The 57671-nt window shown below is 72.1% G+C and carries 45 protein-coding genes (2 of these 45 running past the window's edge); 24 read left to right on the top strand and 21 right to left on the bottom strand.

Translation table 11 applies throughout. The annotated features are described in order from the left end of the window. The 9 genes from J421_RS13515 to J421_RS13475 all read right to left on the bottom strand — a co-directional run. Positions 1 to 933, bottom strand: partial view of a diguanylate cyclase gene (locus J421_RS13515; protein ID WP_148306308.1) — the 5' end (the start) only. 3921 nt of this gene lie to the left of the window's left edge; the window shows 933 of its 4854 coding nt (coding positions 1-933); it begins with the start codon at positions 931 to 933; its stop codon lies off the left edge, out of view. Positions 934 to 1103: 170 nt separating this feature from the next. Continuing rightward, positions 1104 to 1850 carry a hypothetical protein gene (locus tag J421_RS13510; protein ID WP_025411707.1) on the bottom strand — a complete coding sequence of 249 codons (747 nt, stop codon included), beginning with the start codon at positions 1848 to 1850 and terminating at the stop codon, positions 1104 to 1106. 199 nt (positions 1851 to 2049) lie between these two features. Continuing rightward, the gene (locus J421_RS13505; RefSeq protein ID WP_025411706.1) at positions 2050 to 2349 is read right to left on the bottom strand and encodes a WYL domain-containing protein; all 300 of its coding nucleotides are present in this window, start codon (positions 2347 to 2349) and stop codon (positions 2050 to 2052) included. A 33-nt stretch (positions 2350 to 2382) separates the two neighbouring features. Then, positions 2383 to 3360, bottom strand: a complete 978-nt coding sequence (locus tag J421_RS13500) for a GNAT family N-acetyltransferase (protein ID WP_025411705.1) — start codon at positions 3358 to 3360, stop codon at positions 2383 to 2385. Beyond that, positions 3360 to 5861 carry an AAA family ATPase gene (locus tag J421_RS13495; RefSeq protein WP_025411704.1) on the bottom strand — a complete coding sequence of 834 codons (2502 nt, stop codon included), beginning with the start codon at positions 5859 to 5861 and terminating at the stop codon, positions 3360 to 3362. The genes J421_RS13500 and J421_RS13495 overlap by 1 nt, the downstream gene beginning before the upstream one ends. Then, positions 5858 to 7066, bottom strand: a complete 1209-nt coding sequence (locus tag J421_RS13490) for a metallophosphoesterase family protein (protein WP_025411703.1) — start codon at positions 7064 to 7066, stop codon at positions 5858 to 5860. Before J421_RS13490 ends, J421_RS13495 begins: the two co-directional genes overlap by 4 nt. A 118-nt stretch (positions 7067 to 7184) precedes the next feature. Continuing rightward, positions 7185 to 8093 (bottom strand): hypothetical protein, encoded by a 909-nt coding sequence (locus tag J421_RS13485; RefSeq protein WP_025411702.1) that lies wholly within the window; start codon positions 8091 to 8093, stop codon positions 7185 to 7187. Continuing rightward, positions 8093 to 10066 (bottom strand): ATP-binding protein, encoded by a 1974-nt coding sequence (locus tag J421_RS13480; RefSeq protein WP_025411701.1) that lies wholly within the window; start codon positions 10064 to 10066, stop codon positions 8093 to 8095. Before J421_RS13480 ends, J421_RS13485 begins: the two co-directional genes overlap by 1 nt. Before the next feature lie 41 nt (positions 10067 to 10107). Then, a complete protein-coding gene (locus J421_RS13475) occupies positions 10108 to 11109 on the bottom strand; it encodes a hypothetical protein (RefSeq protein ID WP_148306307.1) in 1002 nt (333 codons plus the stop codon). Positions 11110 to 11517: 408 nt separating this feature from the next. Here J421_RS13475 and J421_RS13470 point away from each other — a divergent pair, with 408 nt between their 5' ends. After that, the gene (locus tag J421_RS13470) at positions 11518 to 12372 is read left to right on the top strand and encodes a PEP-CTERM sorting domain-containing protein (protein ID WP_148306306.1); all 855 of its coding nucleotides are present in this window, start codon (positions 11518 to 11520) and stop codon (positions 12370 to 12372) included. A 90-nt stretch (positions 12373 to 12462) separates the two neighbouring features. Here the strand turns inward: J421_RS13470 and J421_RS13465 are convergent, their stop codons facing one another. Further along, positions 12463 to 12741: an Lrp/AsnC family transcriptional regulator gene (locus J421_RS13465; RefSeq protein WP_025411698.1), complete on the bottom strand. Its 279-nt coding sequence runs from the start codon at positions 12739 to 12741 to the stop codon at positions 12463 to 12465. Next, positions 12738 to 13301 (bottom strand): hypothetical protein, encoded by a 564-nt coding sequence (locus J421_RS13460; RefSeq protein ID WP_148306305.1) that lies wholly within the window; start codon positions 13299 to 13301, stop codon positions 12738 to 12740. Before J421_RS13460 ends, J421_RS13465 begins: the two co-directional genes overlap by 4 nt. A gap of 253 nt (positions 13302 to 13554) precedes the next feature. Between J421_RS13460 and J421_RS13455 the strand changes: the two genes are divergently transcribed. From J421_RS13455 to gcvH, 4 genes are all read left to right on the top strand, one after another. Further along, entirely contained in the window at positions 13555 to 15384 is a 1830-nt protein-coding gene (locus J421_RS13455; RefSeq protein ID WP_148306304.1) for a DEAD/DEAH box helicase, read from the top strand. A gap of 6 nt (positions 15385 to 15390) precedes the next feature. Beyond that, on the top strand, positions 15391 to 16002 hold the full coding sequence (locus tag J421_RS13450; RefSeq protein WP_025411695.1) for a thymidine kinase: 612 nt from the start codon (positions 15391 to 15393) through the stop codon (positions 16000 to 16002). Positions 16003 to 16132: 130 nt separating this feature from the next. Further along, positions 16133 to 16822: a dephospho-CoA kinase gene (gene coaE / locus J421_RS13445; protein WP_025411694.1), complete on the top strand. Its 690-nt coding sequence runs from the start codon at positions 16133 to 16135 to the stop codon at positions 16820 to 16822. Between the two features lie 67 nt (positions 16823 to 16889). After that, positions 16890 to 17273, top strand: coding sequence for a glycine cleavage system protein GcvH (gcvH, locus tag J421_RS13440; RefSeq protein ID WP_025411693.1), 384 nt, complete (start codon positions 16890 to 16892; stop codon positions 17271 to 17273). Positions 17274 to 17354: 81 nt separating this feature from the next. Here the strand turns inward: gcvH and gcvP are convergent, their stop codons facing one another. Further along, positions 17355 to 20270 carry an aminomethyl-transferring glycine dehydrogenase gene (gcvP, locus tag J421_RS13435; RefSeq protein ID WP_025411692.1) on the bottom strand — a complete coding sequence of 972 codons (2916 nt, stop codon included), beginning with the start codon at positions 20268 to 20270 and terminating at the stop codon, positions 17355 to 17357. Positions 20271 to 20415: 145 nt separating this feature from the next. On the opposite strand from gcvP, the gene J421_RS13430 reads away from it, so the two are divergent. From J421_RS13430 to J421_RS13400, 7 genes are read left to right on the top strand one after another with little or no spacing between them, the layout of a single operon-like run. Then, entirely contained in the window at positions 20416 to 21213 is a 798-nt protein-coding gene (locus J421_RS13430; protein WP_025411691.1) for a lipoate--protein ligase family protein, read from the top strand. After that, positions 21173 to 22903, top strand: coding sequence for a peptide ABC transporter substrate-binding protein (locus J421_RS13425; RefSeq protein ID WP_158508789.1), 1731 nt, complete (start codon positions 21173 to 21175; stop codon positions 22901 to 22903). Before J421_RS13430 ends, J421_RS13425 begins: the two co-directional genes overlap by 41 nt. A gap of 16 nt (positions 22904 to 22919) precedes the next feature. Beyond that, positions 22920 to 23936, top strand: coding sequence for an ABC transporter permease (locus tag J421_RS13420; protein WP_025411689.1), 1017 nt, complete (start codon positions 22920 to 22922; stop codon positions 23934 to 23936). Positions 23937 to 23947: 11 nt separating this feature from the next. Beyond that, positions 23948 to 24805, top strand: coding sequence for an ABC transporter permease (locus J421_RS13415; protein WP_148306303.1), 858 nt, complete (start codon positions 23948 to 23950; stop codon positions 24803 to 24805). A gap of 41 nt (positions 24806 to 24846) precedes the next feature. Beyond that, positions 24847 to 25869: an ABC transporter ATP-binding protein gene (locus tag J421_RS13410; protein WP_025411687.1), complete on the top strand. Its 1023-nt coding sequence runs from the start codon at positions 24847 to 24849 to the stop codon at positions 25867 to 25869. After that, a complete protein-coding gene (locus J421_RS13405; protein WP_025411686.1) occupies positions 25866 to 26972 on the top strand; it encodes an ABC transporter ATP-binding protein in 1107 nt (368 codons plus the stop codon). The genes J421_RS13410 and J421_RS13405 overlap by 4 nt, the downstream gene beginning before the upstream one ends. A gap of 22 nt (positions 26973 to 26994) precedes the next feature. Continuing rightward, on the top strand, positions 26995 to 28596 hold the full coding sequence (locus J421_RS13400) for a peptide MFS transporter (protein WP_025411685.1): 1602 nt from the start codon (positions 26995 to 26997) through the stop codon (positions 28594 to 28596). 27 nt (positions 28597 to 28623) lie between these two features. Here the strand turns inward: J421_RS13400 and J421_RS13395 are convergent, their stop codons facing one another. From J421_RS13395 to J421_RS13385, 3 genes are all read right to left on the bottom strand, one after another. Next, entirely contained in the window at positions 28624 to 30279 is a 1656-nt protein-coding gene (locus tag J421_RS13395; RefSeq protein ID WP_025411684.1) for a BamA/TamA family outer membrane protein, read from the bottom strand. Positions 30280 to 30389: 110 nt separating this feature from the next. Next, a complete protein-coding gene (locus tag J421_RS13390; protein WP_148306302.1) occupies positions 30390 to 30950 on the bottom strand; it encodes a hypothetical protein in 561 nt (186 codons plus the stop codon). Between the two features lie 91 nt (positions 30951 to 31041). Further along, on the bottom strand, positions 31042 to 31773 hold the full coding sequence (locus tag J421_RS13385; RefSeq protein WP_025411682.1) for a hypothetical protein: 732 nt from the start codon (positions 31771 to 31773) through the stop codon (positions 31042 to 31044). 218 nt (positions 31774 to 31991) lie between these two features. Here J421_RS13385 and J421_RS13380 point away from each other — a divergent pair, with 218 nt between their 5' ends. The 4 genes from J421_RS13380 (at position 31992) to J421_RS13365 (ending at position 35696) form a co-directional block, all read left to right on the top strand. Continuing rightward, entirely contained in the window at positions 31992 to 33575 is a 1584-nt protein-coding gene (locus J421_RS13380) for a glycosyltransferase family 2 protein (protein WP_025411681.1), read from the top strand. Beyond that, the gene (locus tag J421_RS13375) at positions 33572 to 34378 is read left to right on the top strand and encodes a DUF3108 domain-containing protein (RefSeq protein WP_025411680.1); all 807 of its coding nucleotides are present in this window, start codon (positions 33572 to 33574) and stop codon (positions 34376 to 34378) included. Before J421_RS13380 ends, J421_RS13375 begins: the two co-directional genes overlap by 4 nt. Positions 34379 to 34482: 104 nt before the next feature. Further along, on the top strand, positions 34483 to 35433 hold the full coding sequence (locus J421_RS13370; RefSeq protein WP_025411679.1) for a GSU2086 family protein: 951 nt from the start codon (positions 34483 to 34485) through the stop codon (positions 35431 to 35433). A gap of 14 nt (positions 35434 to 35447) precedes the next feature. Then, positions 35448 to 35696: a DUF2306 domain-containing protein gene (locus tag J421_RS13365; RefSeq protein ID WP_025411678.1), complete on the top strand. Its 249-nt coding sequence runs from the start codon at positions 35448 to 35450 to the stop codon at positions 35694 to 35696. A gap of 159 nt (positions 35697 to 35855) precedes the next feature. On the opposite strand, the gene J421_RS13360 is transcribed toward J421_RS13365, so the two are convergent. Beyond that, on the bottom strand, positions 35856 to 36080 hold the full coding sequence (locus J421_RS13360; RefSeq protein ID WP_025411677.1) for a hypothetical protein: 225 nt from the start codon (positions 36078 to 36080) through the stop codon (positions 35856 to 35858). Positions 36081 to 36318: 238 nt separating this feature from the next. Here J421_RS13360 and lipA point away from each other — a divergent pair, with 238 nt between their 5' ends. From lipA to J421_RS13340, 4 genes are all read left to right on the top strand, one after another. Further along, positions 36319 to 37236 carry a lipoyl synthase gene (gene lipA, locus J421_RS13355; protein ID WP_025411676.1) on the top strand — a complete coding sequence of 306 codons (918 nt, stop codon included), beginning with the start codon at positions 36319 to 36321 and terminating at the stop codon, positions 37234 to 37236. Positions 37237 to 37377: 141 nt separating this feature from the next. Next, a complete protein-coding gene (pdhA, locus tag J421_RS13350) occupies positions 37378 to 38325 on the top strand; it encodes a pyruvate dehydrogenase (acetyl-transferring) E1 component subunit alpha (protein ID WP_343123349.1) in 948 nt (315 codons plus the stop codon). A gap of 12 nt (positions 38326 to 38337) precedes the next feature. Continuing rightward, a complete protein-coding gene (locus J421_RS13345) occupies positions 38338 to 39318 on the top strand; it encodes a pyruvate dehydrogenase complex E1 component subunit beta (protein WP_025411674.1) in 981 nt (326 codons plus the stop codon). 82 nt (positions 39319 to 39400) lie between these two features. Continuing rightward, a complete protein-coding gene (locus J421_RS13340; protein WP_025411673.1) occupies positions 39401 to 40810 on the top strand; it encodes a pyruvate dehydrogenase complex dihydrolipoamide acetyltransferase in 1410 nt (469 codons plus the stop codon). A gap of 88 nt (positions 40811 to 40898) precedes the next feature. On the opposite strand, the gene J421_RS13335 is transcribed toward J421_RS13340, so the two are convergent. The 3 genes from J421_RS13335 to J421_RS13325 form a co-directional block, all read right to left on the bottom strand. Continuing rightward, positions 40899 to 42077: a TonB family protein gene (locus J421_RS13335; RefSeq protein WP_025411672.1), complete on the bottom strand. Its 1179-nt coding sequence runs from the start codon at positions 42075 to 42077 to the stop codon at positions 40899 to 40901. Between the two features lie 125 nt (positions 42078 to 42202). Continuing rightward, positions 42203 to 43585 (bottom strand): RagB/SusD family nutrient uptake outer membrane protein, encoded by a 1383-nt coding sequence (locus tag J421_RS13330; RefSeq protein WP_025411671.1) that lies wholly within the window; start codon positions 43583 to 43585, stop codon positions 42203 to 42205. Positions 43586 to 43607: 22 nt separating this feature from the next. After that, complete coding sequence (locus J421_RS13325) at positions 43608 to 46559, bottom strand: SusC/RagA family TonB-linked outer membrane protein (protein WP_025411670.1); 2952 nt, start codon at positions 46557 to 46559, stop codon at positions 43608 to 43610. Positions 46560 to 47168: 609 nt separating this feature from the next. Here J421_RS13325 and lpdA point away from each other — a divergent pair. The 4 genes from lpdA to J421_RS13305 all read left to right on the top strand — a co-directional run bounded on the left by lpdA (position 47169) and on the right by J421_RS13305 (position 54509). Beyond that, complete coding sequence (lpdA, locus tag J421_RS13320) at positions 47169 to 48572, top strand: dihydrolipoyl dehydrogenase (protein ID WP_025411669.1); 1404 nt, start codon at positions 47169 to 47171, stop codon at positions 48570 to 48572. Beyond that, positions 48565 to 49440 (top strand): lipoyl(octanoyl) transferase LipB, encoded by an 876-nt coding sequence (gene lipB / locus J421_RS13315; RefSeq protein WP_104022597.1) that lies wholly within the window; start codon positions 48565 to 48567, stop codon positions 49438 to 49440. Before lpdA ends, lipB begins: the two co-directional genes overlap by 8 nt. A 19-nt stretch (positions 49441 to 49459) precedes the next feature. Then, a complete protein-coding gene (locus J421_RS13310; protein ID WP_025411667.1) occupies positions 49460 to 51529 on the top strand; it encodes an ATP-dependent helicase in 2070 nt (689 codons plus the stop codon). A gap of 160 nt (positions 51530 to 51689) precedes the next feature. Next, positions 51690 to 54509 carry a M16 family metallopeptidase gene (locus J421_RS13305; RefSeq protein ID WP_025411666.1) on the top strand — a complete coding sequence of 940 codons (2820 nt, stop codon included), beginning with the start codon at positions 51690 to 51692 and terminating at the stop codon, positions 54507 to 54509. A gap of 108 nt (positions 54510 to 54617) precedes the next feature. On the opposite strand, the gene J421_RS13300 is transcribed toward J421_RS13305, so the two are convergent. Together J421_RS13300 and J421_RS13295 are read right to left on the bottom strand one after the other, a co-directional pair. After that, complete coding sequence (locus tag J421_RS13300) at positions 54618 to 55727, bottom strand: aminopeptidase (RefSeq protein ID WP_025411665.1); 1110 nt, start codon at positions 55725 to 55727, stop codon at positions 54618 to 54620. A gap of 3 nt (positions 55728 to 55730) precedes the next feature. Continuing rightward, positions 55731 to 57671: the 3' portion of an IPT/TIG domain-containing protein gene (locus J421_RS13295; protein ID WP_025411664.1), read on the bottom strand. The gene runs 282 nt beyond the window's last position; only the last 1941 of its 2223 coding nucleotides appear in the window; the start codon falls outside the window, past its right edge — the gene reads right to left on this strand; it ends in the stop codon at positions 55731 to 55733.

Below are 57671 nucleotides of genomic sequence, written 5' to 3'. Positions count from 1 at the left end.
GCGCTCGTGCGTCGTCTCGGCGAGCAGCACGGCGTCGACGTGCGACTCGGCGACGCGCTCCGCCTCGACGAAGTGGCGCTCCGCGGCCGCGAGCTGCCCGGTCTCGCGGGCCACCACGCCGGCCAGCTTGTGCGCCTCGCCTAACGATCCGGCGTCGCCCGCGAGCTGCGCGGCCTCGATCGCGTGGTCGAGCGTGGCCTGCGCGCGCCCCCAGTCGCAGCGCGCCACCGCGAGCTCCGCGAGGTTCACGTCGAGCTGCGCGCGCACGGCGACCTCGCCGAGGGCGTCGCAGATGTGCAGCGCCTCGTCGAAGTACTTCTCGGCGACGTCCCACGCCGACTGCGCCGTGTGCAGCTTGCCGAGGTTCGTCAGCGCGACGCAGACGTCGCGCGCGAGGCCGAGGGTGCGGTACTCGGCGAGACAGAGCTCGTAGTGGCGCCTGGCTTCCTCGAGCTCACCACGCACGCACGCGATGACGCCGAGGTTCTGCGCGGTGAGCGCGGCGAGCTTCGAGTCGCCCGCCTGGAGGGCGAGCGAGCGCGCGCGCAGGTACAGCCGCTCGGCCTCGTCGAGCTCGCCCTGCGCCGAGTAGAGCGCCGCCTTGCCGTTGACGGCGTGGCCGGCGGCGCCGTCGTCGGCGATGCGCTCCGCGACGGCGAGCGCCTCGTCGAGCGCGCGATTGGCCTCGTCGAAGCGCCCCTCGGCGCTCCACGTGCGCGCCACCCAGCGCAGCAGGGCGGTGACCCGCGGCTCGTCGCGCGTCTCCCGCGCGTGCACGAGCGCGCGCTCGTAGCATGCGCGCGCCTCCGTGCGCTGCCCCTCGCGCTCGGCGGCGTGCCCGCGCTCGATCAGCTCCTGCAGCGACTCCACCGGCACCTCGCCGACCAGCTGCAGATGCGCGGGGCGCGGCTTCCGGAGCGGCGGGCTAGCCATCCGCGCGGCGTCCGGGTCGTGCGGGCTGTCCACGACGCGCCACGCCGCACGGCGCCCACGCCCCCCGCGAGGGGAGCGCCGACGCCGTGCGGTGTGATGGGCGCGCGCAGAACACGCTCAGCATACGGTCGTGAAAAGGGGATACCGCGAGTGAGCGTGCAGAAGACGACTCAGTGGCTCGAGTCGAAACCGCTCGGATCGGCCGCCGGGCTCGGGGCGTCGGGCGTCGAGCCGCCATCCAGGCCGACCGTCGTGATGTAGCCGGACCGCGCGTTCGCGGCGCCCATCGTCGCCTTGTTCATGCTCGAGCTGGACCCGTCGTCGCCGAAGCCGAAGACGACGTTGTAGCCGCTGAAGTGCTTGAGGCGGCGGTAGATGATCCCCTGCGACGCGTCGCGGTAGGTCGTCATCTGCGGGTCGGTCTGGCCCTCGTCCACGCAGCCCAGGAGGTTGCAGTAGGCGATGAACGAGCCCGCCGTGCGGGCGCCGACCGCGTCCTTCATGTACGCCATGACCGTCTTGCCGGGCGCGAAGCGCACGTCGGGCTGCACGGTCACGCGCGACGAGCCGTCCGTGTTCACGGAGGTCGTGATCACGAACGTGATGGGCGCCGTCTGCGGGGCGCAGGGCGCGTTCCAGTAGCCGGGGCCGTAGCCAGAGACGCCGACGGCGCAGATGGAATACGCCGGGATGACGATCCGGTGTCCCTCGACGCTGACGTAGACGTTGTCGTACTGGGGAAAGAGCGTCGCCGTGGTGACGGACGTCGACGCGATCGTCATGCGGACGCCGCTCGGCTTCAGCGCGTTGGCGGAGGGCTCGACCGACGAGACCGACGAGTCGGAGCAGGCCGCGAGCGTGACTGCGACGGCAGCGACGGCGGCGGTGAGAAGATGACGGTGATCACGGATGCGCATGGGGCCTCCAATTGGGTTCCGGTTGCGGATGTCCTTTCGGGGCGGCCGGCGAAGGAGGGGTGCTCCCGGGTACACGGACCGCCACGGGTGGCAGTCTCGGCACACGGGGGCGCGGACTTTAGCGCTTCCGTCATGCAACGCCGACGGCGCCCCGGCCGGGAGGCCGGGGCGCCGAGTCAGCGCGTTGCCGCAGAATGTCTTAGGTCTCGAGCTGGCAGTACACGCGGACGAAGTGGGGGTCGTTCGCGTTGTAGCCCTCGCGTGGCCCCTCGAACGAATCGGCCGTCGCGGCCACGTCGCTCATGGCGTCGACGAGGAACATGCGCCACCCGGGTTCCGGCTCGGACGCGCTCCACCCGCCGACCAGCCAACCGCTGACCGCTTCGTGGCCGGCGGTGTTCACCCCGTAGTAGTGCGGCTCGACGATCCGCTCGTAGCCGCCGTACGAGAAGCGGAGGAGGCGGCGGGCCCGGATGGCGTCGCAGATGGCGATGTTCATGAGAGAGAGGCTGGCTGCGTGGTTGCGGTCGTCTCAGATCTCCCAGTTCGACAACACCACGCCCTTCCCCGCGCGCGGCTCCGGGTAGCCGACGTACGTCATCCGCAGGTCGGTCCACCGCACGCGCGCGCCGCCGGTGATCAGCGCGCGGTAGAACGTCTCGTACTCACCCTGCACGCGCACCGCGGCCCGCCGCGCGCCGCTGCGCCGAGCGAAGTCGGCCACGCGGCTCATGAGCGCGGGCCCGTCGTCCGCGCGGCGCAACACGAGCTTCAGCACGCGCAGCTCCTCGCGCACGCGCCCCTCCACGAGCGGTACCGAGTGGCAGAGCGCGAATCCCAGCACGTCGCCGTCGGCCTCGCGCAGCAGCACCGTGTCGCCCAGCGCCAGCCGCTCGGTGAGCGCGATCTCGCGCGCGAAGTCCCACCCCGGCAGCAGCGCGTCGGTGAGCGCGCGGCACTCCGCCATCACCGCCTCGCGCTCGCGCGACGGCAGCCTGCCCAGCAGCGACGGCGGCGCGTCGGCCGGTGCGGCGTCGACCGTGAGCGTGACGGTGAGCCGGCCGGGCACGAAGCCGAGCGACGAGTAGAAGCCGATGTTGTCCATCGTGCGCGGCATCGTCTCCAGGCCGATGGCACGTGCGCCGCGCGCGCGCAGCCACTCCACGCCGGTGCGCACGATCTCCTTCCCGAGCCCGCCCCCCTGCGCCTCCGGCCGGACGGCGAGGGGCCCCATCCATCCCTCGGCGCCGGAGAGGTGCGCGATGTTGAACGCCATGATCTCGCCGCGCTCGCCGCGCCACAGCATCGCGCCGTCGGCCGCGTCCTCGATCGCGTAGCGCCACACCGCGGGGTTCAGCGCCGGCACGCGCACGCCCACCATGCCGTCGCGGCGGTAGCGCTCCGTGAACGCCTCGCTGAACACGTCGTTCAGCGCGGGGATGTCTTCCACGCGAACGACGTGCGGCCCGTCGACGGCACGCGTCGCGCGCCACGGCTTCAATCCCGCCATCACGCCACCTCCTCGCTCCACGCTCCACGCTCCACGCTCGCTCCGTCGGACGTGGACGCGAGCGTGGAGCGTGGAGCGTGGAGCGTGGAGGGATCGTCCTCGTCGTCGCCCACCTCGACCACCGACGTGCCGCGCTCCTCGTCGAAGCGCACGTGGATCACGCGGTCCAATCCCTCGCGCACATCCTCGATGTGCGAGATGAGGATCACCTGCTCGAAGCGGTCGTTCAGCCGCCGCAGCAGGTCGACCACGTTCGCGCGGCGCGTCTCGTCGAGCGAGCCGAAGATCTCGTCGAGGATGAGCAGGGAGAACGACTGCCCCGCGCGGTCGGCGATCATCTGCGAGATCGCGAGGCGGAGCACGAGGTTCGCGAGGTCCTCCTCGCCGCCGGAGATGACCGGCTTCGGCACGCCGTCCTCGAGCACCACGACGTTGTACTGGTCGTCGAGCTCCAGCTCCGAGTAGCGCGAGTCGGTGAGCTCGTCGAGGAACGCGCTCGCGATCTCGGAGAGCTCGGGGCGAAGCTGGAAGTTGAGGTCCGTGCGCAGGTCGGAGTACGCGCGATCGAGCTCGTCGTGCAGCTTCTTGTCGCGCTGCAGCTCGCCGAGCCGCTCCTGCATGCGCGCGAGATCCAGCCGTGCGCGCTCGGCCGCGTCAAGCGAGGCGCGCGCGGCGAGCGCGTCGCCCTGCGCCTGCACGGCGGCCAGCTCCGCGGCGCGCGACTCCGCCGTCGTGCGCTCGTAGCTCGCGCGCAGCGTCGTGAACTCCTCCTCCGAGAACGCGAGCGCCTCGCGCCGCTCGCGCAGCCCGGCCAGTCGCGCGCGCACGTCGGCGAGCGCGCGCTCGGCCCGATCGCGGTCGGCCGCGACCTGCGGCTCGCGCGCGAGCAGCGCCTCGGCGCGCATCCGCTCCGTCTCGCGCGGAGCGAGCGCCTCCACCTCGCGGCGCACGAGCGCGTGGCGCGCGGCATCGTAGCCGGCGGGGAGCGCCGCGAGGTCGGCGCGCACCGCGGCCAGGCGGTCGCGCCGCTGCGCGAGATCGCGCTCCACGCTCGCCAGCTCCTGCACGCCGGCCTGGCACTTCGCCAGTCGCCGCTCGAGCGCGGTCACGTCGGCGGCGAGCGCGCGGCGCCGCTCGCCCAACGTCGCCACCTCCTCGGGCTCCGTCTCGAGCTGCTTCGTGCGCTGGCGGTAGTAGTTGCCGTCGGCCTTCAGCGTGTCGAGCTGCCCTTCCAGCGACTCGAGCACCGTGGTGTAGTTCGCGCCTAACGGCCGGGTGCACGTCGGGCACGGGCTCTCCGGGCCCAACGCGACGAGCTTGTTCTTCTGCTCCTGCACGTCGGCGAACTGCGCGCGGAGCTGGTCGAGCCGCGTGCTCGCCTCCTGCTGGTCGCGCACCCACGCCGTGCGCGACGTCTCGTGCGACGCCTGCACGCTCTCCGATTCGGCGCGCTTCGCCTCCAGCCCGGCGAGCGTCTCGCGCTCGTAGTCCTGCGCGGTCGCGAGCTTCGCCGCGCGGTCGACGAGGCGCGCGACGTCCTCGGCGAGCGCGCGCTCGGAGTCGGCGAGCGCGGCGCGGCGCCCCTCGGCGTTGCACAGGGCATCGAGGCGCTTGAGCTCCGCGCGCAGGCCGTCGAGCGGCGCGAGCGCCGTCGTGAGCCGCTCGAGGTCCGCGCGCGCGGCGGCCACCTCGGCGAGCGCGCGCGTCGCGCGGTCGTGGTCGCGGGCGAGCGTCGCCTCCTCGCCCTCGGCGATGCGGATCTCGCCCAGCAGCTCCTGCAGCCGCTCGCGCTCGCCCTGGGCGCGCGTCCACCGCGGCGCGAGCTCGGCGAGGCGTGCGGCGGTCTCGTTGCGCCGCGCCTCGCTCTCCTCGGCGCGGGCGCGCGCCGCCGCGAGGCGCGCCTCCGCGTCGGAGATCTGGCGCCACACCGCGTCGGCGTCGGGCATGCCGCTCTGCAGCCCGGCGATCTCGGCGACGACGAGGCGCCGCCGCTCGCGCACGAGCGTCTGCGCGGCGCGCAGCTTCTCGTAGCCCAGCACGCGGGAGAGGAACTGCGCGCGCTCCGACGGCCCCATGGCCGCCATCACGTTCAGCTCCTTCTGCCCCGTGAAGTACGTGTTGAAGAACTCCCCGCGCGACATCCCGAGCCGGCGCTGCAGCAGCTCGCCGACGCCGGTGATGGAGTTCGCGATCGCCTGCGACGCGCCGTCGAGGAACACCTCGGCGCTCGTGAGGCCGCGCACCACGCGGTAGCGGTGCCCCGCGAGGTCGAACTCCAGCTCCACGCGCACGCTGGAGCGCGGCGCCGCACGCACGAAGCGGATGGAGTCGCGCGTGCCGCGCGCCGCCTGGTTGCCGTAGAGCGCCCACGCCACCGCCTCGAGCACGGTGGACTTGCCGGCGCCGTTGGGCCCGATGATCCCCGTGAGCCCCGAGTCGAACGTGAGGAACGAGTCGGCGTGCTGGCGGAAGTTCACCAGCCGGAGCGAGACGAGTCTCACGTCAGCCCCTCCGACCCCTCGAGCGGCGACGCGCCCTGCGCGGCGACGATCGCGTCCGCCTCCTCGAGGTACCGCAGGCCTAACGCGACGAGCGCGTCGCGGTCGACGTCGGACGGCAGCAGGCGCGTGCGCAGCTTGTCGCGCACCGTGTCGGCGAGCGAGGGACGCCGTCCGGCGGAGCCGCTCGCCGACTGGCGGAGGATCTCCGGGCGCCGCGTGTCGAGGTGGAAGTGCGTCGCGCGCCGCTTGTACTCGCGCAGCGCCTTGTGATCGAGCTCGCGCGTCACGTGGCGCGGCACGTCGCGCGCGACGAGCCGGACGATCTTGTCGTCGATGCCGCCGGGCACCGACTCGACCGCGGCGCGGATCGCCGCGTCGAGCTCCGCGGCGCTCATGCCGCGCGCGTTCACGCTCGGCAGGTCGACCATGTCGCGCGACGCGGGCAGCGCGTGGAAATGATGGCGCCCCGTGTCGAGGTCGCGCTCGATGATCCCCTTCCCGCCGATGCGCGCCTGCCGCTCCTCGACGAGCTCCCCCCACGCGTTCGCGCTCGTGTAGTCGATGGAGCCCGAGTAGTACGCGTTCGCCTCCACCGCGCGGTACACGTGGTAGTGGCCTAACGCGACGTAGTCCCACCGCGCGGCGCCGAGCTCCTCGCGCGAGATCTCCACCGCGGCGCGGTCGAGCGGCGTCGCTTCCTTCGGCAGCACGCCGGCGATCTCGCCGTGCAGCAGCAGCACGTTGTACTTCCACGCCGGGTCCGGCTCCAGCTTCGGGCGCGTCATCCCGGGCGTGTCCGGCACGGCGAGGATCGACAGGTTGCGGTCCGCGTACGTGAGTCGCTGCGCCTCCTCGTCGACGACCTCGACGCCGGTCTCGCGGAACAGCCGCAGGATGCATCCCGTCTCGCGCGTGCGCGGCGCGTCGTGGTTGCCGGCGACCATGACGACGAGCGCGTCGGGGAGCGCGGCGCGCAGCCGCACGAACTGCTGGAACGCGGCGAGGATCGCGGGGTTCGACGGCCGCACCGTGTGGAACACGTCTCCGGCGATCAGCACGAGCTCCGGGCGCAGCTCGATCGTGCGATCGATCGCGCGCCGGAAGCTCAGCGCGACGTCGGCCTCGCGCTGATTGATCCCGGCGGGCGTCAGCCGCTGATACTGGCGGAACCCGAGGTGCAGGTCGGAGAGGTGGACGAGCCGCATCTACTACCGAGGGCAGGAGGGCAGGAGGGCAGGAGCGCGTGAGGGCAGGAGGAGACTCCGGAAAGGTAATGTCGCTCGTGCCCTCCTGCCCTCCTGCTCTCTTGCCCTCCTGCCCTGTTCAGTCGTCGCAGTGCAGCCGTTGCGTGACCGTGACGCGCAGCTGCATCGGCCTCGCCTTCGTGCCGGCGATCGGGAGCCACGTCGTCACCATCGCGAACTCCGCGCGCGAGTCGGTCATCCAGCCGCGCTTCAGGTCGACGAGCAGCGTGCCGGTCATCGTCCCGCGCGTGGTGACGTGCGTGCCCCCCTGCGCCACGCCGCTGCGCGCGAGCGCGCCGCGCATCGACACGTACGCGTGCGAGCCGCCGGAGGCGATCGAGTCGAGGCGGAAGATCACCTGCACCTTCCCCCCCGCGCTGAACGGCGACGTCCCGCCGCCGGCGCCCCACGGCAGGGCGAGGTCGCGCGTCCACGTCTCCCCCACCTTCACCGGCGACTCCGGGAGCGTCCCCGGCAGGCGCGAGAACGCGGCGACCGTGCTGCCCTGCACGTCGCCCGGGCGCGCGTCCACCATCTCCATGGCGCCGACCGGGGACACGCGCAGCCGTGCCCACCGCCCGCGCAGCGCGCGCCGCGCCGCGTCCACCTGCCGCGGGTCGATCCCCGGCGCCTCGAACGTCGCGGAGTCGGTGATCGTCAGCACCACCGCGCCGGCGTCGTCCGAGCGCTCGACCACGGAGCGCGACATGACGTGCATCGCGCTCGACCGCGACGCCACCGGGTCGCTCGGCGGCGCCGGGCCGGCCGACTGCACGACCTGGTCGAAGCGCATGCGCAGCGTGTCGCCGACGCGCGGCTTGATGCGCAGCGCGACCTTCCTCGGCTGACTGGCCGAGCGTGGAGCGTGGAGCGTGGAGCGTGGAGCGGACTGGCTCTCCACGCTCCACGCTCCCCGCTCCACGCTCCGCTCGCCCCGCGCCGTCGCGAGCAAGGGCACGAGGAGCAGCGCGCTCCATCGACGGATCATCAGAACCCGTACGGGTCGTCCGACGGCGTCGAGCGGAGCCGCGACACCCCGGGCGCCGCCGGCACCGCGGCGGCCTTCGGCGGCACCACGGCGCGGAACTGCGACTTGAAGAACGCGCGCACGTCCGACGGCCGCGCGTGCAGCGTCCGGTCGCGCGCCTTCAGCACCTCGCGCTCGTCGTAGAACGCGATCGTGTCCTTCACCCAGTCGAGCGTCACGCTCGCATCCAGCCGCCGCAGCGCGCGCGTCACGCTGGCCTCGAGCGTCGGCTCCTCGGCCTGCGGGAAGCGCTCCGCGCCGTCGCGTCCCGTCATCACGGCGGGACGCGGGAAGCGCACGAAGATCGGCTGCGTGAAGTGCGGGTGGCGGATCATCAGCTGGCCCTTGTCGAGCGTCGCGAGCTTCGTCTTCACGGCCGGGCTCAGCACCGCGTAGCCCGGCGTCGCGAGCTCGTCGCCGTCCATGCGGCCGTAGAGCGCCGTCCCCGAGTTGCCCACCACGCGCCGGTGCACCTGCGACCGGAACTGCTGGGCGCTGAACAGCACGAGTCCCAGGTACCGGCCGCGCTCCGCGATGTCGAGGAGCATCTTCCGGACGTAGGTGTCCGGGCCGTCGCCGGGCGCGTACTTGTTCAACTCGTCGACGAAGACGACGACGTGCTTCACCCCGAGGTCGCGCCGCTCCAGGTGCTCGCGGAGCTTGGAGACGACGCGCGCGAAGATGAGGTCCTGCGCGTCCTCCTCGAGGTTCGCGACGTCGATGACGTACACCGCTCGGTCCTCGAAGCTCCCGAACGGGAGGTCCGACACCTCGCCGCCGTCGGAGACGAGCCCCTGGCAGCGGAGCGCGATGTTCGTGAGTCGGTTGCGCACCTTGCGGATCGTCGCCACGTGGTGCGTGCGCCAGGTGTCGCCGCCCCCCTTCCCCTCGATCGCGATCAGCAGGTCGCGGAACCACTCCTCCAGCTCGGCGAACGTCGTCACGCGGTACGGGCGCTTCAGGAGCCCGTCGGTGAACTCGCGGTCGATCACGCGCTCCTTGATGAAGTCGATCAGCGCGTCCGCCTTCGCGTCGACGTCGTCCTTGTTCAGCAGCACCTCGGCGAACTGCAGCACCTCGCGCAGCCCCCACGTGAGCGGGCTCACGTTGTCCTGCAGCGCGTCGTTCGATCGCAGCGTGGCGAGCGTGAAGCCCTTCGCCGAGTACGGCGCGAAGTAGCGCACGCGGTCGAACGGCGTCGCCGGCACCTCGAGTCGCTCGTACAGCGCGAGGTCCTTCTCGTCGAGCCGCCCGGGCGCCGGCGGCTGGTCCATGAACAGCAGGTCGGGTCCCTTCACGTTGAAGCACACCGCCGCGATCGACCCTTTCTGCGCCGGGAAGTGCGTGAACAGCGACGACAGCAGCCACTCGACGGCGCTCGTCTTCGTCGCGAGTCCGGACACGCCCGTGATGTTGAGGTGCGCCGCTTCCGGCCCGACGAGGAAGTCGGCGTCGAGGTACACGGGGCTCTCGGTGCCGCCGGAGCGATAGAGGCCGACCGGGATCGCGGTGCGCGCGCCGTCCTTCAGGTAGCCGTCCATGCGCAGCGCGATCGCGACGTCCGCGTCGTCGGCCACGAACACGTCGCCCATCGGCACCGGCTGCAACGGCTCCTCCGGCACCTGTCGCAGCACCGCGGCGGTGTACAGCCGGATCTCCGCACGGTCGCTCGTCACCCAGCTCGCGGCGTCGGGCGTGCCGTCGTGCCCCAGCACGTCGTGCAGCGGTGTCTGGAGGTCGGTGTACGCGAACCCCTCGGTGACGACGCCGTACACCGTCGGGATCTGTCCCTCCACCGGCGTGCGGCCGACGACCTTCACGATCGTCCCGATGCCGACGCTCGCGTCGAGCGCCGTCCAGAAGTGGAACTCGAACGCGGTGTTGGGCTTTCGCTCGGTCGCGACGACGCGGCCGACGGGAGTCGATTCAGTCACGGTATCTCGAGAGAATGAACCGCAGAGGACCGAGCTGCGGTTCAACACACGGCAGCAAGGAACTGCTCACAGTCGCGGATCCCGTACACCATCTTGTCCCACCGGGAATCCGGCAGCGCGATCGGCGAGGCCTCGGCGAGGATCCAGCGCGAGATGCGGTCCGCGCGCGCCGCGAGATCCTCGCCCGCGTTAGGCACCGCGGCCTCCACGCGCACCAATCCCCACATCGGGTCGCGGCCCGCGGGATCGCGCAGGCGAAGGTACCAGCTCGCGACCGGCGCGCGGCGCGGCGCGGCGATGCGGAACGCCGTCGAGCGGTGGCCGGCGCGGAGGCCGAGCACCACGCGCAGCGCGTCGCCCTCCACGTACAGCGTGCGGTGGCTCTTCACCACGCCGACGACGCAGTGCGACGCGGCGACCGCCTCGCTCCCCTGGATGCCGCCGTCGACGAACAGCGCGTCGCGCTCGCGAGCGCACCACTCCTCCGCGAGCTGCCGCTCCACGCGCTCGCGGTCGGCCTGCACGAAGTGCACGGCGCGCTCGAGCAGCGAGAACGGGTGCGTGCCGGGCCGCTCGCCGTGCTCGTCGGGCTGGCTCGTGTCCACCACCTCGACGCCGTCGTCGCGGAGCGCGTCGCAGATGCCGTTCGGCAGGAAGCCGAGCGGCGCGTACAGCCGCCGCTGCACGATGGGGCCGCGCGCCCACGTGACGTGCCGCCGGTTGCGCCGCACGCGCACCACCCCCGCCACCGAGCCGAACACGATCGGCATGCCGTCGCAGTAGCCGACGACGCGGCTCGCCTGCGTGCCGTCGAGGAACGCTCCGAAGCCGGGCGTCGGATCGCCGACGCGCACCGCGCGCAGCGCGTGTCCCTCGATCACCGGTGACGCGCGGAGTCGCGGCGGCTCGGCCGCGCTCACGTGGAGCGCCTCCAGCGGCGCCCCGCCCATCTCCATCCCGACCCCGCCGAGGAGCCCTGCCAGACGCCGCTGCACGCTGCGGAAGCCCGCGTCACCCGGGCTCGCGTGCATAGGTTGCGTCATCCGTCCTCCGTCGATTCGGGTCCCGCGTGTCGCACGCCTCGGGGTCCATCGTACTGCGCGCGAGATGCGAAGACAAGCCGAAAGCGCCGTTCCGGGACCCCGCGCGACCGGATCGCGCGATCGCCGGGACGGAGCGGCGCGGACTCAGGCTTGACATGCATGAACGGAACGTGTAATTGGGGGCTACTGCGCACCCCCCAATGGCGTCCGCGCGTGTCGCGACGCCATGCGCATCGCCGCCGATGTCGACGCTGACGTGACGCGTCGGAGAGCCCCACCGCCACCGGACGACGCAGCACGATCCCGGGACGTCGGCCCTCGGAGTCATCGCACTCGCTCGGGTTCTGCCTGCGGCGCCGCCAAGCCGGCCCGCTGGTGCCGTCCCACGCACACGATGGGGGTACGATCATGAATCGACTCAGGAGAGCGCAGCAGATCGGGCTGGGCGTGGCCGTCGCACTCTTCGCGATGGCGAGTCGGGCGAGCGCGCAGTGCCTGACCAACGCCGGCACTCAGGTCGGGAATCCGGCGCTGGGTGCCACCGTGGGCACGTTCATCGGGCTAGGCATCGACCCGAACACGACGTGCATCGAGAACGGGCTGTGGACCGACCCGTCGGGCTTCGTCTTCGGCAGCTACGTGAAGGGGGCCGAAGGAGCCGGCTTCGGGTACGACCCGACGTCGCTCGGCGCGTACAACGGAGCGAATCTGGGATCGATCGCCGCGAACGCGAATGCCCGCGACTTCTACTGGGTGCAGGACGTCGGCGGCTGCGGCAGCTACGGCGGCGTCGGCGGCAACTGCCCGTCGAACGGGATCATCTGGGACCTCGGCGGCCAGGCGAACCAGCTCGCGGTCTTCGTGTTCGTCGACCACGGGCCGATCCCGCTGGAAGTGCTGGAGAACACCGCGTGGCTGTCGAACGACCCGAACGCGGCGGACGCCGGGTGGACCCAGGCATCGCTCGTCCACGTGTACGGGGGCGGCTGGTCGCCCGACCCGAACATCGCGGACGGCTTCGTCGCCGTCTACCAGCTCGCCGGCGGTGCGACGTTCCGCTACGCCTCGGTGACGTGGGGCGGCCCCGGCGCGATCCAGCGTGACGGCGACAACGAGATCGACGCGGTGGGCGGCCTGACGGCGCGCGGCTGCGGCGTCAACGGCGTCAACTGCGGCACGGTGCCGGAGCCGATGACCACCTCGCTCCTCGGCGGCGGCCTCGCCCTTCTGAGCCTCGGCGCCCTGCGCCGTCGTCGCGCCTAACGAACGGCGAGGGCAGGAGGGCAAGAGGGCAGGAGGGCAGGAGAGTCAATGAATCTCCTGCCCTCCTGCCCTCTTGCCCTCCTGCCCTCGCTACTCGACGCCGATGTCCCAGGCCTGCTCCAGGTCCTTCTTCGAGTACGCGCGGAACGCGGTGAGCGTCATCGTGCGCTCGATGCCGGGCACGCTCGCGATCTGGTGCGTCACGACGTCGGCGATCTTCTCGTACTCGGTCACGCGCACGATCGCCACGAGGTCCCACTCGCCCGACACCGAGTAGACCTCCTGCACGCCCTCGAATCCCGCGATGCGCGTCGCGGCCTGCGTGAGCGTCTTCGGCTCCGCCTTCATGAGGACGATCGTCGTGATCACGAGTGCAGGGGCACGGGGGGAACGTTGAGCAGCCAGAGGCCCGCGAGCTGATCGGCGTCGTCGAGCTCCAGCAAGATACTCTGCCCCACGCGCACCGCGCGCGAGCGACGCGGCTGCCCGACGCGCAGATGGAACGTGCGCTCGAGCCGGTCCGACTCCGCCGCCAGCAGCGTGTCCACCTCCACGTCGCTGATCGTCGCGCCGAGGACGGCGCTCGGCAGCGTCGCGTGGCCGCTCGTCGTGACGCTCGGCGGCGTGAGGATCGAGCGCGCTTTCACCGGCGGCCACACGGCGACCTCGATCCCGCACAGGCGCCCCGCACGCAGCTCGAGCGTGACCCACGAGCCATCGTTGCCCTCGAGCTCCACCGTGGTCGCGACGCTGCCGCCTCCCCGGCGGTCGACGATGCTCGCCGACAGGATCTCCGTGTCGGCGTCCCAGCGGAACCGCACCGGCGCCGCGACGTCGTCGTGCGGCGCGACGGCGAACGTGACGCTCGTGAGGCGCCGTCGGTTGCGTGGTCCGGAGAGCGCGTTGGGCATCGCGTCAGAGTCACGCACGATGCACTCCTGGTTCGGGTCTCACCGATCTACATCTCCGCGTGCGAGTTCGTTAGAGGTGTGGCACGCGTGCGACAAACGCACGCCGCATGCACGGCCGAGGTCGCAATCCGACTCCCTCGCGTGTGGTGCGCGGCTATAATTCGCGCACGTCTCTGTTTGACAGCATGCCTTCCATCGTGACGCCCGCGTGTCACGTCGTCGTCACACGGCGGCGACGCGCGGACGTGCGAGCCGCCCGTGGAGTGAACACGTGGACCAGCAGCAACCCGACGAGCGAGATGCCGCGTCTGCCGCGTCTGCCGCGACCGGCGCGTCGCGCAGCCAGAACGTGGTGTACACGCTCCCCCACGACTGGGGGCTCATCCCCCAGTTCCTCGCGCCGGCGCTCGAGCGCGTGGATCGCGGCGCCGCCGGCACGCAGCTGCTCGTCGTGACGCCGGATGCGGAGACGGCGCTGGCCGTCGCGAGCGCGGCGCTCACGGTGCGCGACGATCCCGCGTCGCGTCCCGCGCTCGTGCCCGTGACGCGCGCCGAGCGCGTCGCGCGCCTCGCCCGCGTCGGCGCGCCGCCCGCGATCGCCGGCGCGCCCGACGCGCTCGCGGCGCTCGTGCGCTCGTCCGCCCTCAAGCTCGACGCCGTGCGCACGGTGATCTTCGCGTGGGCGGACGCGATCCTCGACGCGCCCGCGGCGGCGGAGCTGGAGACCGTGCTCGCCGAGATCCCGAAGGATGCGGCGCGCGTGCTCGTGAGCACGGAGATGACACCCGACGTCGAGGCGCTCATCGAGCGCCACCTGCGCCGGCCGCGCCGCGTCGCTCCGGCGGCGGGGGGCGCGGCACCGCGCGCGGTCGCGCTGTCGTACCTCCCGGTGACCAGCGCCGCGCGTCCCGCCGCGCTGCGTCGGGTGCTCGACGAGCTCGACCCACCGTCGGCGACGGTGGTCGTGACGAGCGACGCGTCCGACGCCGAGGCGCGGCGCACCCTGCGCGCGTTAGGCTACGGCCCGGGCGAGCCGTCCGCTGACGATGCGGCGGCAACGTCGGGCCCCGACGTGCGCGTGGTGCGCGCCGACCCGACGCTCGCCGAGAACGTGTCGCTCGTCGTGCTGTTCGACGTGCCGACCGACCGTGCGGTGCTCGACCGCATCGCGACGGCACGGCCGGCGCAGATCGTCGCGCTCGCGCAGCCGCGGCAGCTCGAGGCGCTGCGCGCGCTCGCCGGCGGCGCCATCACACCGCTCGCCCTCCCCGACCACACGCGCGCCGCGCGCGGCCGCGACGACGCGCTGCGCGCCGAGCTGCGGCTCGTGCTCGACGCGGGCGTGCCGCACCGCGAGCTGGTCGCGCTGGAGCCGCTGCTCGACGAGTACGACGGCGTGCAGCTCGCCGCCGCGGCCGTGCGACTGCTCGAGCGTGAGCGCGCGCGGCGGGCCTCGGCGAGCGTGCCCGCGGCGAGCGGCGCCTCCGCGCCGGCGGCGGAATCGACGAGCGGCACGACGCGGCTGTTCGTCAGCGTCGGCGGCAAGGACGGCGTGCGCCCAGGGGATCTCGTCGGCGCGATCGCGGGTGAGGCCGGGATCTCGAGCGATCGCATCGGCAAGATCGAGGTGCGCGACGCGTTCTCGCTCGTCGAGGTCGCGTCGGCCGACGCGGCGCGCGTGATCGAGAAGGTGAACGGCATCTCCATCCGCGGCCGACGCGCCGCCGTTAGGCAGGAGCGCGAGCGCGGCGCGGGTGGCAGCGGCGGCGGCGCCGGCGAGCGGCGCGCGCCGGCGGGCGACCGGCGGGGCGCACCGGAGCGCCGCGGCAGCGGCGAGCGGCGGGGCGGTGGTGGCGGCGGCGGTGGCGGTCGTGCGTTCGACGCTCGGCGCGATGGTCCGCGCGGCTTCGGTGCGCCCGACGACCGCGGCGTGCGCGAGCGCGCCGAGCAGCGCGACGAGTGGGCGGCGCGCGCCGAGCGGCTGCGCAACTCGCGTCGCGACGTCGGCGAGGCCGACGCCGATCGCGCGGCCGATCGCGCGGCCGACCGTGCCGCCGATCGTGCGCCCGAGGGCGACGCCATGGACCAGGACGAGAGCTGAGCGATCGTGGGCGACGGCTTCCAGACGTCCGGCGGGTGGATCGAGGTGATCGCCGGCGTGATGTTCAGCGGCAAGAGCGAGGAGCTCATCCGGCGCGTGCGCCGCGCGGTCATCGCACGCAAGCGCGTGCAGGTCTTCAAGTCGCACCTCGACGCGCGCTACGCCGGCGTGTATGCGGTCTCGAGCCACGATCAGCGCACGGTCGAGGCGGTGCCCATCGACACGTCGGAGCAGCTGCTGCTGCGCCTCGATCCGCTCGCGCACGTCGTCGCGGTGGACGAGGCGCAGTTCCTCGACGACGGCATCGTGCGCGTCGCGACGACGCTCGCCGAGCGCGGACGGCGCGTGATCCTCGCGGGCACCGACACCGACTTCCGCGGCGAGCCGTTCGGCGCCATGCCGCAGCTCATGGCGGTCGCCGAGTCGGTGGACAAGCTCCACGCGATCTGCGTGCTGTGCGGAGCGCCGGCGAGCCGCAACCAGCGCCTCATCGCCGGCCGCCCCGCCCCCTACGACTCGCCGACGATCATGGTCGGCGCCGCGGACTCGTACGAGGCCCGGTGCCGCGCCTGCCATCAGGTGCCGCAGCCGTCCGACGCGCAGACCAAACTGATCTAGGGCAGCCGCAACGGCACGGCGGCTGCCACAGAGGCGGTCTCGCGGGTTGACGATCGGAGGGGCACCCCTAGCTTAGGCGCGTTCCACCGACCCCACTGCCGCCGTGATGACGGCGGCCGGAGAGACTGCCATGCTACTCGTCGGGCTCACCGGCAACATCGCCAGCGGCAAGTCCACCGTCTCCCGCCTGCTCGCCGCGCAGGGGGCGACCATCATCGACGCCGACCTGCTCGCGCGCGACGCGGTGCGGCCGGGGACGCCCGCCTTCCAGCGGATCGTCGCGCGGTGGGGCTCCGAGGTGCTCTCACCCGATGGGATGCTCGACCGCGGCGCGCTGCGCTCGCGCGTGTTCCACGATCCCGCCGAGCTGGAGGCGCTGAACGCGATCGTGCATCCGGAGGTCGCGCGCCTGCGCGACGAGGCGGTGGCGGCGGCGCACGAGCGCGGCGACCAGGTCGTCGTGTGCGACATCCCGCTGCTGTTCGAGCGCACGCTCGTCGACGAGTTCGACGTCGTGGTGCTCGTCGACGCGCCGCGCGCGGTGCGGCTCGAGCGGCTCGTCCGCGATCGCGCGCTGCGCGAGACCGACGCGATGGCGATGATCGCCGCGCAGATGCCCGCGGAGCTGAAGCGCGCGCGCGCCGACGTCGTGATCGACAACGACGGCACGCCCGCCGTGCTCGCCGAACGCGTCGTCGCGCTGTGGGGCGACCTGCAGCGGCGCGCGATGGAGTCCACCGCGGAGCTCGCGGTGCAGCGCGAGGAGCGCCGCGAGGTGCGCCGCGTCGAACGCGTGGACCACGAGGCGCACGTTCCTTGACACCCTTCCCGCGCTCCGTCTAGACTTTCGCGCGCCAATCCCAGTCCCCAATAGCGCGGAGCGCGACGTGTCGGAGATCCGGTCGGAGCTGCAGTACACGAAGGACCACGAGTACGTCCGCGCGAGCGACGAGGACGGCGTGTTCTACGTCGGCATCACCGACTACGCGCAGGGAGAGCTCGGCGACGTGGTCTACGTGGAGCTGCCCGAGGTCGGCCGCACGCTCGACGCGCACGAGGTGTTCGGCACCATCGAGGCGGTGAAGGCCGTCTCCGAGCTGTACTCGCCGCTCGCCGGCGAGGTCGTCGAGATCAACGGCCGCCTCGACGGCGAGCCCGCGCTCGTGAACAGCGACCCGTACGGCGACGGCTGGATGATCAAGCTGCGCGTGACGGGAGATCGATCCGCGCTCCTGGATTCGTCCGCCTACGCGAGCCTCATCGGCGAGTAAAGCGAGCGTGGAGCGTCGAGCGGCGAGCGCGGAGGGCCTTCTCGGTCACTCTACGCTCCCCGCTCGACGCTCCACGCTCGCTCAGTCCGTCTCCTGATTGATCGACGCCGCGTACCCGTCGGTATAGGCCTCCGTCGGCACGCACGCGCACACGAGGTGGCGGTCGCCATACGCGCTCTCGATGCGGCCCACGTGCGGCCAGAACTTGCGCTCGCGCGTCGCCGCCGTCGGGAACGCCGCCTTCTCGCGCGAGTACCCGTGCGACCACGCGTCCGCGACCACGCGCGTCATCGGGTGCGGCGCGTTCTTCAGGACGTTGTCGGTGCGGTCGGCGACGCCCAGCTCCACCTCGCGGATCTCCTCGCGGATCGCGATCAGCGCGTCGCAGAAGCGATCGAGCTCCACCTTCGACTCGCTCTCCGTCGGCTCGATCATGAGCGTGCCGGCCACCGGGAAGCTCACCGTCGGCGCGTGGAAGCCGTAGTCCATGAGGCGCTTCGCGATGTCCTCCACCTCCACGCCGCTCGCCTGCTTCACGACGCGCGTGTCGACGATGCACTCGTGCGCGACGGTGCCGTTCGCGCCGCGGTACAGCACCGGGAATGCGCCCTCGAGCCGCTTCGCGATGTAGTTCGCGTTCAGGATCGCGAGCTTGCTGCACAGCGTGAGCCCCTCGCCGCCCATCATCTTGATGAACACCCACGAGATGGGCAGGATGCTCGCGCTCCCCCACGGCGCCGCCGACACCGGCCCGATGGGACGCGCCCCGCCGACCGGCACCACAGGATGCCCCGGCAGGAACGGCACGAGCTGCGGCGCGACGCCGATCGGGCCCATCCCCGGTCCGCCGCCGCCGTGCGGGATGCAGAACGTCTTGTGCAGGTTCAGGTGGCAGACGTCGGCGCCGATGTCGCCCGGCCGCGCGAGGCCCACCATCGCGTTCATGTTCGCGCCGTCCATGTACACCTGCCCGCCGTGCTCGTGCACGATCGCGCAGACGTCGCGGATCGCCTCCTCGAACACGCCGTGCGTCGACGGATAGGTGATCATCAGCGCCGCGAGGTTGGCCGAGTGCTGCTCGGCCTTCGCCTTCAGGTCGTCGAGGTCGACGTTGCCGTTAGGCGCCGTGCCCACCACCACGACCTTGAACCCCGCCATCACCGCGCTCGCCGGGTTCGTGCCGTGCGCGCTCTGCGGGATGAGGCACACGTTGCGGTGCCCTTCCCCGTTCGCCTCGTGGAACCGGCGGATGACGAGCAGCCCCGCGTACTCGCCCTGCGACCCGGCGTTCGGCTGCAGCGACACCGCGGCGAAGCCGGTGATCTCGGCCAGGTCGTGCTCGAGCTGCCGGAACAGCTCCCCGTAGCCCTCCGCCTGCTCGCGCGGCGCGAACGGATGCAGCGCGCCGAACTCCGGCCACGTGATCGGGATCATCTCCGCCGTCGCGTTCAGCTTCATCGTGCACGAGCCGAGCGGGATCATGCCGTGCACGAGCGAGAAGTCGCGCGACTCCAGCATGCGGAGGTAGCGCAGCATCTCCGTCTCGGAGTGGTGCGTGTTGAACACCGGGTGCGTGAGGAACGCGCTCGTGCGCTTGAACCGCTCGTCGTAGCGCGCGTCCACCGCGAGCTCCTCGTCCGCCCATTCGGGCGACGCGCCGCCGTTGAACACGGCGACGAGGTCCGCCACGTCGGCGTCGCTCGTGCGCTCGTCGAGCGCGGCGGCGATGACGCCCGGCTCCACGACGCGCAGGTTGATCCGCCGCGCCGCCGCGGCGGCCAGGATCTCCTCCTCACCGTGCGCGCCGACCTCCACCGCGACCGTGTCGAAGAAGTCGTCGTTGCGGACGTGGAGCCCGAGCCGCTCGAGCGACGCCGCGAGGCGCGCCGCCTGACCGTGCACGCGCTCCGCGATGCGCACGAGCCCCCTGGGGCCGTGCCACACCGCGTACATGCCGGCGATCACGGCGAGCAGCACCTGCGCGGTGCACACGTTGCTCGTCGCCTTCTCGCGGCGGATGTGCTGCTCGCGCGTCTGCAGCGCCATGCGGAGCGCCGGCTTGCCGTCCGCGTCGCGCGACACGCCGATGATGCGTCCCGGGATCTGCCGCTTGAACTCGTCCTTCGTGGCGAAGAACGCCGCGTGCGGTCCGCCATAGCCTAACGGCACGCCGAACCGCTGCGAGTTGCCGACGGCGACGTCGGCGCCCCACTCGCCGGGCGGCGCGAGCAGCGTGAGCGCGAGCAGATCCGTCGCCGCCGTGACGAGCGCCTGGCCCGCGTGCGCGCGCTCGCAGAACGCGCGGTAGTCGTACACGCCGCCGTCGGTCGCCGGGTACTGGATCAGCGCGCCGAACACGTCGGGCGTGAACTCGAACGTCCGGTGGTCGCCCACGACGACGTGGACGCCGCGCGCCGCGGCGCGCGTCTGCACGACCTCGATCGTCTGCGGGTGGCAGTCGGCGGCGACGAAATACGTCTCCTTCCCCGGCTTGCCGCGCACGGCGTAGCTCATCGCCATCGCTTCCGCCGCCGCGGTGCCCTCGTCGAGCAGCGACGCGTTCGCGATCTCGAGGCCCGTGAGGTCGCTCACGACGGTCTGGTAGTTCAGCAGCGCCTCCAGGCGGCCCTGCGCGATCTCCGCCTGATACGGCGTGTAGGCGGTGTACCAGCCGGGGTTCTCCAGCACGTTGCGCTGGACGACGGGCGGCGTGAGCGTCGCGTGGTAGCCCATGCCGATGAACGAGCGCCACACCTGGTTGCGCGCGGCGAGCCCGCGGATCTCGTGCAGCACGTCGTGCTCGGTGCGCGGCGCGCCGAGGTCGAGCGGCTTGCGCAGGCGGATCCCCGCCGGCACGACCGCGTCGATGAACGCGTCGAGCGAGTCGTAGCCGAGCGCGGCGAGCATCGCGCGCTGCTCGGTCTCGTCCGGCCCGATGTGGCGGGGGACGAAGCTGTCGGCCGAGGCGGGCGCGGCCGTGATGCTGGTCGTGGACATATCGGAGCTGGGGGGCGCGGAGCCCTGTGACGGCGATCGTTGGGAGCCGGGCGGACCGGCCTCGGCCCGAAAGCTAACCGCGGCGTCGAGGCCGCGCGCCGACGGCGCTCCCCGCGCTCGGGGCCTCGCGACTAACTTCTCCGCCGTGCCGCCCTTCCGCCTGCTCGTCACCCCTCCGCTCCCCGGCCCCGACAACATGGCGCTCGACGACGTGCTGCTCGACCGCGCGCGGGCGACGGGCGAGTGCGTGCTGCGCCTGTACGCGTGGTCGTCTCCCACGCTGTCGTTCGGGCGGCACCAGAAGGCGCGCGGCCTGTACGATCCCGCGCGGCTGGCCGAGCGCGGCGTGTCCACGGTGCGTCGGCCGACGGGCGGGCGCGCCGTGCTGCACCACCGCGAGATCACCTACAGCGTCACCGCGCCGCTCGGCGCGCTCGCCCCGGTCGGCGCGCCGCTGCGCGACGCGTATGCGCGGATCAACCGCCTGCTCGTCGCCGCCCTGCGCAGGCTCGGCGTCGACGCGCGCGAGGCGGTCCCCGTCGGCCGGGCGCCGCATCCCGACGGAGCGCCCTGCTTCGAGGTGCCGACGGGCGGGGAGCTCGTGCTCGACGGCCCCGCCGGCGCCGCGAAGCTCGTCGGCAGCGCGCAGTGGCAGGAGCAGGGTGCGCTGTTGCAGCACGGCTCCATACTCGTCGATGACGACCAGTCGATCGTGACGCGCCTAACGGCCCGACCGTTGCCCGACGTGCCGCCGCCGGCGACGCTGAGAGCGGCGCTCGGCCGTGCGCCGTCGCTCGCCGAGACGGCCGCCGCGTTCGATGCCGCGCTGCGAGAGCTCGAAGATCCCGACCCGCGACCCCTCGATGTCGATCCGCCGCTGCGAGCCGCCCTCGACCGCACCCGTGAGCGCTATCTCGACCCCGACTGGACCTGGCGGCGCTGAGCGCCGGCGCTCGCCGCGCCGCCGCGTCCGGCGCCGCCTGCCGCTCTGCCTCGCGTTCCTCGCCTGCGCCGCCTGCTCCGGCAAGTCGGACCGGCACGGCGCGACCGGCGAGACCGGCGGAACGGTCATCATCGCCACCGGCGCCGAGCCGAAGACGCTGCTGCCGCCGCTCGCCGCGAACACGGTGGAGCAGCAGATCGTCTCGCAGATCTTCGACCGGCTGGCGGAGATCGGCGACTCGCTGAACACGGTGGGCGACGTCGCCTTCCGGCCGCGGCTCGCGCGCAAGTGGACGTGGGCGCCGGATTCGCTGTCGATCGCGTTCGCGCTCGACCCGAGCGCGAAGTGGCACGACGGCAAGCCGGTGCGCGCCGCCGACGTGAAGTTCTCGTTCGACCTCGCCGTCGATCCGGCCACCGGCTCGCCGACCGCGCCGCTGCTCGCGAACATCGACTCGGTCTCGACGCCGGACTCGGTGACGGCGGTGTTCTGGTACAAGCGCCGCACGCCGCAGCAGTTCTTCGACGCGACGTACCAGCTGTGGATCATCCCGCAGCACCTGCTGCGCGCGGTGCCGCACAATCGCCTCGCCGCGTCGCCGTTCGGGCGCAAACCAGTCGGCAGCGGGCGGTTCCGCTTCGAGGAGTGGACGCCGGGCCAGCGCGTCGAGATCGTCGCCGACGAGGACAACTACCGCGGCCGCGCGAACCTCGACCGCGTGGTGTGGACCGTGGCGCCCGATTTCGGCGCGGCGACGATCAGCCTGATCAACGGGCAGGCCGACTTCTTCGAGGCGATGAGCCCGAGCTACATCGGCCAGCTCGCGCGCAACCGGTCGCTGCGCATCGTTCCCTACCCCGGCCTCACGTACGGCTTCCTCGGCTTCAACCTGCGCGCCGCCGACGGGTCGCCGCGCCCGCACCCCATCTTCGGCGACCGCGAGACGCGCCGCGCGCTCTCCATGGCGGTGGATCGCGTGCGCATCGTGCAGAGCGTGTTCGACTCGCTCGCCTACGTCGCGTATGGCCCGAACGTGCGCGCGCTGTTCCCCGACTGGGCGAAGCTGCGGCAGATCCCGTACAACCCGGGACAGGCGCGGGCGCTGCTCGACTCGCTCGGCTGGCGCGACGCGAACGGCGACGGCGTGCGCGAGCGCGGCGGCGTGAAGCTCTCGTTCTCGCTGCTCGTGCCGACGTCGAGCGGGCCGCGGCTGCGCATGGCGGTGCTGCTGCAGGAACAGCTCCGCACGTCGGGCGTGGAGGTGAAGATCGAGCAGCTCGAGCTGAACACGTTCCTCGACCGGCAACGTCAGCATCTGTTCGACGCGGCGATGGGCGCCTGGCAGATGGACCCCAACCGCGCGACGATCCAGCAGATGTGGGGCTCGCAGGGCGCGATGCCTAACGGCTCGAACTTCAGCGCGTACGAGAGCCCGACGTTCGACGCACAGGTGGACAGCGCACTGTCGACGTACGACCCGGCGCGCTCGCGCACGTACTGGGCGCACGCCTACCAGACGATCCTCGACGACGCGCCGGCGGTGTGGCTGTTCGAGCCGCGGCTCGTCGCCGGCGCGCACCGCCGCATCAAGCTGACCGGCATCCGCGCCGACGGCTGGTGGGTGGGGCTCGCCGACTGGTCGATCCCGTCGCGCGACCGCATCGGGCGCGACCGGATCGGCCTGCGCTGACGTCGCGAGCGCGGCGATGCTCGGCTTCGTCGTTCGCCGGCTGCTGCAGGGCGTGCTCGTCGTGTTCCTCGCCGCCACCGCCGCGTTCCTGCTGCTGCACCTCGCGCCCGGCGATCCGATCGCCGCGACGCTCGACGCGTCGAACGTGCCGGAGAGCGTGCGCGCGTACTGGCGCGGCGTCTACGGTCTCGATCGCCCGCTCCTCGAGCAGTACTGGCGGTGGATCGCCGCGGCGGCGCGCGGAGACCTCGGGTGGTCGTATTCGCGCGGGGTGCCCGTGACGCGGGCGCTGGCCGACGCGCTGCCCAACACGCTGCTGCTCGTCGGCACCGCGCTCGTCGCCGGCTTCGTCGTCGGCATCGGCGCCGGCGTGCTGCAGGCGTCGATGCGCGTGCGCGGCTCCCGCGGCGGCCGCGCCGTCGACCGCGCGCTCGGCGCGCTGACGGTGTTCTTCTTCTCGCTGCCGGAGTTCTGGCTGGCGATCGCGCTGCTCGTGCTGTTCACGTTCCTGCTGCCGGTGCTGCCGTCGTCGAGCGCGTACGACCCGGTGCTGTACGAGTACATGAGCCCCATCGAGCGCCTCGTCGATCGCGCGCAGCACCTCGTGCTGCCGGCGCTCACGCTCGCGCTGGGCGCGCTCGCCGTCGTCGCGCGACACCAGCGCGCCGCGCTCCTCGAGGTGGCGCGCGAGGACTACCTGCGCACGGCGCGCGCGAAGGGAATGAACGAGCGCGCGGTGCTGCTGCGCCACGCGCTGCGCAACGCGCTCATCCCGGTCATCACGCTGCTCGGCCTCGCGGTGCCCGCGCTCGTCGGCGGCGTGGTGTTCGTCGAGAAGGTGTTCGGCTGGCCGGGCATGGGACTCGTCGCCATCAACGCGGTCGCGCAGCGCGACTATCCACTCGTCACCGGCGCGGTGGTCGTCGGCAGCGTGGCGGTCACCGTCGGCGCGCTGCTCAGCGAGCTGCTGCACGCGCTCGTCGATCCGCGGCTGCGCGCGATCGGCGGCGAGACGCGAGGGCGCGCCGCGTGACGCGCGACGGGATGCGCGCCACCCGCGCCACCCGCCTCGCGGCGGCGTTCCAGCGACTGCGCCGGGATCCGGCGGCGATCGCGGCACTCGGCCTGCTGGCGACGTTCGCGCTGCTCGCGCTGTTCGCGCCGCTCGTCGCGCCGTACAACCCCTCGGCGCAGCCGGATCCGGTCGCGCTGCAGAACCGCCCGCCGTCGCTCGCCCATCCGCTCGGCACGGATCCATTCAGCCGCGACGTGCTGAGTCGCGTGCTCTACGGCGCGCGCGTGTCGCTCGGCGTCGGCGTGCTCGCGGCACTGCTCTCCACCACCGTCGGCGCGGCGTACGGCGCGATCGCGGCGTGGCTCGGCGGGCTCGCCGACGCGGCGATGATGCGGCTCGTCGACGCGTTCCTCGGCATCCCGCGCGTGCTGCTGCTGCTCGCCGTGGTCGCGCTGTGGGGCCACGTGTCGACGGTCGCGCTCGTGCTGCTCATCGCGGGCACCGGATGGTTCGGCACGAGCCGGCTCGCGCGCGCCGAGGTGCGCTCGCTGCGCGAGCGCGAGTTCGTGCACGCCGCGCGCGCGCTCGGCGCCGGCGAGTCGCGGCTGCTCGCGCGCCACGTCGTGCCGCATCTCGGCCCGCTGCTCCTCGTCGCCGCCACGCTCGCCGTCGGCAACGTCATCGCGCTCGAGGCGGGGCTGTCCTACCTCGGCCTCGGCGTGCAGCCGCCGCAGGCGAGCTGGGGGAGCATCATGCAGGACGGCGCCGACTACGTGACCACCGCATGGTGGACCACCGCCGCGCCCGGGATCCTCATCGTCGTCACGGTGCTCGCGGTGAACGTGCTGGGCGATGGCCTGCGGGATGCTCTGGACCCCCGCGAGTGATGCAGCTAGACACTGACCGCGCGAGCCTTTAGCCTCACGAAATGGCCGAGCCCATCCTGTCCGTCCACGACCTGCGCACCTACTTCTACACGGGTGCGGGCGCGGCGCGCTCCGTGGACGGCGTGTCGTTCGACGTGATGCCGGGAGAGACGCTCGGACTCGTGGGCGAGAGCGGCTGCGGCAAGTCGGTCACCGCGCTGTCCGTGCTCCGCCTCGTGCGGCCGCCGGGGCGCATCGAGCCCGGGAGCCGCATCGAGTTCGAGGGGCGCGACCTGCTGGCGCTCGGCGAGCGCGAGCTGCGCGAGGTGCGCGGCGACCGCGTGTCGATGATCTTCCAGGAGCCGATGACGGCGCTCAACCCGGTGTTCCAGGTTGGGGAGCAGATCGCCGAGGTCGTGCGCGTGCACGGCAAGGGCTCGCGCCGCGAGGCGCAGGACCGCGCCGTCGAGATGCTGGAGAGCGTCGGCATCCCCGACCCCGCGCGCCGCGCGAAGCAGTATCCGCACGAGCTCTCCGGCGGCATGCGCCAGCGCGTGATGATCGCCATGGCGCTCGTGCTGAACCCCGCCGTCGTCCTCGCCGACGAGCCGACCACCGCGCTCGACGTCACGATCCAGGCGCAGATCCTCGAGCTGCTCGCCGATCTGCAGGCGCGCCTCGGCACCGCGATCGTGATGATCACCCACGACCTCGGCGTCATCGCCGAGATCGCGCGTCGCGTCGTGGTGATGTACGCCGGCGAGGTCGTCGAGCAGGCGACGGTCGCCACGCTGTTCGAGACGCCGCACCACCCGTACACCGAAGGGCTCATGGCGGCGATGCCGCAGCTCGGCGGCGGCATGGACCGGCTCAACGTGATCCCCGGCACCGTGCCGCCGCCCACCGCGTGGCCCGTGGGGTGCCGCTTCCACGACCGCTGCCCGTACGCGTGGGAGCGCTGCGTGCGCGAGCACCCGCCGCTCTACGCGCTCGGCGACGGCCACGTCTCGCGCTGCCATCTCGCCGAAGAGCCCGAGCGCCGCGGACAGCGGCACCTCCCGCTCGCCGCGCAGCAGTCCGCATGACCGCGACGTCCGGGACCCCCGAGCTGCTCCTACGCGTCGCGACGCCTGGCCGGCCGCTGCTCGAGGTGCGCGATCTCTCGAAGCACTTCCCCATCCGCAAGAGCTTCCTCGGTCGCGGCGGCGGCGCGGTGCGCGCGGTGGAGAGCGTGTCGTTCGACGTCATGCCGGGCGAGACGCTCGGCGTCGTCGGCGAGAGTGGCTGCGGCAAGACGACGACGGGTCGCTGCATCCTGCGTCTCATCGAGCCGACCGGCGGCACCGTGAAGTTCGACGGCGTCGACGTGCTCGGGTTGGGCGCGCGCGAGCTGCGGCGCATGCGCCGGCAGATGCAGATCATCTTCCAGGATCCGTTCTCGTCGCTCAACCCGCGCATGACGATCGGCGCGACGGTGCGCGAGGGCCTAACGATCCACGGCCTCGCCGAGGGTGCCGCGGCCGACCGCCGCGTGCGCGAGCTCCTCGACGAGGTCGGCCTGCGTCCCGAGTACGCGTCGCGCTACCCGCACGAGTTCTCCGGCGGCCAGCGTCAGCGCGTCGGCATCGCGCGCGCGCTCGCCGTGGAGCCGAAGCTCATCGTGTGCGACGAGCCGGTGTCCGCGCTCGATGTGAGCGTGCAGGCGCAGGTCATCAACCTGCTGCGCGACCTGCAGCGGCAGCGCGGGCTGTCGTATCTGTTCATCGCCCACGACTTGAGCGTCGTGGAGCACATGGCCGACCGCGTCGCGGTGATGTACCTCGGCCGCATCGTGGAGCTCGCGCCGTCGGAGCGGCTGTACACCGAGCCGCTGATGCCGTACACGCAGGCGCTGCTCTCGGCCATCCCGATCGCGCGGCCCGGAGGACGGCGTCAGCGCATCGTGCTGGCGGGCGATCCACCGTCGCCGGCGAACCCGCCGTCGGGCTGCGTGTTCCACCCGCGCTGCTTCCACCCGGCGAAGGACGCGGCGTGTCAGAAGATCGTGCCGCCGCTCGAGGAGAAGGCGCCCGGCCACTGGGCGGCATGCATCAAGCAGCCTCCCACGACGGTCGACTGGGCACAACAGCAGACGGCCGGGGGTACGCACCCTCCAGCGCGCTACCTCCCGGTCGTCGAGACCACCTAGCCCCCCCTCACCCCGCATCGCCGTGTCCGCACCCGTCAGCGAGCGCCCGCCCCGCCGCGCCGCGCAAGAGACCGGCGTCGCCACCGACAGCCCGCCGCCGCTCCCCAGCGCCGACCGCAGCTTCTTCGGCCACCCGCGAGGGCTGCCCACCGTCTTCTTCACGGAGATGTGGGAGCGGTTCTCGTACTACGGGCTGCGGCCGCTGCTCATCCTGTTCATGTCCGCTGCGCTCGCGGACGGCGGCTTCGGCTTCGAGCGCAGCCAGGCGTCGGCCATCGTCGGCATCTACGCGGCGTGCGTGTATCTCGCGTCGCTTCCCGGCGGATGGGTCGCGGACCGGCTGCTCGGGCTGCGGCGCGCGATCATGCTCGGCGCGGTGCTGATCACCTGCGGCCACCTGTCGATCGGGCTGTCCGGCTTCGCGGTGAGCAAGGTGCCGTTCTTCCTCGGCCTCGTGCTGATCGTGTTAGGCACCGGCCTGCTGAAGCCGAACATCTCGGCCATCGTCGGCGATCTGTATCCGGAAGGCGGCGCGCGGCGCGACGCGGGCTTCTCGATCTTCTACATGGGGATCAACCTCGGCGCGTTCTTCGGCCAGATCGTCACCGGCGCGCTCGGCGAGAAGGTGGGCTGGCACTGGGGCTTCGGCGCCGCGGGCGTCGGCATGCTCGCCGGTCTCCTCACGTTCGCCGCGCGGCAGCGCTCCACGCTCGGCAACCTCGGCACCGAGCCGTCGCGCCACCCGGATCCCGTGATCGATGCGCGGCAGAAGAGCCGCGGCAGGATGATCCTGTTCGGTGGACTCGGCGTGCTCGCCCTCGTCTTCGCGCTTGCCGCCACCGGCGCGGTCACCATCGACGCGCAGGCGATCGGCAGGAGCATGACGTACGTGCTCGTCGGCCTCGCGGTCGTGTACTTCGCCGGCATCTACGCGACGGGCAACCTCTCGAGCGACGAGAAGAAGCGCATCGCGGTGATCTTCGTGCTGTTCGTGTTCGCCTCCGCGTTCTGGGGCGCGTTCGAGCAGGCGCCGACGTCGCTCAACCTGTTCGCGAAGGACTTCACGAACCGCACGTTCTTCGGCTGGGAGGTCCCCGCGCTCTGGTTCCAGTCGATCAACTCGCTGTTCATCATCATCTTCGCGCCGGTGTTCGCCGCGGTGTGGGTCGGCATGGCGAAGCGCGGCATGGAGCTCTCGAGCCCCTCGAAGTTCACGCTCGGCCTGCTGCTCGCCGCCGCCGGCTTCGCGATCATGATCCCCGCCGCGAACATGATCGTCGCGAGCGGCGGCACGCTGAAGGTCTCGGCGTGGTGGCTGACGATCAGCTACCTGCTGCAGACGCTCGGCGAGCTGTCGCTGAGCCCCGTCGGGCTGTCGTCGATGACGAAGCTCTCGCCGCGCAAGTACGTCGGTCAGATGATGGGCATCTGGTTCCTCGCCGCGTCGGTCGGCAACCTGATCGCGGGACTCGTCGGCGGCAGCGTGGATCCCGAGAAGCTCGAGCAGACGCCGGTGCTGTTCACCGGCACGACGATCGCCCTCCTGGCCTCCGCCGCGGTGCTCGGCGCGCTCATCATCCCCATTCGCCGCATGATGGCGAACGTGGGGGACGTCAAAGCGTAGGACGACGGCGCCGAGGCGGCGGCGCCGTCACGGCCAAGTGAAGACCGACGCGGGCACGGCCTGCTCGCGTGCGCGTTGAATGTCTCGCGGCTCGCGCCAGAACAGCCGCGTGAGGTCGCGATTGGAGACGATCACGTCGAACTTCGCGCCCGGGCTGTGCGTCACGGGGAACGCGAGGTCGATGCGCCACAGGCGGCGCGAGCGCGGTGGGAACGCGCCTAACACGCCGACGCCGACCGATGCCTGCGTGCCCGAGTCCACGCCGTAGGGCGCCGAGCCGGCGAGCGTGCGGCCGACGTCCGCGAACGCCGCGACGCCCATGTCGCCGAGGCCTAACGGCGTGCCGAGCACGCGGCGCTGCTCGAGCCGCGCCACGGCGCGCGCGGCGCCCGCCGCGCTCGCGGCGCGGAAGCCGCGTACGCCGCCGTCCAGCGCGCCGAGCGTGAGCTGGAACGGGACGCGCGGCGCGCGTGCGGCGCCCACCTCCACGCTGGCCTGCGTGCGCCACCACGCGTCGGGCACGAGGTACCACGCGGCGCGTCCGCTCACCACGATGCCGTCCCACCGGCCCGTGTCGTAGTCGTGGCGGCCCTCGGCGCGCACCTCGCCGGCGGCGAACGCGCGCGCCGTGCCGAGCCCCGCGTACATGTCCACCGACGTGAAGACGTCGTCGTCGCGCGAGCCGAGCGCGGCGAGCCCGCGTCCGACCACGGTGCTGAGCTGGAAGCCGCGACGCACGTCCTGGCGGCCGGTGAGCGCGTCGAAGCCCGTCGCGCCGAGGAAGCGCACGTTGCGGATCCCCCACAGGGAGTTCAGGCGCACCGCGTGCTGCCGCTTGTAGTGCTCCGCCGGCGAGAAGCCGAGCGGCTCGCCGAGGTCGGGCACCTCGCCGCTGTCGCTCAGCACCGCAACGCGGTCCTCCGTCTCCGCGCGCTCGGTCGACAGCGAGCCGCCGAACAGGCTCAGTCGCCCCGGCGCGCCGATGCGCAGCACGGCGCCTAACGACGCGTAGGCGCGCCGGTAGAACAGCGCGTTGTCGTCGTCGCGCGGCCGCACCAGCTCGATGAAGTCGTTGCGTCCACCGACCGACGCGCGCCAGGCGATGCGCTGCAGGTCGGTGTAGAACGGGTGCGTGAGGTCGCCCCACCAGTTGTCCCCCACCCCCTCGCGCGCGCCCTGCACCGTGAGCTGGAACGGCCGCCCGAGGAACTGGTAGTTCGTCAGGCGGCCGCCGAAGCCGTCGCGGTAGCCGGTGCCGCCGTCCTTCCAGTCCGCCGACGCGTACAACCCGCTGCCCGCGAGGTTCGCCTCGCCCACGCGCAGATGCGTCACGATCGGCATCTCGGCGCGCGCCGCCGCGTCGACGATCGCCGAGAACTCGTCGCGCGTCTCCACCTCGAGGCGCACGCCGCCGTGTCCATCGTCGAACGACGTGACGCGCGCGTCCACGAGGTAGGGCTGCGCGCGCAGGATGCGCTCGCTCTCCGCGCGCCGCAGCTCGTCGCACCGATCGCCCGGGTGCAGCAGCAGGAAGCGGTCGACCAGCTCGGGCCGCGTCGTCGCGTGCAGCTTGCGCACGGTGCGCTCGACGAACGCCACGCGGCCGATGAGCGAGTTCGTGTACGGCGGCTGCGTGAGCACCACGACGTCGGTCACGCGCTGTCCCGCGCACCGCACCGGCATGCGCGACGGCGTGCGTGCGCCCGGTGGTCCGCCACCTCGTGGCTGCGCGTCGATCCGCTGGGCTGCCGCCACACACGCGAGACCGGCCGCCACACCGACGGCCCGCCGGATCACTTCCCCATGCGGCGCTTCAGCTCCGCCAGCCGCGCGTCCGCGTCCGCGTCGCGCTGCGCGCGGGTGGCCGCTCGCCGCTCGCGGTCGGACGCGTCGTCGTCGCCGAGCAGCGCGTCCACCTCCGCCGCGGCGGCGCGCTCGGGGTCGCCGCCCCCGACCGGGCCCCCGCTCCCCACGCCGGCGACCGCGCGCCGGAAGTCGGCGCTCATCTCCGCCACCTCGTGCTCGGCCAGCGCCAGCTCGCGCTCCTGCGCGTCCTGCTTGCGCGTGAGCACGTCCACGCGCTCCGCCTGCAGCTTCTCGAACCGGTCCGCGACCGCCACCGTCTCCGCGTCGCCGATCTGCTCGGCGAGCCGCTTGCGCCGTCGGATCGTCTCCAGCTCCTCCTGCGCGGCGGCCGTCCGCTCGCGCGCCTTCGCGACGCCGGTGCGCAGATCGTCCACGCCCATGCGCGCGTGCACGAGCGCCTGCTTCAGATCCGTGAGCGCGGCACGTCGGTCGGCGGGACTGGCGTTGTCGAGCAGATTGCGCAGCGACGCGCGGAGCTGTTCGAACATGTCGGCGGTTGAGCGGAGGAAGAACGCGCGGCGCACCGAGTGCCCGTGCGCCGGCGAACGTTACGGGCGCGTCCCGCGCCATCGCAACCGATCAGCCGGCGAGACGGTACCGCGACTCGTCGCGCACCTGGCGCATGAGCCGCTCCGGCGTGTGATGGTGCGGGAACAGCACCGTGTCGCTGATCTGCGTCAGCGCGCAGCGCAGCACGCCGAACCGCTCCGCCGCCGACGCGAACAGCGCCACCATCCCGTACTCCGCCGCGAGACGATGGCTCGCCGCGAGCTGGTAGCCTCGCCGCCCCATCTCCTCGTAGTAGTCGAGATCCGGGCCGCCGCGGCGCCACCGGCGCGCCTCCACGTGATCGGGAAACAGCCCGCTGAGCCACAGCGCGTAGTGCCCGAGGTGCGCGCGCACGAGGAAGCTGCGGCGCGCGTCGCCGCTCTCCACGTCGGCCAGCAGGTCGGCGAGCGTCGTGTACGTCTGGTCGTCGACGTCGCCCACGCGGAGCGCGCGGTCGCGGAGCCCGAAGTGCAGCACGATCGCCGCGGCGAAGTCCGCGAGCGCGCGGTCGTCCTCGCCGAGCTTCCGCAGCGCCTGGCGCACCACGACGTAGCAGAACAGCGGCAGCGAGGCATGGGCGCCGCCCGGCGCGCGCAGGAGCTCGGCCAGCAGCCGGGGATCGTCGAGCAGGCTGTCCAGCCCCTCGTCGGCGAGCGTGCGCTCCAGCCGGGCGTGCTCGTCGCTGCGTCCCTGTGCGAGCAGGCGGAGAGCGAGCTGCGCGTCGTGTCGTCCCAGTCGTCGGCGAACGGTGCCAAGGATCATCGGACTCCCTCGCGTAAGAGATCGACGTCGTCTGCCTCTCTATACACCGCTAGTATCGGCCGATGCGGCCGCGATCGCCACAACACAAGTGATGTGCCGCCAAGGAGTTGGGTGGCACTCTCGACCGATGAGTGCCAATCGCGTCGGACCGCCGGGTGGCGGCGGGACTCGGCGGACGCCTAATTTCCGCCCGATCAGTGGGATAACGCCGAGGATCCGTGCTCTACATCTGCATCCCCGTTCACAACGAGGCGCCGACGATCGGCGTGCTGCTCTGGAAGATCCGGGGAGCGCTCCAGGACTTCGCGCGTGACTACGAGCTGGTCGTCTACGACGACGGCAGCACCGACGCGACCGCCGAGGTCCTCGAGCCGTACACCCGCGTCCTGCCGCTGACCGTGCTCGCGGGCGTGCAGCGCCGGGGCTACGGCGCCGCGCTCGACGCGCTCGCGCGCTACGTGGCCGCGCACACGCGTTACCCGCGGCGCGACGCGATGATCGTGATGCAGGGCGACTTCACCGACCGCCCGGAGCACATTCCCGAGCTGGTGAAGCGCTTCGAGGGCGGCGCCGACGTCGTCGTCACCGAGCGGCGCTTCGGGGAGTCCGACCCCGCGCCCGTGCGCCGCCTGCGGCGCGTCGCGCCGTGGATCCTGCGGCCGTTCATGCGGGTCGACGGCGTCGCCGATCCGACGAGCGCGTACCGGCTGATCCGCATCTCCGTCGTGCGCGACGCGCTGCGCGAGCGCGGAGATCGCGCCCTCGTCAACGAGCCGGGTGCCGCCGCGAACGCCGAGCTGCTCGTCGCGCTCGCGCCGCACTTCCGGCGCGTCGAGAGCGTGCCCGTGGAGCCGCGCTACGACGTGCGGCAGCGCGTGAGCCGCGTGCGCGCGCTCGCCGACGCGCTGTCGCTCGCCCGCTTCGGGTGGCGGAGCCGTCGTGGCGCCGCGCCGGCGCGCGTCGGCGCACCGGTGCCGCTCCGGCCGCCCGTCGCCCCGGAGCCCGACGAGGCGCCGGCCATCCGCCGGCGCGAGGAGCGCGAGCTCGTCGTCGCCGAGCCGCCCGTGGACGCGGACACGACCCGCCGCCGCAAGCGCCCGCGACGGGAGGGAAGCTCGGACGCGCCGCGCGGCGACGCCTCTCGCGATAGCGTCGCCCCCCGCGAGCGGCCCCCCCGCGAGCGGCCCCCCCGCGAGCGCCCCGCGCGCGAGCGGCCGAAGCGTCCGCGCCCGAGCGACGGCGCCGAGCCGCCGGCTCTCACGACCGACGGCGAGGCCGACGCCGCGTCGACGGCCACGCCGGCCTCGCCGGCCGCGCCGGCCCGCAAGCGCCGCAAGTCGCGTCGCGGCTCCGGCCGCGAGCGCGCGGAGGGCGCGCTGGCCGCCTCCGAGGCGCCCGCGGCCGACGCCGCGCCGATCGAGGCCGGACCGGCACCGGAAGCCCGCGATCCCGAGACCGCGCCGAGCGACGAGGCCGCGCCGACCCGCTCGCGCCGGCGCCGATCGCGGCGCAAGCGCTCGACGGGCGCGGCCGCCGCCGAGGGCGCGGAGACCGCCGCGCCTGTCGACACGCCCGCCGACGATGGCGAGGACGCGCCGCCGCGCGACGCCGCGCCGCGCGACACCGACGGTGCCGACGAGGGCGCGGCCGACGGCGGCGATCGTCCCGCGCGCCGGTCGCGTCGCTCGCGGCGCGGCCGGCGGCGCGGGGCGCGCACCGGGGGCGACGGCGCCGATGGGGGCGCCGCCGGGTCGGACGCGCCCGATGCACCCGCGTCCGCGCCGAGCGCCGAGACGCCGTGACGGGACGCCTGCTCTCCTCGTTGGTCGCGTTCGGCGTCGCGGTTGGCTCGCACGGGCCGTCCACGCCTCCCGCGCGCGCGCCGCAGGCGCTGCAGCCCGCGACCGCCGACGCCGCACAGCCGCGTGCCGCGGATCGCGCGCCGGTGCCGTGGGGCGTCGGTGAGGAGCTGATCTACGACGTGCGCTTCGGGCCCCTCAAGGTCGGCGACGGGTCGATGCAGGTCGCCTCGCTCGAGGACGTGCGCGGGCACGAGACCTACCGCACCATCTTCCACGTCCGCGGCGGCACCATCGTGTACAGCGTGAACGACGTGTTCCAGAGCTGGATCGACACGCGCACGCTGTACTCCCTGCGCTTCGTGAAGGACCAGGAGGAGGGGCGCAAGTTCCGCAACACGCGCATCGAGCTGTTTCCCGAGCGCCAGGTCTTCCTCGAGAACGACGACAAGGACGAGCAGAAGTCGGTGCCCAACCCGCTCGACGACGGCTCGTTCCTGTACTTCGTGCGCACGCTCCCGCTGCGTCCCGGCGACGTGTACGAGCTGAATCGCTACTTCCGCCCCGACCGCAACCCGGTGCGCATCCGCGTGCTGCGCCGCGACACGATCTCGGTGCCGGCCGGCAAGTTCCCCACGATCGTCGTACAGCCCACGATCAAGACGAAGGGGATCTTCTCCGAGGGCGGGCACGCCGAGGTGTGGATCTCCGACGACGCGGACCGCGTCGTGGTGCAGATGAAATCGTCGCTCTCCTTCGGCTCGCTGAACCTGTACCTGCGAGCGAAGAAGTTAGGCACCAAGTAGCTGCGTGCTCCGTCGCTGCGTAACGCGCACGTGCCGACGCAACGACGCAGCACGCAGCCACGCAGCCACGCAGCCACGCAGCCACGCAGCCACGCAGCCCTCCCATGTACGACGAAGCCGACCTGAGTCGCGTCCGCACCGTCCCGATCGCGCGCCGGCCCAACAAGGTGCGCGCCGAGGAGTTCGCGAAGCCGCCGGCAGCGGGCGGGCACTCGTTCGTCGACTTCCTCGACTCGCTGCCCGACGTGCTCGTGGCGCGCGACTTCGCGCGCGTGGTCGACGCGGTGGTCGACGCCGCGCGCGGCGGCAAGGGCGTCGTCGTGATGCTCGGCGGACACGTCGTGAAGACCGGCTGCGCGCCGGTCCTCGTCGACCTGTTCCGGCGCGGCATCGTGACGCACGTCGCGATGAACGGATCGGCGGCGATCCACGACTACGAGATCGCGCGCTTCGGCGGCACGTCGGAGGACGTCGCGGCGGGACTGCGCGACGGCACGTTCGGCATGGCGGAGGAGACGGGGCGCGGGCTGAACGAGGCGTTCGCCGCGGGCATGCGCGAGGGCTGGGGGATGGGCGAGAGCGTCGCCCGCGCGCTCGACGTCGAGCCGTCGCTCGCGCACCCGGAGCTCTCCGTCATCCTCAACGCCTGGCGGCTCGGCGTTCCCGCGACGGTGCACGCGGCGCTCGGCGCGGAGATCATCCACCAGCACCCCACCGCGAACGGCGCCGCGATCGGCGACACGAGCCACCGCGACTTCCGCCGGCTCGCCGGCTCCCTTCCGCGCCTCGACGACGGCGGCGTGGTGCTCAACCTCGGCAGCGCGGTGATCATGCCCGAGGTGTTTCTGAAGGCGCTCACCATCGCGCGCAACCTGCACGACGGCCGGCCGCAGGGGTTCGTGACCTGCGACCTCGACATGCAGCGCCACTACCGGCCGCGCATGAACGTCGTACAGCGCCCCACGCTGCAGAGCGGCCGCGGCTACGAGATCACCGGCCATCACGAGATCATGGTGCCGCTGCTCGCGTGGGCGGTCGTGGAGCGGCTCGGCTAGCGCGTCCCGCGGGCATGGCGTATCGCGCCGGGCTCTGGGGACTGACCACCGCGTGGGTCGGTGCCACCGCGATCGCGTTCACCTCCATCCGGCGCGGCAACATCGCGCAGCACCGCGAGTGGATGGTGCGCAGCTACGTGCTCACGGTCGCGTTCGTCGCGTTCCGGGTGACACACCGCGTCGTGGTCGCGGCCGGGATCGGCACCCCCGACGACCAGGTCGCCATCGCCGCCTGGGGTGCTGGGCGATCCCGCTGCTGCTGACCGAGTTCGCGATCCAGGGACGCAACGTGCTGCGGACGCTGGTGCGGGCGCTGCCGCCTCTGCCGGAGTAGGCGTCCCGCCGGAACGACGCGAACGAAAGCGGGGCACGAGGAGAAACCCTCGTGCCCCGCTCCGCTTTCGCCCCGACCGTCGCGCCGTTCAGAACGAGCTGCCGGACCACCGATCCCTGATTCGTTGCGCCGTACCCGGGCTGACGACTCGCAGGATGAGATAGATGATGAACCCGACGAACGCGATCTTGAGCGCCAGGACGGCGAGGAAGAGGAACAGCGCCATCAGCGGTCCGAAGATCCCGAAGACGATCTTCAGGGCGAGCAGGCCGAGGACGGCGAAGAGGCCGATGGTGAAGACGGTGCGCAGCATGTCGTATTCTCTGTTGTCAGGGCTGCTCCTTCGTACGCTCGAGCAGGGGGTGGGGTTTCATGGCGCGGGTGGCGTCGCGGCCCGTCCCATGCGGCTCCCGGCGGTGCGTCGCCGGGGTAAGGCACCACCGTTCTGCGCGTTGGACGGTTACCACTCGCTACCTCTCGGGGACGCGCTCCGGTAGATTTCGCGCCGCTCGCACCGACCGACGGCGCGGGCTTTCCCCGGCGAACGCGCGATGGCCGAGACACTGTATCAGATTCTGGGGCGACACCGCACGGAACCGCTCCCCGAGCGGAAGCCGTCGTGGCTGAAGGTGAAGGCGCCGGGCGGCCCGAACTACCTCCGGCTCAAGCAGCTGATGCGCTCCCTCGACCTGCACACGGTCTGTGAGGAGGCGCACTGCCCGAACGTCGGCGAGTGCTGGGAGCACGGCACCGCGACGTTCATGATCCTCGGCGACGTCTGCACCCGCAACTGCGCGTACTGCGCGGTCGCGCACGGGCGCCCGCCGCGGTTCGACCCGGCGGAGCCGGAGCGCGTGGCCGAGGCGTGCGCCGAGATGCAGCTCCGCCACGTCGTGCTCACCTCCGTCGACCGCGACGACCTTCCCGACTTCGGGGCCTGGGCGTTCGCCGAGACGATCCGGCAGATCAAGGCCCGGCTCCCCGAGACGTCGGTCGAGGTGCTCGTTCCCGACTTCCAGGGGCACGAGGAGTCGATCCGGACGGTGCTGGAGGCAGAGCCGGACATCTACAACCACAACACCGAGACCGTCCCGCGCCTGTACAAGAAGTGCCGCCCCGGCGGCCGCTACGAGCGCGTGATGAACATCTTCCGCACCTCCAAGCGACTCGCCCCGCACATCCCGACGAAGACGGGGATCATCCTCGGGATGGGGGAGACGAACGAGGAGGTCGTCGCCGTGATGCGCGACCTGCGCGCCGTGGACGTCGACATCCTGACGCTCGGCCAGTACCTCCGGCCGTCCGACTCGCACATCGCGCTCGACCGCTACGTGACGCCGGAGGATTTCCGGTGGTTCCGCGAGGTCGGGCTCGCGCTGGGGTTCAAGCACGTCGAGAGCGCGCCGCTGGTGCGCTCGAGCTACCACGCCTGGGAGCAGGTCCAGGCGGCGCAGGCCGCCACCGCCTAACGTCCGAGAGACTCACACATGGCGAAGAGAAAGGGCGAGGCGCGCGGCGGGGCCGCCGTGGCCGACGCGCCCACCACGGAGAACGAGGCCGCGCCGAACGGCGGGCCTAACGGCGCGTCGGACGGCGCGCTGAACAAGGAGATGCTGCGGTCCATGCTGCTGCAGCGTCGCTTCGAGGAGCGGTGCGCCGAGGCGTACGCCATCGGCAAGATCGGCGGCTTCTGCCACCTCTACATCGGCCAGGAGGCGGTGAGCACGGGCGTCGAGTCGCTGCTGCGTGCCGACGACTACGTCATCACGACGTACCGCGACCACGGCCAGGCGCTCGCGCGCGGCATCTCGCCGCGCGCGATCATGGCGGAGCTGTTCGGCCGCATCGACGGCGTGGTGCGCGGCAAGGGCGGCTCGATGCACATCTTCGATCGCAACACGAACTTCCTCGGCGGCCACGGCATCGTCGGCGGGCACGTGCCGCTCGCCGCCGGCGTCGGCTTCGCGATCAAGTACCGCGGCGGCGATCAGGTCATCGTCTGCTTCATGGGCGAGTCCGTGGTGAACACCGGCGCGTTCCACGAGGCGCTGAACATGGCCGCGCTGTGGAAGCTGCCGTGCGTCTTCCTGATCGAGAACAACCGCTACGGCATGGGAACGGCGCTGGAGCGCGCCAGCTCCATCCACGACATCCACGAGCGCGGCGCGGCGTACAACATGGCGCGCGCGTTCTGCGACGGGCAGGACGTGTTCGCCGTGCGCCAGACGGTCGGCGAGGCGATCGAGCGGGCGCGCAAGGAGCAGCTGCCCACGCTCATCGACGTGCGCACGTACCGCTTCATGGGCCACTCGATGTCGGACGCCGTGAGCGGCACGTACCGCACGAAGGCGGAGCTCGACGAGTACCTGAAGCGCGACCCCATCGCGCTGCTGCGCGCGCACATGCAGGAGAACGGCGAGATCACCCCCGAGGACGTGCAGCACATGGACGAGGAGATCAAGGCCCTCGTGCAGGACGCCTGGGACTTCGCCGACAACAGTCCGGAGCCGCCGCTGGAGGCGCTCTACGAGGACGTGCTCGTCGACACGACTTCCTGACCCGCCTAACCGATGCCTGTCATTACGTACCGCGACGCGCTGAATCAGGCGCTGCGCGAAGAGATGCAGCGGGACGACCGCGTCTTCATCATGGGCGAGGAGGTGGGCGTCTACCAGGGCGCCTACAAGGTGTCCAAGGGGCTCCTCCAGGACTTCGGCGAGATGCGCGTCGTCGACACGCCGATCACGGAGCTCGGCTTCGCCGGCGTCGGCGTCGGCGCGGCGATGGTCGGGCTGCGCCCCGTCATCGAGTTCATGACGTGGAACTTCGCGCTGCTCGCGCTCGACCAGGTCGTGAACGCCGCCGCGAAGATGCTCTACATGTCGGGCGGCCAGTACAACATCCCGATCGTGTTCCGCGGGCCGAACGGCGCCGCGCTGCAGCTCTCGGCGCAGCACTCGCAGGCGTGGGAGAGCTGGCTCGCGCACATCCCGGGGCTCAAGGTCGTCGCGCCCGGCACGCCGTACGACGCGAAGGGGCTGCTCAAGTCGGCCATCCGCGACGACAACCCGGTGTGCATGCTCGAGGGCGAGATGCTGTACAACACCAAGGGCGAGGTCCCCGAGGAGGAGTACGTCATCCCGATCGGCAAGGCGGAGCTGAAGCGGGAGGGCGACCACGCCACGATCGTCACGTGGGGGAAGATGGCGCTCGTCGCCGTGAACGCGGCCGACCAGCTCGCGAAGGAAGGCATCCGCGTCGACGTCGTGGATCTGCGCACGGTGCGGCCGATGGACACCGAGGCGATCTACGAGAGCGTGCGCAAGACGAACCGCTGCGTGGTGCTCGAGGAGGGGTGGCCGCACTCCGGCGTCGGCGCGCAGGTGACCGACTCGGTGCAGCGCGAGTGCTTCGACCATCTCGACGCGCCGGTGATCCGCGTGCACCAGGAAGACGTGCCGATGCCGTACGCGAAGAACCTCGAGAAGGCGGCGAAGCCCGACGCGCCGAAGACGATCGCCGCGATCAAGAAGGTCCTGTACCTGGAGTGAACCTGCGTGGCTGGGTGGCTGCGGAGGTGACCGTCACGCAGCCACGCAGCGCGCAGCCACGCAGCCCACACCAGAGATATCCATGGCGACGAAAGTGATGATGGAGGCGCTCTCCCCGACGATGGAGGAGGGGCGTCTCGTCAAGTGGCTGAAGAACGAGGGCGACGCGGTGAAGACGGGCGACACGCTCGCTGAGGTCGAGACGGACAAGGCGATCATGGAGCTCGTCGCGCGCGGCGACGGCGTGCTGCGCAAGCGGCTCATCGACGAGAACACGTCGACGCCGGTGGGGCAGCTCATCGCCGTCATCGCCGCGCCGGACGAGAACATCGACGCGCTCGTCGGCGGCGCGGCGCCGGCGCCCGCCGCGGCGCCTGCCGCCGCGCAGCCCGAGGCAGTCGTGGCGCAGCAGCGCGAGCAGGCCGGCGCGTCGTCGGTGCCGCGTGCGCCGTCGCAGTCGCAGGGCGAGGCGTCCACGCCGCCGCAGGAGAAGGTCGCCGCCGCGCCGCCGGGTGCGGCGGGTGGCGCGGCGCCGCGCACGCCGATGCCGCAGGCCGGCGGTCACGAGTCGGAGCAGGCGCCGCACGCCGCCGACAACGGCGGCCGCGTGCTCTCGTCGCCGCTCGCCCGCCGCATGGCGGCCGAAGCGGGGCTCGAGCTCGAGCAAGTGCGCGGCTCCGGCCCCGGGGGACGCATCATCCGTCGCGACGTGGAGGCCGCGGCCGCCGCGCCCCGCGCACCGTCCGCCGCGCCCGCCGCCGCATCCGAGCCCGCGGCAGCCGCACCCGCCGCACCCGCTGCCGCCGCACCGGGCGACTTCCAGGACGTTCCGCTCACCCAGATCCGCAAGACGATCGCGCGCCGGCTGAGCGAGTCGATCGGCCCGGTGCCGACGTTCTACCTCACCGCGGAGTTCGACATGGCGCGCGCCGCGGAGCTGCGCACGCAGCTCGCGGCGATGGGCGACGAGTACAAGGTGTCGTTCAACGACATCGTGCTGAAGGCGGTCGCCGTCGCGCTGTCGATGCACCCCGAGGTGAACGCGCACTGGCTCGGCGACAAGATCCGGCAGCACCGGCGCGTGCACCTCGGGATGGCCGTCGCGATCGAGGACGGGCTCATCACGCCGGTCATCTTCGACGCCGACAAGAAGCGCATGGGGCAGATCTCGCGCGAGGCGAAGGAGCTCGCAGGCCGCGCGCGCGAGCGGAAGCTGAAGCCGGAGGAGTACACCGGGTCGACGTTCTCCGTCTCGAACCTCGGCATGTTCGGCATCGACCAGTTCACCGCGATCATCAACCCGCCCGAGGCGGGGATCCTCGCCATCGGCGCGATCGAGGACAAGCCGGTGGCGGTGAACGGCGAGGTGAAGGTCGCGAAGCGCATGCGCGTCACGATGAGCTGCGACCACCGCGTGATCGACGGCGCGTTGGGCGCGAAGTTCCTGCAGACGGTGCGGAAGCTGGTGGAGAGCCCGCTCTCGATGCTCTGACGGATCGGACCGCAGAGGACGCAGAGGGCGCAGAGGACTGCCTAACGGCTCCGCTGCGCCCTCTGCGTCCTCTGCGGTTTCGTTCTCGTCAGGGCGTCTTCACGACTGCGGCGCCCTTGTCGTCCGGCTCGAACTTGACCGGCCACTGCACCACCTGCCGCACGGCGTGCCCCTTCCGCTGCGCCGCGGTGAAGTGGAGGCCGAACAGCGCGGCGCGCACCGACTCGCTGAACGCCGGCGCGGTGGACGAGACGAAGCCGATCGTCTCCCCCTCGATGTCGCCGTTCGCGTCGACGACGAACTCCGCGACCACCTTCCCCGCCGTCTTGCGCAGCGCGTCCGGGTACTCGGGCGTGAACGGCACGACCGGCAGCATCACCGCCGCGTCGTCCACCTGGTCGGCGGTGAACACGTCCCCCGACTCGACGAGCTTCGCGAGCTGCAGCGACGACACGCTTCCCGGGCCGGTGCGCGGGCCGCCGCGGCGCGTCCACACCGCGATCACGCCGCACACGGCGTTCGACACGCCGCCGCGCAGCGCCGCCGGCACGGTCGCGATGCCGCTGTACAGCTCGATCCCCTCGATCGCGCCCGGCGGGATGGCGTCGAGGTCGAGCGCGAGGGCGCCTAACGGGGTGCCGTCCATCCAGTAGAACGGCGTGCACGCGCCCTGGCTGCTCGCGCCACGCGACGCGGTGCCGGCCGACATCGAGTTGCGGAACTGCGGCACGAGCGTGCCCGCCTCGCCCTGCACGAGGACGACGCCGGGCACTGAGCGGAACAGGTCGGACGTTCGCTGCGGGCGCCGCTTGTCGATGTCGGCCCGTGTGACGAAGCGGCCGAGCCCCGCCGCCCGCCGTCGCTCGAACGCCGCGAACGGCGTGATGGACGCGGTCGCGCGCGACTGCGCGCGCACCACCACGCCCGCCATCGCCTGTGCGGCGCGCTCGAGCGGCACGATCACCGCGCCGCCGTCGACCTGCGGCACCTCGACCTGCAGCGTCTCGGGACGGAAGCCGACGCGCCGCACGCGCAGCTCCACCTGTCCCGGTGCGACGTCGCCGAAGCGGAACGCGCCGTCGGCGTCGGTGGTCGCCTGCCTCGCCGCGCTCGCGCTGCCGGCGGCGCGCATCTCGACGATCGCGCCGGCGAGGCGGGCGTCGTCGGCGCCGCGCACGTTGCCGGCCACGACGTAGCGCGGCGCCGGCTGCGACGACAGCAGCGCGGGCGCGAGCGTCCCGGCGAGAATCGTTAGACGAGTGCGCATGGCTCCGTTCCCTCTGGCTCTCACCCTAGGATGCGCGCCGGTACGGGGGGGCGCAACGCGCGCGCGGGCCGGAAACGCGACGCGGCCCGGAGCCGAAGCCCCGGGCCGCGTCGAGCCGTCTCAGATCACTGGCAGGTGACGTTGCCCCCGCGCAGGTCGATCTCCGTCTTCGGGATCGGCAGCACGCTGTTGAACGCGTCGGCCGACTGCTCCTTCCGCAGGTTGGTCGCGTTGAAGCGGTTGTAGAAGCGCAGGTCGACGAGGCGATGGGCGCCCCCCTCGAGGAGCAGCGAGTACCGCTTCTCGTAGAGCAGCGCGTTGATCGCGGCCGTGGCGCTCGTGAAGGTGGCGTAGTTCGGCAGACCACCCTCCTTGCGGCGCACGACGTTGAGGTCACGCGTCGCGGCGTCCAGCTGGCCGAGGCCGATCTCCGCCTGCGCGCGAAGCAGGATCAGCTCCGCGTTGCGGATGATCGGGATCGGACCGGTGAGGTTCGCCGGATCCGAGAGCGTCGTCGTGTACGTCGTCTGCACGTTGTTGCGCGTCACGCGGGCGATGGTCTTGATCTTCGCCGCCCGCAGGTCGCCGGCCTGGATGCTGTCGCCGACCGACGGGTTGAGGTAGATCGTCGACGCCGCGATCGGGCGCTGCGTCTCGCCCGGCGCGGTGCTGTACGTGTAGTACACGCCGCCCGTCAGCGTCGTCGCCGTGGTGTCGAGGAACGACGCGTTCAGCGCCGTGACCGCCGCCGTGAACGACGCCGCGTTGCCGGCGAGGCCGCGGTACACCTCGACCTGCCCCTTGATGGCGCGGTTGAACTTCAGGAATCCCGCCGGGTTGTCGAACGAGCCGTTGGTCGAGAAGCCCGCCGGCAGCTGGATCTGCCCGAAGCTCGAACCGGCCGCCGCGAGATCCGTCGCGCCGGAGTCGAGGATCGCGCTGATGGCCGCGAGCGCGTTCGGCGTGCAGAGGATCGGCGAGACGGGGTCGTTGATCGTGTTCGGCACCGTCACCGGGATCCCGTTGTTGCCGCGCATCTCCCACGCGCGCAGCAGCTCGAGCGCCATGATCGTGTGCGTGATGCCGCGCACGCCGGCCTGCTCCTGCGCGCTCAGCCCCTGCGCGCTCCCGATGCCTTCGAGGAGCGCCTTCCCCGTCCGGATGGACTGGAAGTACCCGAGCCACGAGCCGCCGCCCGTGAACGCGCTGGGGTCGATCGGCACGCCGAGCAGCTCGGTGATGAAGCGCGACTCGGCCGGGTCGAGGTTGTAGACGTCGCGCGCCATCGTCTCCGCGAAGACGAGGTAGCGGAAGCCGTTGTTCGTGCGGTTGTTGTTCAGCAGCCCGGAAAGGAGCAGCTGCGCCGTCGCGGCGTTGAGCCCCCCTGCGATCGTCGCGGAGGAGACGTTGTTGAGGTCGGGCACCGAGGTGGAGTCCTTGCAGGCGGCGAACAGCGCCGCCGACCCCACCGCGGCCACGACCGCGGAACGCTTGAAGAGGTATCGCATCACGTGGTCAGCAGAGGGGCGATTAGAAGTTCGCGGAGATCGCGAAGAAGAAGCTCCGGCTCGGCGGATACGGCGTGACGTCCTGGAACCGGCCGATGTTCTGGTTGCCGAAGTTCGAGACCTCGGGGTCGTAGCCGGTGTAGGGCGCCCACGTGTACAGGTTGCGCCCGGCGAACTCGAGGCGGACGTCCTGCGCCGAGGAGCCGAACACGCGGCGCGCCACGCTGGTCGGGATGCCGTACGAGAGGTTGATCTCGCGCAGCTTGAGGAACGTGGCCTTCTCGAGGTACACGCCGGCGCCCGTGCTGAACGCCGCCAGGCGCGCCTGCGACGTCGCGGTGTCCGCGAGCAGGTTCGTGCCGTCCCAGTAGTTGTTGGTCAGGTTGACCGTGTAGCCGCCCTTGCGCCAGTCGAGCAGCCCGCCCAGCCGGAAGCGGCCGACCGTGAAGTCGTTCTGGAAGCCCATCTGGAAGTCGGGCGCGCTCTCGAACAGCTGCGTCTTGCGCACGCGGCTCACGAACGCACCGGTCGAGCTGAACGTCGTGTCGAAGCCGGCGTGGTTCACCTGGACGCTCGTGATCGAGTTGCCCTGGCAGATCCACGACGCGCCGTAGCGCACCGAGAAGAAGCTGCCGCCGTTCGAGCACGGCACGTCGAGTCGCGTGACGCGGCTGTTGTAGTTCGAGAACGTCGTGTGCGACGTCCACGTGAGCGCCTTCGTCTGGATCGGCGTGGCCTGGAGCTCGAGCTCCGTGCCGGTCTTGAACATCGCCCCGCCGTTGATCGTCTTGCTCGAGAAGCCCGTGGACGGGGCGACGGCCGCGTTCAGGATGAGGTCCGTGATCCTGTCACGGAACAGCGTCGCGGACACGCTCATGCGCCCGGAGAACAGCTGGACGTCGATGCCGCCCTCGGTCTCGTTCGACGTCTCCGGCTTGATGTCCGGGTTGCCGGCGATCGAGGAGATGAGCCCACCGAGCTGACCGCTGTACGGCGACACGGGCAGCGTCGTGTACTTCGCGCCGAAGCCGGGCTGATTGCCCGCGCGGCCGAAGGCGAAGCGGAGCTTCACCTCGTCGGTGTGCGGCGGGAGGAACGGCACGCGGTACGACGCGGCGAACTTCGGGTACGCGTAGAACTTCTTGTCGTCGCCGTTCACGCTCGAGCGCTCCGCGTTCACGGCGCCCGTGAGCAGCAGCCGCTCGTTGAACATGAGCAGCTCTTCCTGCGCGAAGTACGCGAGGTCCTTCACCTGGAAGCGCGTCTCCGTGTTCGACTGGTTCAGGCCGAGGCGGATGTTCTGCGCGCCGGCCGGCACGGTGCGCGCCTGGTTCCAGAGCTGGTCGCTGTTCCGGAACTCGCGGCGCAGACCGAACGACGTCGTCGCCGTGAACGGCGACATCGTGAGGCGATGGACGCCGCTCAGGTTCAGGTTCGCGTACTGGCTCGTGACGTCGCTGTTGACGAGCGTGCCCGGCTGCCCGTCCGCCGACTCGTAGTACGCGATGGACGGCGAGTTGACCTTGCCGTGGTCGGTGAACGCATCGATGCCGCCCAACGCCGTGATGTCGAACGTCTGGCGCTGCGACGTGTACGCGGTCCACGTGGCCGAGACGTTGCCGATGTAGCGGTAGACGTCCTCCGGCTCCTTCGTGACCGTCGCCGTCTGGAACGGGTTCGTCCCCTCGCCGATGTACGGGTTGCGCGCGCCCGACTTCAGGTCGAAGAAGCTCGGCGTGGTCGAGAAGATGTCACCTGGCGAGATGATCGGGCTGTTGTCGTTGCCCGAGACGCCGCGATCGGTGAGCGTGTGGATGAAGTTGTTGTTCGCCTGCAGCGTGAGCTTGCTGCCGATCGTCTGGCCCAGGTTGCCCTGCAGCGACTGCTTGTTGTAGTAGCTGCCGCGCTGGATCGCGTTGTCGCGCTGCGCGAAGCCGCTCACGTAGTAGTTCGTGCCGGTGTTCGTGCCGCCGCGCAGCGAGAGCGCGGTCTGGTACGACGGCCCGTCGGGCTTGTAGAACTCCGACTCGAAGTCGTGGCACGTCGGATCGTACGGCGCCGGCAGCGCGCCGCCGTACCAGTCCTCCGCCTCCTGCTGCGACGAGAAGCAGCGGATACCGAGCTTGCGGTTCCCCTGCAGCTGGTACGTGCCGAGGCGCTGCGTGGCCGAGAACTGCGTGCGGCCGTTCGCGCCGCGCTTCGTGCGAATGACGATGACGCCGTTGGAGGCCTTGGAGCCGTAGATGGCGCCGGCGGCCGGACCCTTCAGCACCTCGATGGACTCGATGTCCTCGGGGTTGAGGTCGGCCGTGCGGTTCACCTGCTGATCCTGGCTCGTCGAGATGCCGCCGCCCGCGTTCGTGATCGAGTTCAGGCCGATGCCGAACGACTGGTTGCTGACGATGACGCCGTCGACGACGTAGAGCGGGCTGGACGTCGCGTTGATCGACGTGACGCCGCGCAGCTGGACCTGCGAGCCGCCGCCCGGCGCGCCAGAGTTCACGGTGATGGTGGCGCCGGCGATCTTGCCCTGCAGCGCGTTGTCCAGCGTCTGCGCGGGCGCGCGGGTGAGCTGCTCGGCGGTCACCTGCGACACCGCGTTCGCGGCGTTCGCGCGGGCCACCGAGGTGGCCGTGCCCGTGACGACCTGCGTCTCGAGCTGGAGGACGTCCTTGTCGAGGGTGACCGTGACGTCGGTCTGGTTGGCCGTCACCGGGACGACCTTCGCGAGGTACCCGATGCGGCGGACGCGAAGCTGCTGCGAGCCGGCCGGCACCGAGATGGAGAAGCGGCCCTGCTCGTTCGTGTACGTACCCGTGGTCGTACCGACCACCTGGACGCTCGCCGCCGAGAGGGGCTCGCCGGAACCAGTGGCCGTGATGACGCCCGTGACCCGACGCACCTGCGCCGACGCGCTCGTCGCGCTCAGCGCCAGACATGCCAGCGTGACGAGCAGGAAGCGAATGCGACTCACTCGTGAGTCCTCGTTGAAGTGGAACGGACCCGCGTCCCGCCTATCGGGACGCGTCCGCGCCGCTGGGGGACCCTGGCGGGCCCGTCCCAGGGACGGCGTGGCCTGACTCCGCTCGGATGCCTCGTCCGTTGATCTTCTGGCGACTCCCCTGAGCCGCCACGGCGACGCGCGCGCGGAAAACGACGTTCGGCAACACCAGTCGCCGTCCTCGCGGGGAGCATGGCGAGACGACGGCGAGCGGCACCGGCTCGAGTGGGCAGCCAGCCGGACACAGACGAGAGACCTGGTCTCTCGACGGCGCGTCACCATCGGGTGACGAGTCGTCCCGCCAGCTGACGGCTCACCCTCATTTCGAAGCGCCACAGCTTATTCACCCCCCCGGCGGCCGCGCAACGACGCAGCGCCGCGATGGGACGAGTGGGGGATGGGGCGGGCGGGTCGGCCGGGGCAGCGTCGGGGGTACGGCGGGGGTACGGCCGGGGTACGCCGGGGTGGACGCCCTCGGTATCTTTCGGCGCCGCGCCCCCCCGGACGCGCCGGGGCGCACGCTCCGCGAGGCCCCTGCGGGCGCCGGCCGGGCGGGTCGGCCCTCCTCCACCCGATCCCGACATGGCTTCGTACGACGTCATCATCCTCGGCGGCGGCCCCGCCGGTTACGTCTGCGCCATCCGCTGCGCGCAGCTCGGTCTGTCCACCGCCGTCGTCGAGCGCGAGGGGCTCGGCGGGACCTGCGTGCTGTGGGGGTGCATCCCCGCGAAGGCGCTGCTCGAGAGCGCGTCGCTGGCGAACAAGGTCCGCCACGCCGGCGACTTCGGCGTCGCCGTGGAGGGCGTGAAGTTCGACTACGCCGTCGCCATGAAGCGCTCGCGCGCCGTGAGCACCCAGAACTCGAAGGGCGTCGAGTTCCTGTTCAAGAAGAACAAGATCGCGTGGATCCGCGGCGAGGGGCGCGTCACGTCGCCGAAGCAGCTCGAGGTGAAGCTCGCCGACGGCAAGACGGAGAAGCACGACGCGAAGAAGGCGATCGTCATCGCCACCGGGTCGCGCGTGAAGGGGCTGCCGCAGATCGGCCTCTCGCTCGACAAGAAGGCCGTCATCTCGTCGGACGAGGCGCTCATCCTGGAGAAGGCGCCGAAGACGATCGCGATCGTCGGCGCCGGCGCGGTGGGCTGCGAGTTCGCCGACGTCTTCAACGCGTTCGGCAGCGAGGTCACGCTCATCGAGGCGCTGCCGAACATCCTGCCGCTCGAGGACGCGGACAGCTCGAAGGAAGTCGAGCGCGCGTTCAAGAAGCGGAAGATCGAGGTCCTCGCCGGCGCGAAGATCTCGAACGTGAAGGTCGGCGCCGACGCGGTGTCGATGACCGTGGAAGCGGGCGGCTCGAAGAAGGACCTCACGGTCGAGAAGGTGCTCGTCGCCGCGGGGCGCGCGCCCGTGATCGAGGGCGCCGGCATCAAGGAGATCGGCGTCCAGCTCACGGAGCGCGGCTTCATCAAGATCGACGACCACTTCCAGACGAACGTGAAGGGCGTCTACGCGATCGGTGACGTCGCCGGCCGGCAGATGCTCGCGCACAAGGGCGAGCGCGAGGGACACGTGCTCGCCGAGCAGCTCGCCGGTCAGCACGCGCACCCGGTGAACTACGGCAACATCCCGAACTGCACGTACTGCCACCCCGAGGTCGCGTCGATCGGCCTGACGGAGCAGCAGTGCAAGGAGCAGAAGCTCGACTACAAGGTCGGCCGGTTCCCGTTCTCGGCGAACGGCCGCGCGCGCACGTCGGGCGAGACCGAGGGGTTCGTGAAGATCATCCGCGACGCGAAGTACGGCGAGATCCTCGGCGCGCACATCGTCGGCGCGCACGCGACGGAGATGATCCACGAGCTCGCGGTGGCGCGCGAGAACGAGTTCACGGTGGAGGAGGTCGAGCTCACCGTGCACGCGCACCCGACGCTGTCCGAGGCGGTCGCCGAGGCGGTGATGGATTCGCTCGGTCGGATGGTCCATGCCTGAAGCCACGCCCTCGACGCTCTCCGCTCCACGCGCCACGCTCGCTCCGGCGGACGCGGAAGCGAGCGTGGAGCGTGGAGCGGAGAGCGTCGAGCGAAAGCTGCTCGTCGTGGATCTCGGGCGGATGGGCTACGGCGAGGCGCTGGAGCTGCAGCGCGCGGCCGCGCGCGCGCGGATCGCGGGATCGCTCGACGAGGACGTGCTGCTCCTCGTCGAGCACCCGGCGGTGGTGACGTTGGGCCGGTCCACGAAGGCGACGAGCCTCCCGCTCAGCGCCGACGCGATCCGCGCGCGCGGCGTGGAGGTGCACGAGGTGGAGCGCGGCGGCGACGTCACGTTCCACGGGCCGGGACAGCTCGTCGGCTACCCGATCGTGGACCTCAAGCGGCACAAGAAGGATCTTCACTGGTACCTGCGGCAGGTGGAGCAGGCACTCATCGACGCGCTGGCGACGTTCGGCATCGCGGGCGGGCGCGTCGAGAAGTACACCGGCGTGTGGGTCGGGAGTCGGGACTCGGGACTCAGGACTCGGGACTCGTCCTCCGCAACCGAGTCCCGAGTCCCGAGTGCCGAGTCCCGAACCCCGGCGCGCAAGATCGCGAGCATCGGCGTCCACGCGCGCGACTGGGTGACATGGCACGGCTTCGCGCTGAATGTCACCACGTCGCTGTCGTACTTCGACCTCATCGTGCCGTGCGGCATCCACGGCGTCGAGATGACGTCGGTCGCGCGCGAGCTCGGACGCGACGTGTCGCTCGCCGAGGTGGGCGAGGCGGCCTCGCGCGCATTCGCGTCGCTGTTCGCGCTCGAGCCCGAGCCGATGGGCGTCGACGCGCTCGCCGCGTCGTTAGGCACCGCGGCCGCGCGCTGACCCGCGGCCGGCCGAGCGCATGTCGAAGGCGCCGCCCCGCGTCTACGTCCCGCGTCCCCGCGAGGTGCGCCCGCCCGGCGAGGGCGGCGCGCCGCTGAACCCGGAGCAGCGCGCGGCGGCGGAGCACGGCGAGGGCCCGCTGCTCATCATCGCCGGCGCGGGCACGGGCAAGACGCGCACGCTGGTGCACCGCGTGGCGCACCTCATCGCGCGCGGCGCGGCGCCGGAGCGGATCCTCCTGCTCACGTTCACGCGTCGCGCCGCGCAGGAGATGCTCGCGCGCGCCGAGCGGCTCGTGGGCTCGGCAAGCCACCGCGTGGCCGGCGGGACGTTCCACGCGACCGCGCACCGCCTGCTCCGCCGCTTCGGTCCGGCGGCCGGCATCGCGTCGGACTTCACGATCATGGACCAGGGCGACGCCGAGGATCTCATGCAGCTCTCGCGCGCCGTGCTGGGATTGGCGGAGAAGAAGCAGCGCTTCCCGAAGAAGGAGACGCTGCACGCGATCTACTCGCGGCACGTGAACACCGAGTACACGGTGGAGCGCATCCTCGCCGAGGAGTACCCGCAGTTCGCCGAGCGGCTGGGCGACATCGGGCGCGTGTTCGCCGACTACACGGAGCGCAAGGCGCAGCGCAACCTCGTCGACTACGACGACCTGCTGCTGTTCTGGTCCGCGATCCTCGAGCAGGCGCCGACGCTCGCCGACAAGATCGCGGCGCTCTACGACCACATCCTCGTCGACGAGTATCAGGACACGAACGTGCTGCAGGCGCGCATCCTCCGCGGGATGTGCCGCGCGCACAAGAACGTGACCGCGGTCGGCGACGACGCGCAGAGCATCTACTCGTTCCGCGGGGCGAGCTTCCGCAACATCCTCGACTTCCCGACCGACTTCGAGGGAACGACGATCGTCACGCTGGAGCAGAACTACCGCTCGACGCAGGCGATCCTCGACACGACGAACGAGGTGATCGCGCGCGCCGCGGAGCGCTTCTCCAAGCGCCTGTGGACCGCGCGCGGCGGCGGCGAGAAGCCGTGGCTCGTGGCGTGTCAGGACGAGCGCGCGCAGACGCGCTTCGTGGCCGACCGCGTGCTGGAGCTGCACGAGGCCGGCACCGCGCTGTCGGAGATCGCGGTGCTCGTGCGCGCCGGCTACATGACGGCGGACCTCGAGATCGAGCTCACGGCGCGCGGCATCCCGTTCGAGAAGTGGGGCGGCATCAAGTTCCTCGAGGCGGCGCACGTGAAGGACGTGCTCGCGTTCCTGCGGCTGCTGGAGAACCCGCGGGACGAGGTGAGCTGGTACCGCGTGCTGCTGCTGCTTCCCGGCATCGGCGACGTGACGGCGCGCTCGGCGATCGAGCACATCGCGGCGAGCGGCTGGGACCCGACGTCGCTCGCCGGCTTCACGCCGCCGCCGAAGGCGCGCGAGGCGCACACGCGGCTCGCCGCGCTGCTCGCCGCGCTCGTGGCCGCGCCGTCGCTCGACCTCGGCGCGGAGATCGGCCACATCCGCCGGCTGTACGACGACCTGCTGCGCGAGCGGTACGACGACGCCGAGCCGCGGTTGAACGATCTCGAGCAGCTGCAGACGATCGCCGCGAGCCACGCCGACCGCGCCGCGTTCCTGTCGTCGATCGCGCTGGAGCCGCCGGCGGCGACGCGCGACCTCGCCCAGGGCGGCGCGACGGAGGACGACGTGCTCGTGCTGAGCACCGTCCACTCCGCGAAAGGCAAGGAGTGGGACGTCGTGTTCGTGCTGTGGGCGGCGGACGGCTTCTTCCCGCTCGCCCGCGCGACGGAGGATCCCGCGGAGCTGGAGGAGGAGCGGCGGCTGATGTACGTCGCGATGACGCGCGCGCGGAACGAGCTGCTCGTCACGTACCCGCTCCACGCGTACCCGTCGCGCTACACCGCCGACTACTCGCTCGACCAGCTGTCGCGGTTCATCGATCGCGGCGTGCGCGAGACGATGCAGCGCGTGGTGGTCGGTCCGGAGAACGAACCGGCCGCTCCGCCGGCGCCGACGGGACCGACGCCGACGGTCGATCTGCGGGCGATCCTGCGCGGGCGATTCGGCGTATGAGGCGGTCAGACGCGAGGCGAGGACGTTCTGGGGATCCAACGGCGATTGGAACGATCCTGCGATGAGCTCCGAGCCTATCACAATGTCCTTTTCGATCGCCGTCGGATCCCCAATGGTACTCGCCTACGATCTCGCGCCCCGACTCCAATCAGTCCGTCCGATGTTCCGCCTTCGTCTCGTCGCTGCCCTGCTGCTCATTGCCTCCGCGACCGGCGCGCAGCCCGTCACGAAGGATCGCGCGCCGTCGTCGCCGGACGCGCCGGTGCCGCTCGACACCGCGGTGCTGAGCGGGCGGCTGCCGAACGGCGTGCGCTACCTGCTGCGCCGCAACGGGCGCCCGGAGAAGCGCGTGGCGCTGCGGCTCGCCGTGAACGCCGGCTCGGTGCTGGAGGACGAGGATCAGCGCGGCCTCGCGCACTTCGTGGAGCACATGGCGTTCAACGGCACGCGCCGCTTCGCGAAGCAGGGGATCGTCGACTTCCTCGAGCGCTCCGGCGTGCGGTTCGGTCCCGACCTGAACGCCGGCACGAGCTTCGACGAGACGGTCTACCAGCTCGACGTGCCGAGCGACAGCGCGAAGGTGCTCGAGACGGCGGTGCAGATCCTCGCCGACTGGGCGCATGGTCTCACGTTCGACTCCGCGGAGGTCGTGCGCGAGCGCGGCGTGGTGCTCGAGGAGTGGCGGCAGGGACAGGGCGCGGGGTCGCGCATCGCGAACCAGCAGCGGCCGATCGTGCTGCAGGGCTCACGCTACGCCGTGCGTCTGCCGATCGGCGACACGGCGACGATCGTGCGCGCCGACGCGCCGCGACTGCGCCGATTCTACGACACGTGGTACCGGCCGGATCTCATGACCGTCATCGCGGTCGGCGACGCGGATCCGCGGCGACTGCGCGACCTCGTGGCGCGCGAGTTCTCCAGCATTCCCGCGCCGCGTGCGCCGCGCGCGCGCCCGACGTTCGACGTCCCGGCGCACGCCGCGCCGCTCGTGTCGGTGGTGACGGATCGCGAGGCGACGAGCACACTCGTGTCGGTGCTGTACAAGCAGCCGGCGCGCCCGTTAGGCACGGTGCGCGCCGCGCGGCGCGAGATCGTCGAGGCGCTCGCCGACATCATGCTGAACGAGCGGCTCTCCGAGATCGCACAGCGCGCCGACCCGCCGTACCTCGGCGCCGGCGTCGGGGGCGGCCAGTGGGTGCGCAGCGCGGAGCTGTTCTCGGCGTCGGCGCGCGTGCGGGACGACGGCGTGCTGCGCGGCCTCGCGGCGGTGCTCACCGAGGTGGAGCGCGTGCGGCGCACGGGCTTCACGGCGTCGGAGCTGGATCGCGCGCGTCGCAACCTGCTGCGCGCGTTCGAGCAGCAGTACGCGGAGCGCGACAAGACGTCGAGCGACGCGCTCGTCTCGCGGCTCGTGGACTACGCGCTCACCGGCGACCCGCTGCCGTCGCCCGCGTGGGAGTGGGCGGAGGCGCAGCGCGTGGTGCCCGCCGTGACGCTCGCCGACGTGAACGCGAGCCTCGCCGCGCGTCTCGACGGGGCGAGCCGCGTGATCACCGTGCAGGGTCCCGAGAGCGCGCGGGGCGCCATGCCGACGCGCGAGCAGCTGCTCGCGGTGTTCGATCAGGTCTCGGGCGCGACGCTCGCCGCGTACGCCGATTCGGCCAGCGACGTGCCGCTCGTGCCGACGATGCCGACCGCGGGGCGCATCACGGCCGCGCGCACGATCCCGGAGCTCGGCGTCACCGAGTGGACGCTGTCGAACGGCGCGCGCGTGCTGCTGAAGCCGACCGACTTCAAGGCGGACGAGGTGCTGTTCCAGGCGTTCGGGCCTGGCGGCGTGAGCGCGGTGGGGGACACGGACTACGTCGCCGCGTCGCTCGCCGCGCAGATCGTCCCGCAGGGCGGCCTCGGCGCGTTCGACCGCATCGCGCTGCAGAAGCGACTCGCGGGAACCGCGGCCACGGTGTCGCCGTTCATCGGATCGCGGTGGCAGGGGCTCGTCGGATCGAGCTCGCCGAAGGACCTGCGCACGATGTTCGAGCTCGCGTATCTCACGCTCACCGCGCCGCGCGCGGACTCCACCGCGTACGCCGCGGTGCGCGCCCGGCTCGACGCGTTCCTGGCGACGCGCGGCAACAGCCCGCAGGCGGTCTTCCAGGACACGGTGATGGTGACGATGGCGCAGCACCACCCGCACGCGCGTCCGCTCACGCCGGCCCTCGTGCGCGAGATCGATCTGCCGCGCGCGATGCGCGTCTACCGCGACCGCTTCGCCGGCGCGGGCGGCTTCACGTACGTGCTCGTCGGCGCGTTCCAGCCCGACTCGGTGCGCCCGCTCGTCGAGCAGTACGTCGCGTCGCTCCCTGCCCCCTCGCGTCCCGACTCGGCGCGCGACGACGGCATGCGTCCGCCGACGGGCGTCGTCGAGCGCACGGTGCGCAAGGGGCTCGAGCCGCGCGCGTCGACGCAGCTCGTGTTCACCGGCCCGATGCAGTACAGCCGCGCCGAGCACGTCGCCCTCGGCGCGTTAGGCGAGGTGCTCGAGATCCGGCTGCGCGAGCGGATCCGCGAGGCGCTGAGCGGCACCTACGGCGTCGGCGTCAGCGCGTCGGCGCAGCGCGTGCCGTGGCCGTCGTACCAGCTCGCGATCGGCTTCACCTCGGCGCCCGACCGCGCCGACGAGCTGACGACGGCGGTGCTGCAGGAGCTCGACTCGATGCGCACGAAGGGTCCGACGGCGGACGAGATCCAGAAGGTGCGCGAGACCGGCCTGCGCGAGCTGGAGACGGCGGAGAAGCAGAACCGCTGGTGGCTCGGATCGCTCGCCGAGGCGGTGCAGTCGGGCGAGGATCCGCGCACGATCGTCGACGGGCGCGAGCAGCTCGCGCGGCTCACGCCGGCGCTCGTGCAGGAGGCGGCGCGGAAGTACCTGAACGCGGCGAACTACGCGCATTTCACGCTGATGCCGGAGAAGCCGTGAGGCGGCGCTGATACCTCGGCGCCGGGGAGGCGGCTCTGATACGGCGGCGCTGACGCCACGCGTTACCAGCGCCGCCGTTCCAGCGCCGCACTATCCAGAGCCGCCGTATCAGCGCCGATTCATCAGCGCGGCGCGCAGCGCCGCGAACGGATCCCGCTTCCCCCGCGCCAGCTCGATCACCCGCCGCACCGTCCGCCGCACGTCCCGTCCCTCGCGCTCCCACACCGCGTCGAACACCGGCAGGTCTCGCCCGTAGGTGAGCCGCGCGAGCAGCGACGCGTTGTCGAGCTGCACGCGCGCCGCCCACGTCGGCGGCGCGCCGACCTCCGGGGCGATGCGCGTGGCCAGCTCCGCGCGTGCGGCCCGGTAGACCGAGTCGCGCGCCGCGACGCGTGCCGTGCTGTCGGCCGGGTGCGCGGCGTACGCGGAGTCGAGCGAGCGGCCTAACGCCGTCCAGAACGCGGCGAGGCGCTTCTCCTGTCCCCAGCGCCGGTCCGCTTCCGCCGCGGCCGTCGAGTCGCCGCGTGCGCGGAACAGCCACGCCGACCCGCGTGCGCCCACGAAGCTCGCGAACGACTCGTTGAACGCCGCCTGACCGCTCGCATAGAACGTGTTGTGCGTGAGCTCGTGCACCACCGTGTTCGCGAGGTCCACTGCGTCCTCGCGCAGCGTCGTGTTCAGCAGCGGATCGTTGAACCAGCCGAGCGTGCTGAACGCCGGCGACGGACGCAGGTACGCGTCGAGTCCCGCGTCCAGCAGGTCGGCCTTCGCGTGGCGCGCCGCGTCGAACGCGAAGAACCCCTTGTACGGGACGCGTCCGACGATCGGGAACCACCACGTGTACGGTGCGAGCGTGTCGCGGCGCGCGCCGGAGAGTACGAGCACCAGCGTGTCGCGCCCGATGTCGCTGTACAGCGTGAAGCTCTCGCCGGCGCGGAGCCCGATCGAGTCGGCGGCGAAGCGGCGGGCGTCGAGCACGAGCCGGAGCTTCGCGCGCGTCGCCGCGGGCACGGTGGAGTCGGCGACGATCGCGGCGATCGGGCGGCGGCGCGCGAGGATGCGCCCCTCCTCCCACGCGGCGCGCAGCAGGTAGCGCCCCGTCGGGAACGACGCCAGGCCGGCGACCGCCACGGCCAGCGTGCCTAACAGGCCTAACGCGACGCGACGCGCGATGGCGCGGCCGCGCGCGCGCGCCGCGGCGCGCGGAGAACCGGCCACGGGCTACGGCGAGATGCGCAGCACGCCGAGCTGCGGCGAGAGCGTCGGCGACAGGGCGCCGCCGTTCGGCCCCGTCAGCCGCACCGTCACGCCGCCCGCCGGCACCGTCAGCAGGAAGTACGTCGCCGTCCCCTGCACCATGTTCACGAACGCGAGGCTGCCGGTGAGCGGCTGACCGCGCAGCGCGAGCGGGTAGCCCGAGAGGCCGAAGCCGCGCGCAAGCAGCTCGCGCAGCGGCCGGGTGCCCGTGCGGTACCGGGGCGACACCGCGGCCCGCGGCAGTCCCGGGACCGAGTCCGCGTAGAGCGCGAGCGCGAAGTCGCCGAACAGCGACGCGAACGGCTCGCCGGCCGCCGACTCCACGTTCTGGCCGCTGCGCAGCCCCGTCTGCACCAGCCGCGCGTACACGCCGTCGCCCTTCTGCGCGCCCAACCACTTCAGGAACAGCCACGCTGCGCCGCGCTCCTCCAGCGTGCCGAAGTCGCGGAACGCGGTGACCGAGTGCGACGTCGGCGACGACAGATACAGCGTCGCGTTCTCCAGATTCCCGCGCAGGAACGGCACCGCCGAGTCGGGAAGCAGCGCCGACGTCTGCGTGCGTCCCGAGGGCGCCGGGTACCGCACGTCGTAGTACCGGGCGCCCAGCTCCTCGGCGACGTGACTCAGCCCCTCGTTCAGCCACACCGCCTCCACGCTGCCGCGGCGCACCAGCACGTGCTGGTTGAACGAGATCATGTGCTGGAACTCGTGCAGGAACGTCGCCGGGAGCAGCGCCATGACGTCGCCCAGCCGGTGCGGGCAGCTGCGCTCACCGCCCGGGTCGGGCACGAACGAGTAGTAGATCTCGCCGCGGTTCGAGTTCTTGTTGCGCGTGTCGAGGTCGACGCCGAAGAAGTAGCCCGGCACGTATCCCTGCGACGTGCACTGCGCGGCCGACGTGAGCGCGTTCACGAGCGGCGTCATGAGCACGATGACCCGACCGTTGCCATCGATGTCCGACTCGGTGCCGAACGTCGTCGCATCGATCTCGTAGAGCGTGCGGTCGAACAGGTCGCCGAGCTGCGTCACTGTCGTGTCGGCGAGCGGCGCGGGCGCGCCGACGTCCTCGTACAGCAGGATGTTCGTCCCCGCGTAGCGCAGCCGCGCGGTGGTCGAGGTGAACGCGGTGCCGTCGAGCCGCGACAGCACCCGGAAGGTGCGCGTGCTCCCGAGCGAGGGCGGTGGGGGCAGGTCGGTCAGCGCCGCGGTGTTGGGCGACCGCACCTCCGCCCGCGCGCCCTCGAGATCGGTCGGCTCGGCGGGGGCGGCGTCTCGCGCGACGTCACGCGCGATGTCGCGCTCCGTGGCGCGCAGCATCTGCTCGAACGCGCCGCGCACGTCGAGCCGACCCGCGGCCGGCTGCACGCTGGCCCGGCGCGCCGAGTCGTCCACCATGGTCGCCGTCGTCGCGCCGTCGATCGCCAGCGCGTACTGGCGCTCGGCCGGAACGCTGTCCGCGTACGAGGCGTACTGCGGCACGAGGAGGTAGCGCTGCCCCGGAGTCTGGAGTCGGAGACACCCGGCCTCGGTGCCGCGGCTCGTGATCCCCTCGCCCGTCGCCAGCCGGAGCGGCGCGTCGGCGGAGAGGGAGACCGTCGGCACGCTGTTCGTCGTCGCGGAGCCGGTGCGCACCGCCACCGAGACGGCGCCCGACGGCAGGCACGGCGGGACGACGGCCTGCACGAGCGTGTCGGACGGCGCGCCGACCACCCGCCCGCGGGCCGATCCGAACAGCACGTCGGAGCCGCCGTCGGCGAGTCGGGCGCCGCGCAGGACGATGGTATCCCCTGAGGCGTACGTCGCCGGCTGCACCGCGATCAGCTCGGCGGGGGCGGTGGGGAGCACGCGGAACTCGACCCCGCGATCCTCCTGCCCGCGCACGCTCCCCGCGATGACCACCGAGTC

This window comes from Gemmatirosa kalamazoonensis (genome assembly GCF_000522985.1).
Taxonomy (GTDB): Bacteria; Gemmatimonadota; Gemmatimonadetes; order Gemmatimonadales; family Gemmatimonadaceae; genus Gemmatirosa; species Gemmatirosa kalamazoonensis.
The sequence above is the reverse complement of the archived record's forward strand: the minus strand, read 5'-3'. Positions and strand labels throughout refer to the sequence as shown.

Coding starts and splice junctions, on each gene's coding strand:
- J421_RS13485 (WP_025411702.1), bottom strand. CDS start 8,093: ATGATCCGTCGATGGAGCGCGCTGCTCCTCGTGCCCTTGCTCGCGACG.
- coaE (WP_025411694.1), top strand. CDS start 16,133: ATGCTACTCGTCGGGCTCACCGGCAACATCGCCAGCGGCAAGTCCACC.
- J421_RS13360 (WP_025411677.1), bottom strand. CDS start 36,080: ATGCTGCGCACCGTCTTCACCATCGGCCTCTTCGCCGTCCTCGGCCTG.
- lipA (WP_025411676.1), top strand. CDS start 36,319: ATGGCCGAGACACTGTATCAGATTCTGGGGCGACACCGCACGGAACCG.
- J421_RS13505 (WP_025411706.1), bottom strand. CDS start 2,349: ATGAACATCGCCATCTGCGACGCCATCCGGGCCCGCCGCCTCCTCCGC.
- gcvP (WP_025411692.1), bottom strand. CDS start 20,270: ATGTCCACGACCAGCATCACGGCCGCGCCCGCCTCGGCCGACAGCTTC.
- pdhA (WP_343123349.1), top strand. CDS start 37,378: ATGCTGCGGTCCATGCTGCTGCAGCGTCGCTTCGAGGAGCGGTGCGCC.
- J421_RS13510 (WP_025411707.1), bottom strand. CDS start 1,850: ATGCGCATCCGTGATCACCGTCATCTTCTCACCGCCGCCGTCGCTGCC.
- J421_RS13330 (WP_025411671.1), bottom strand. CDS start 43,585: ATGCGATACCTCTTCAAGCGTTCCGCGGTCGTGGCCGCGGTGGGGTCG.
- J421_RS13385 (WP_025411682.1), bottom strand. CDS start 31,773: ATGATCCTTGGCACCGTTCGCCGACGACTGGGACGACACGACGCGCAG.
- J421_RS13365 (WP_025411678.1), top strand. CDS start 35,448: ATGGCGTATCGCGCCGGGCTCTGGGGACTGACCACCGCGTGGGTCGGT.
- J421_RS13470 (WP_148306306.1), top strand. CDS start 11,518: ATGAATCGACTCAGGAGAGCGCAGCAGATCGGGCTGGGCGTGGCCGTC.
- J421_RS13490 (WP_025411703.1), bottom strand. CDS start 7,066: ATGCGGCTCGTCCACCTCTCCGACCTGCACCTCGGGTTCCGCCAGTAT.
- J421_RS13405 (WP_025411686.1), top strand. CDS start 25,866: ATGACCGCGACGTCCGGGACCCCCGAGCTGCTCCTACGCGTCGCGACG.
- lipB (WP_104022597.1), top strand. CDS start 48,565: ATGCCTGAAGCCACGCCCTCGACGCTCTCCGCTCCACGCGCCACGCTC.
- J421_RS13370 (WP_025411679.1), top strand. CDS start 34,483: ATGTACGACGAAGCCGACCTGAGTCGCGTCCGCACCGTCCCGATCGCG.
- lpdA (WP_025411669.1), top strand. CDS start 47,169: ATGGCTTCGTACGACGTCATCATCCTCGGCGGCGGCCCCGCCGGTTAC.
- J421_RS13335 (WP_025411672.1), bottom strand. CDS start 42,077: ATGCGCACTCGTCTAACGATTCTCGCCGGGACGCTCGCGCCCGCGCTG.
- J421_RS13310 (WP_025411667.1), top strand. CDS start 49,460: ATGTCGAAGGCGCCGCCCCGCGTCTACGTCCCGCGTCCCCGCGAGGTG.
- J421_RS13390 (WP_148306302.1), bottom strand. CDS start 30,950: ATGTTCGAACAGCTCCGCGCGTCGCTGCGCAATCTGCTCGACAACGCC.
- J421_RS13420 (WP_025411689.1), top strand. CDS start 22,920: ATGCTCGGCTTCGTCGTTCGCCGGCTGCTGCAGGGCGTGCTCGTCGTG.
- J421_RS13415 (WP_148306303.1), top strand. CDS start 23,948: ATGCGCGCCACCCGCGCCACCCGCCTCGCGGCGGCGTTCCAGCGACTG.
- J421_RS13345 (WP_025411674.1), top strand. CDS start 38,338: ATGCCTGTCATTACGTACCGCGACGCGCTGAATCAGGCGCTGCGCGAA.
- J421_RS13475 (WP_148306307.1), bottom strand. CDS start 11,109: ATGACGCAACCTATGCACGCGAGCCCGGGTGACGCGGGCTTCCGCAGC.
- J421_RS13395 (WP_025411684.1), bottom strand. CDS start 30,279: ATGCCGGTGCGGTGCGCGGGACAGCGCGTGACCGACGTCGTGGTGCTC.
- J421_RS13500 (WP_025411705.1), bottom strand. CDS start 3,360: ATGGCGGGATTGAAGCCGTGGCGCGCGACGCGTGCCGTCGACGGGCCG.
- J421_RS13410 (WP_025411687.1), top strand. CDS start 24,847: ATGGCCGAGCCCATCCTGTCCGTCCACGACCTGCGCACCTACTTCTAC.
- J421_RS13305 (WP_025411666.1), top strand. CDS start 51,690: ATGTTCCGCCTTCGTCTCGTCGCTGCCCTGCTGCTCATTGCCTCCGCG.
- J421_RS13340 (WP_025411673.1), top strand. CDS start 39,401: ATGGCGACGAAAGTGATGATGGAGGCGCTCTCCCCGACGATGGAGGAG.